At 46.5% G+C, this 47,330-nt stretch carries 42 protein-coding genes and 1 riboswitch; of the genes, 21 read left to right on the forward strand and 21 right to left on the reverse strand.

Annotated features, from left to right (window positions below):
* Positions 1-909, forward strand: a 909-nt coding sequence (locus FS666_RS09675) for an NAD(P)/FAD-dependent oxidoreductase (RefSeq protein WP_244943889.1), incomplete at its 5' end; no start/stop codon positions are given.
* A 224-nt stretch (positions 910-1,133) separates the two neighbouring features.
* On the opposite strand, the gene FS666_RS09680 is transcribed toward FS666_RS09675, so the two are convergent.
* The 12 genes from FS666_RS09680 to FS666_RS09735 form a co-directional block, all read right to left on the reverse strand.
* Positions 1,134-2,465, reverse strand: coding sequence for a (Fe-S)-binding protein (locus FS666_RS09680; RefSeq protein ID WP_144461874.1), 1,332 nt, complete (start codon positions 2,463-2,465; stop codon positions 1,134-1,136).
* Positions 2,462-3,868, reverse strand: a complete 1,407-nt coding sequence (locus FS666_RS09685; protein ID WP_144461877.1) for an FAD-binding oxidoreductase — start codon at positions 3,866-3,868, stop codon at positions 2,462-2,464. Before FS666_RS09685 ends, FS666_RS09680 begins: the two co-directional genes overlap by 4 nt.
* Before the next feature lie 138 nt (positions 3,869-4,006).
* Positions 4,007-5,875, reverse strand: a complete 1,869-nt coding sequence (locus FS666_RS09690; RefSeq protein ID WP_144461879.1) for a sigma 54-interacting transcriptional regulator — start codon at positions 5,873-5,875, stop codon at positions 4,007-4,009.
* Positions 5,876-5,989: 114 nt separating this feature from the next.
* Positions 5,990-7,630, reverse strand: coding sequence for a thiamine pyrophosphate-dependent enzyme (locus tag FS666_RS09695; RefSeq protein WP_144461881.1), 1,641 nt, complete (start codon positions 7,628-7,630; stop codon positions 5,990-5,992).
* A gap of 110 nt (positions 7,631-7,740) precedes the next feature.
* Positions 7,741-8,469, reverse strand: coding sequence for a cyclase family protein (locus FS666_RS09700; RefSeq protein WP_144461883.1), 729 nt, complete (start codon positions 8,467-8,469; stop codon positions 7,741-7,743).
* A gap of 62 nt (positions 8,470-8,531) precedes the next feature.
* Positions 8,532-9,509 carry an ornithine cyclodeaminase family protein gene (locus tag FS666_RS09705; RefSeq protein ID WP_144461884.1) on the reverse strand — a complete coding sequence of 326 codons (978 nt, stop codon included), beginning with the start codon at positions 9,507-9,509 and terminating at the stop codon, positions 8,532-8,534.
* A gap of 98 nt (positions 9,510-9,607) precedes the next feature.
* Positions 9,608-10,324 (reverse strand): ABC transporter ATP-binding protein, encoded by a 717-nt coding sequence (locus FS666_RS09710; protein WP_144461885.1) that lies wholly within the window; start codon positions 10,322-10,324, stop codon positions 9,608-9,610.
* Entirely contained in the window at positions 10,321-11,094 is a 774-nt protein-coding gene (locus FS666_RS09715; RefSeq protein ID WP_120070525.1) for an ABC transporter ATP-binding protein, read from the reverse strand. The genes FS666_RS09710 and FS666_RS09715 overlap by 4 nt, the downstream gene beginning before the upstream one ends.
* Before the next feature lie 19 nt (positions 11,095-11,113).
* Entirely contained in the window at positions 11,114-12,106 is a 993-nt protein-coding gene (locus tag FS666_RS09720) for a branched-chain amino acid ABC transporter permease (RefSeq protein ID WP_144461887.1), read from the reverse strand.
* Positions 12,107-12,109: 3 nt separating this feature from the next.
* Positions 12,110-13,012, reverse strand: coding sequence for a branched-chain amino acid ABC transporter permease (locus FS666_RS09725; RefSeq protein ID WP_144461888.1), 903 nt, complete (start codon positions 13,010-13,012; stop codon positions 12,110-12,112).
* 80 nt (positions 13,013-13,092) lie between these two features.
* Positions 13,093-14,280, reverse strand: coding sequence for a branched-chain amino acid ABC transporter substrate-binding protein (locus FS666_RS09730; RefSeq protein WP_144461930.1), 1,188 nt, complete (start codon positions 14,278-14,280; stop codon positions 13,093-13,095).
* A gap of 805 nt (positions 14,281-15,085) precedes the next feature.
* Positions 15,086-16,567 (reverse strand): aldehyde dehydrogenase family protein, encoded by a 1,482-nt coding sequence (locus FS666_RS09735; protein ID WP_120070535.1) that lies wholly within the window; start codon positions 16,565-16,567, stop codon positions 15,086-15,088.
* 258 nt (positions 16,568-16,825) lie between these two features.
* On the opposite strand from FS666_RS09735, the gene sspO reads away from it, so the two are divergent.
* The 3 genes from sspO (at position 16,826) to FS666_RS20475 (ending at position 19,016) form a co-directional block, all read left to right on the forward strand.
* Entirely contained in the window at positions 16,826-17,050 is a 225-nt protein-coding gene (sspO, locus tag FS666_RS19790; protein ID WP_186306524.1) for a small acid-soluble spore protein SspO, read from the forward strand.
* 112 nt (positions 17,051-17,162) lie between these two features.
* Entirely contained in the window at positions 17,163-18,842 is a 1,680-nt protein-coding gene (locus tag FS666_RS09745; protein WP_144461889.1) for a SulP family inorganic anion transporter, read from the forward strand.
* 45 nt (positions 18,843-18,887) lie between these two features.
* Positions 18,888-19,016, forward strand: coding sequence for a hypothetical protein (locus FS666_RS20475; protein WP_260842185.1), 129 nt, complete (start codon positions 18,888-18,890; stop codon positions 19,014-19,016).
* A gap of 20 nt (positions 19,017-19,036) precedes the next feature.
* Here FS666_RS20475 and FS666_RS20650 read toward each other — a convergent pair whose 3' ends face one another.
* On the reverse strand, positions 19,037-19,201 hold the full coding sequence (locus FS666_RS20650; protein WP_144461932.1) for a histidine phosphatase family protein: 165 nt from the start codon (positions 19,199-19,201) through the stop codon (positions 19,037-19,039).
* A 145-nt stretch (positions 19,202-19,346) separates the two neighbouring features.
* On the opposite strand from FS666_RS20650, the gene FS666_RS09755 reads away from it, so the two are divergent.
* Positions 19,347-19,976: an SGNH/GDSL hydrolase family protein gene (locus FS666_RS09755; protein ID WP_144461894.1), complete on the forward strand. Its 630-nt coding sequence runs from the start codon at positions 19,347-19,349 to the stop codon at positions 19,974-19,976.
* A gap of 117 nt (positions 19,977-20,093) precedes the next feature.
* On the opposite strand, the gene FS666_RS09760 is transcribed toward FS666_RS09755, so the two are convergent.
* The 4 genes from FS666_RS09760 to FS666_RS09775 form a co-directional block, all read right to left on the reverse strand.
* Positions 20,094-23,225 (reverse strand): MMPL family transporter, encoded by a 3,132-nt coding sequence (locus tag FS666_RS09760; RefSeq protein WP_144461895.1) that lies wholly within the window; start codon positions 23,223-23,225, stop codon positions 20,094-20,096.
* The gene (locus FS666_RS09765; RefSeq protein WP_144461896.1) at positions 23,222-23,671 is read right to left on the reverse strand and encodes a MarR family winged helix-turn-helix transcriptional regulator; all 450 of its coding nucleotides are present in this window, start codon (positions 23,669-23,671) and stop codon (positions 23,222-23,224) included. Before FS666_RS09765 ends, FS666_RS09760 begins: the two co-directional genes overlap by 4 nt.
* A gap of 141 nt (positions 23,672-23,812) precedes the next feature.
* Positions 23,813-24,367, reverse strand: a complete 555-nt coding sequence (locus FS666_RS09770; RefSeq protein WP_144461897.1) for a nitroreductase family protein — start codon at positions 24,365-24,367, stop codon at positions 23,813-23,815.
* Between the two features lie 76 nt (positions 24,368-24,443).
* Positions 24,444-25,736, reverse strand: coding sequence for a pyrimidine-nucleoside phosphorylase (locus FS666_RS09775; RefSeq protein ID WP_144461898.1), 1,293 nt, complete (start codon positions 25,734-25,736; stop codon positions 24,444-24,446).
* A 151-nt stretch (positions 25,737-25,887) separates the two neighbouring features.
* Between FS666_RS09775 and FS666_RS09780 the strand changes: the two genes are divergently transcribed.
* The gene (locus FS666_RS09780; RefSeq protein ID WP_144461900.1) at positions 25,888-26,421 is read left to right on the forward strand and encodes a YceI family protein; all 534 of its coding nucleotides are present in this window, start codon (positions 25,888-25,890) and stop codon (positions 26,419-26,421) included.
* 48 nt (positions 26,422-26,469) lie between these two features.
* Here FS666_RS09780 and mscL read toward each other — a convergent pair whose 3' ends face one another.
* Positions 26,470-26,868 (reverse strand): large conductance mechanosensitive channel protein MscL, encoded by a 399-nt coding sequence (gene mscL / locus FS666_RS09785; protein ID WP_120070584.1) that lies wholly within the window; start codon positions 26,866-26,868, stop codon positions 26,470-26,472.
* Between the two features lie 148 nt (positions 26,869-27,016).
* Between mscL and lepB the strand changes: the two genes are divergently transcribed.
* Positions 27,017-27,580 carry a signal peptidase I gene (gene lepB / locus FS666_RS09790; protein ID WP_390615269.1) on the forward strand — a complete coding sequence of 188 codons (564 nt, stop codon included), beginning with the start codon at positions 27,017-27,019 and terminating at the stop codon, positions 27,578-27,580.
* A gap of 81 nt (positions 27,581-27,661) precedes the next feature.
* Here lepB and FS666_RS09795 read toward each other — a convergent pair whose 3' ends face one another.
* Positions 27,662-29,146, reverse strand: a complete 1,485-nt coding sequence (locus tag FS666_RS09795; RefSeq protein ID WP_144461902.1) for a GGDEF domain-containing protein — start codon at positions 29,144-29,146, stop codon at positions 27,662-27,664.
* Positions 29,147-29,937: 791 nt separating this feature from the next.
* On the opposite strand from FS666_RS09795, the gene FS666_RS09800 reads away from it, so the two are divergent.
* On the forward strand, positions 29,938-31,227 hold the full coding sequence (locus FS666_RS09800) for an N-acetylmuramoyl-L-alanine amidase family protein (RefSeq protein WP_186306523.1): 1,290 nt from the start codon (positions 29,938-29,940) through the stop codon (positions 31,225-31,227).
* 116 nt (positions 31,228-31,343) lie between these two features.
* Here the strand turns inward: FS666_RS09800 and speB are convergent, their stop codons facing one another.
* On the reverse strand, positions 31,344-32,309 hold the full coding sequence (gene speB / locus FS666_RS09805; RefSeq protein WP_144461906.1) for an agmatinase: 966 nt from the start codon (positions 32,307-32,309) through the stop codon (positions 31,344-31,346).
* Between the two features lie 328 nt (positions 32,310-32,637).
* Positions 32,638-34,032, reverse strand: coding sequence for a sigma-54 interaction domain-containing protein (locus FS666_RS09810; protein WP_144461907.1), 1,395 nt, complete (start codon positions 34,030-34,032; stop codon positions 32,638-32,640).
* 220 nt (positions 34,033-34,252) lie between these two features.
* On the opposite strand from FS666_RS09810, the gene FS666_RS09815 reads away from it, so the two are divergent.
* The 13 genes from FS666_RS09815 (at position 34,253) to FS666_RS09875 (ending at position 47,277) form a co-directional block, all read left to right on the forward strand.
* Positions 34,253-35,107, forward strand: coding sequence for a hypothetical protein (locus tag FS666_RS09815; RefSeq protein WP_144461908.1), 855 nt, complete (start codon positions 34,253-34,255; stop codon positions 35,105-35,107).
* Between the two features lie 192 nt (positions 35,108-35,299).
* Positions 35,300-35,384, forward strand: a riboswitch (cyclic di-GMP riboswitch).
* 92 nt (positions 35,385-35,476) lie between these two features.
* A complete protein-coding gene (locus FS666_RS09820; protein WP_144461909.1) occupies positions 35,477-36,901 on the forward strand; it encodes a VanW family protein in 1,425 nt (474 codons plus the stop codon).
* Positions 36,902-36,905: 4 nt separating this feature from the next.
* The gene (locus tag FS666_RS09825) at positions 36,906-38,567 is read left to right on the forward strand and encodes a GspE/PulE family protein (RefSeq protein WP_144461910.1); all 1,662 of its coding nucleotides are present in this window, start codon (positions 36,906-36,908) and stop codon (positions 38,565-38,567) included.
* An 11-nt stretch (positions 38,568-38,578) separates the two neighbouring features.
* A complete protein-coding gene (locus tag FS666_RS09830) occupies positions 38,579-39,622 on the forward strand; it encodes a type IV pilus twitching motility protein PilT (protein ID WP_144461911.1) in 1,044 nt (347 codons plus the stop codon).
* Positions 39,622-40,836, forward strand: coding sequence for a type II secretion system F family protein (locus FS666_RS09835; protein WP_144461912.1), 1,215 nt, complete (start codon positions 39,622-39,624; stop codon positions 40,834-40,836). Before FS666_RS09830 ends, FS666_RS09835 begins: the two co-directional genes overlap by 1 nt.
* A 107-nt stretch (positions 40,837-40,943) precedes the next feature.
* A complete protein-coding gene (locus tag FS666_RS09840) occupies positions 40,944-41,375 on the forward strand; it encodes a type II secretion system protein (RefSeq protein ID WP_144461914.1) in 432 nt (143 codons plus the stop codon).
* Between the two features lie 48 nt (positions 41,376-41,423).
* Entirely contained in the window at positions 41,424-42,182 is a 759-nt protein-coding gene (locus FS666_RS09845; RefSeq protein ID WP_144461916.1) for a prepilin peptidase, read from the forward strand.
* 24 nt (positions 42,183-42,206) lie between these two features.
* A complete protein-coding gene (gene pilM, locus FS666_RS09850) occupies positions 42,207-43,202 on the forward strand; it encodes a type IV pilus biogenesis protein PilM (RefSeq protein ID WP_186306522.1) in 996 nt (331 codons plus the stop codon).
* Positions 43,203-43,826, forward strand: a complete 624-nt coding sequence (locus FS666_RS09855) for a PilN domain-containing protein (protein ID WP_144461920.1) — start codon at positions 43,203-43,205, stop codon at positions 43,824-43,826. It begins immediately after the preceding gene.
* A complete protein-coding gene (locus tag FS666_RS09860; RefSeq protein ID WP_144461922.1) occupies positions 43,819-44,499 on the forward strand; it encodes a hypothetical protein in 681 nt (226 codons plus the stop codon). Before FS666_RS09855 ends, FS666_RS09860 begins: the two co-directional genes overlap by 8 nt.
* Positions 44,500-44,550: 51 nt before the next feature.
* Entirely contained in the window at positions 44,551-45,039 is a 489-nt protein-coding gene (locus FS666_RS09865) for a type IV pilus modification PilV family protein (protein ID WP_144461924.1), read from the forward strand.
* Positions 45,036-45,551: a PilW family protein gene (locus tag FS666_RS09870; protein ID WP_144461926.1), complete on the forward strand. Its 516-nt coding sequence runs from the start codon at positions 45,036-45,038 to the stop codon at positions 45,549-45,551. Before FS666_RS09865 ends, FS666_RS09870 begins: the two co-directional genes overlap by 4 nt.
* Positions 45,526-47,277, forward strand: coding sequence for a DUF7305 domain-containing protein (locus FS666_RS09875; RefSeq protein ID WP_144461928.1), 1,752 nt, complete (start codon positions 45,526-45,528; stop codon positions 47,275-47,277). The genes FS666_RS09870 and FS666_RS09875 overlap by 26 nt, the downstream gene beginning before the upstream one ends.
* Positions 47,278-47,330: the final 53 nt, after the last annotated feature.

A 47,330-nucleotide genomic window follows, 5' to 3' on the forward strand; every position in this document is an offset into this window, starting at 1 on the left:
AAACAGCATCAGTGGTTCAAAATTAAGTTGCGAAATGGTTCACTTTTCACTTGCGAAATACATGCCATAAAAAAACAGAAAAAGCTGCAAAACGAAATGGGAGTCCCTTCACAGCTGCTCACCCCAAATGAATTGCTTTCCGTCATTCCAGAGCTGAATATCGAAGATTTGTCAGGCGGACTTTACTGCCCGGAAGATGGCTATTTGGATCCTTATTCTGTCATGCAGGCATATAAGCATCAGGCAAGGGAAAGCGGAGTGGATTATATTTCAGAGGAAGTTGATACGATCCTATGTGAACAAGATCAAGTGAAAGGCGTCCGTACAAGAAACGGAAGCCGCCACGATGCTGATATTGTCATCAACTGCGCAGGTGCTTGGGGACCTGAATTAAGTGAAAAAATCGGGCTTCCCATTCCTGTCGTCCCCCTAAAACGGCAGGTGTTCCTGTTTGATACATCCGTACCCCTTCAAAAGCCGCTGCCCCTTACGGTTGATACAACAGGCGTCTATTTCCGCCATGAGGGCGACCGTGTCATCACCGGCTTTTCTGAAAAAGTAAAACCGGGCTATGACTTCAGTTGGAAGCGCTCTTATTTCGATGAGCTATGGCCGATCCTGGCTCATAGAGTGCCCAATTTTGAAAGCTTGAAGCTGGAATCGGGCTGGGCCGGATTGTATGATCACAATACGAAAGACCAAAATGCAATCATCGGAGGACATCCGAAAATGAAAGGCTATTACATGGCGCTCGGATTCAGCGGGCACGGAATGCAGCAGGCTCCCGGGGTCGGACTGGGATTAGCGGAGTTGATCGTCAAAGGCCAATATGAAACACTCGATTTGACACCACTCCGATTTGAGCGGTTTGCCGAAAATGACCTCGTGCTTGAGCAGGCGATTGTGTAATTAAGATGACGGCTCAACACTTTCCACATAAAATGATCTATTCATTTTCGAGATGCGGAATGTTTTTCATAATATCTGCCATGGTAAGATTAGTTTCCTTCAACAGATCAGATCCTGATTTTTTTCTGTTCATTATGATTCCTCCTCTCCTTTGAGGATAGCATACCATTTTTAGAATATTTTACGAATCAAAACCCGGCATCATGGATGCCGGGTTTTGATTATTATTGGATATCACAGGCTTCCGCCAATACTTCCACAATATGAAGAGCTCGTGTCTGTTCCAGGCCGCTTCTTTCCACACCCAGTTTCATTTGCAGCAAACAGCCGGGATTTGTTGTGACAATCGTTTGGGCATTAGTTTCCTTCGCCTTCACCATTTTTTCATCCAATATTTTCATGGATTCCTCGAAATGGATAAGATTATAGATTCCCCCTGACGCGCAGCAGCGGTCGCTTCCTTCCATTTCAACAAACGTTGCACCCGGAACCGAACGGAGAAGCTCTCTCGGCTGCTCCAATACTCCCTGTACATTCCTTAAATGGCAGGAATCCTGGTAAGTGATGATGCCATCCAATTCTTTTTTGAATGGCAGCGGACCCAGTTCAACAAGGACTTCCGTTATATCCCTTGTTTTTTCTACAAAATCCTGCGCACGTGCATGCCACTCAACGTCCTCCTTGAATAAGTTGTCATACTCACGAAGCATCGCCCCGCAGCCGCCGGCATTATTGATAAAATAGTCGGCTCCGGATGATTCAAAAGCCTCGATATTCGCTTTTGCCAGCTTTCTCGCTTCTTCCATGCTTCCTTGATGGGCGTGAAGCGCTCCGCAGCAATTTTGTCCTTTCGGAATGAACACTTCGCAGCCGGCGCTTTGAAGCAACTCGATTGTAAGCCGGTTAACCTTGGACATCATCGCATCCATGATACAGCCGGGGAAAAAGGCCACAGTCATTTTTTTAGGACCGCGGGAAGGAAAGACATCCCCGAATTTATAGCGCTTCGAAGGAGACTCCACAGGAGGAAGGATTTTCTCGAATTGCCCCATCGGTTCGGAAACTTTATTGACAATCTTCAGCTTATGGGCGAGCTTGTTTACGCCTGTTTTTTGATAAAGCCATGTCGCGTTGCCCAGGAAGCGAAGCCGATTCTGATGCGGAAAAACATTGTTGAGCACTTGATCCCGTATTTTCATTCCCGCAGTCGGCTTTTTCTGCTCCTCTTTTTGCTGTAAAGTAATGACCTCTTTGGCCGCCTCGTAGATTTGACCGTACGGAACGTTGACCGGGCAGGCCACCTCGCATGCACGGCAGCCGAGACATAGATCGATCGGTTCAGCGAGATCCTGCTGCAAATCTATTTTTCCTTCTGCCGCCATTTTCACGAGATTGATCCGGCCGCGGGGAGACTGTGCTTCATTGCCCATCGATTCGTACGTCGGACATGCAGGTAAGCAGTATCCGCACTGGACGCACATATTCGCAGCTTCATAGGAAAGGTCGTGGAGCAATGAAACATATTTATGGTCTTGATTGCAACCGGACTTGCTCATATTAGCGCCACCTTTGTCTGGCCCGGCTGCGGAAAAATTTTACCGGGATTTAATATTCCGTTCGGATCCCACGCATCTTTGATCTTTTTCATCATCATAAGACCTTCTTGGCCCAATTCCATTTCCATATAAGGAGCTTTCAGCGTCCCAATTCCATGCTCGCCGGAAAGGGTGCCGCCAAGTTCCACAGCCGCCTCAAAAATTTCACTGACCGCATCTTCCACCCGCTTCATTTCTTCCAGATTGCGTTTGTCCGTTATGATGTTCGGATGAAGATTTCCGTCTCCGGCATGGCCGAATACAACAAGGTTTAACTGATATTTATCCCGGATGGCATGGAGACGCTCCATCATTTTCGGAATTTCGCTTCTTGGAACTGTCGCATCCTCGGAAATTTTCGTCGGACCCATTTGCGTGATAGCAGGGGAAACCATTTTTCTCGCTTTCCAAATGCCGGCCCTTGAAGCTTCATCCTGGGCCACCTTCACTTCTGTTGCATGTTGTTTCAGGCAGATTTCTTCACATCTCTTCATTTCTTCTTCAATGGCCGCTTCGTGGCCGTCGATTTCAATGATGATGATCGCCTCTGCATCGACAGGCAAGCCGCTTGGAGTATAATTTTCAACCGCACGAATGCATGCATTGTCCATCAACTCCATCGCGCTCGGTAAAATTCCCGCTGATAAAATATTCGTGATGGCGTGCCCCGAATCTATCAATCTGTCAAAGGAAGCAAGCAAAGTTTTCCTGGCCTGCGGCTTTGGAATTAACCTCAAAGTCGCTTCTGTCACGATTCCGAGCGTGCCTTCAGATCCTACGATCAGGCGCGTCAGATCATATCCGGTCACATTTTTGACGGTCTTGCCTCCGGTCCGGATAATCTCTCCGGTGGGTGTAACGACTTCCAGACCGATCACATATTCTTTTGTCGTACCGTATTTCAATCCTTTAGGTCCGCTGGAGTTTTCAAGCAGGTTGCCTCCGATTGTGGATACATGGGAGCTGCTCGGATCAGGCGGGTAAAACAGCCCCACAGCTTCCGCCTGCTTATGGATATCGCCGGTAATTACACTTGGCGTTACAATCGCCAATAAATTTTCACGGTCGATGACCAACTTCTTTTTAAATTGCGACATATCCAGGACGATGCCGCCTTTAACGGCCAAAGATCCCCCGCTTAAAGACGTAGCCGCTCCCCGCGGATAAACGGGAATCTTATGTTCATTGGCGAGTTTGATCAGCGAAGCGATCTCTTCTTTATTTTCGGGCTGGATGACCAAGTCCGGGAGATACTCCCCGAACGAAGCATCATAGCTGTATGAATAGCGGTCAGCCAGGTTTGTTAAAATACGTTCTTTTGGAAAAATGGATTCGACGAGCTTGGATAATTGTTCTGTTTCCATATGGGTCACTCCATCTATATAAAAGTGAATTCTTCACTATTTATTCTTGCAATTATTATGCCAACATCAAAACCAACGTGTGATGTATTTATTGCACCATAAGGTGAAACATTAAGAACGATTATGTTTCGTTTTGTTTCAATCTATATCAATATTCCATTTTTTCAACTTCCTCCAGAACGTTGTCCGGCTCATCCCCAATTCTAATGCTGCTTTCCCTTTGTGGAAATGATTCTTTTCAAGGGCCTGAATGATTCGCTCCCGTTCCGATACATATGTCCTTTCTGTTTCAGCCCTTTTTGGTAGGTGCTTTTCAACCTCCAACACATCAATCTCTTGATCCTTGCAAAGCACCGTCAGCCGCTCGCAAAAATTTTGAAGCTGCCGGACATTTCCTTCCCACTCCTCTTCTTTCAATCGTTCCTTCGCTTCGTCCGTCAGCCGGCTTTTTTTCATGAAAGTTTCAGCCAAAACGGGAATGTCTTCACGATGTTCACGGAGAGAAGGCAGATGAAGATCCAAAACACTCAAGCGGTAAAAGAGGTCAGCCCTAAATTCATTGTTTTTAACCATGTCCATCAAGTTTTTATTCGTGGCGGCAATAATCCTTACATCGACAGGGATGATTTTATCGTCTCCAATTCTCATGATCTCCTTTTCCTGCAAAACGCGGAGCAGGCGGCTTTGAAGATTGGGGGAGATTTCTCCGATTTCATCCAAAAATAGCGTCCCTCTGTGAGCAAGCTCAAAAAATCCCTGTTTCCCGCCTTTCATCGCGCCGGTGAAAGCACCTTCGGCGTATCCGAACAGTTCACTCTCCAGCAGACTTTCAGGAAGGGCTGCACAGTTGATTGCAACAAAAGGATTCTTTCTTCGATCGCTGTAATTGTGAATGCTTTGGGCGAACATTTCTTTTCCTGTACCGGTCTCACCGACAATCAAAATATTTGAATCCGCCTCACTGTACAGCTTCGCGGTTTCAATTGTCTGCCCGATCAACTTGCTTTTAAAAACAATGTCGTTGAAGCTGTATTTCGCTACATGCCCCCGGGAATGAATTTGCTTGCGGATTTTTCCTTCCATCTCCTGAATCCCTGTAACATCCTGGAAAGCTACCATATCTCCGGTTTTTTTGCCTTTTAAAAAAATCCCGGCTTTTTTTACAGATAATTGGATGGAGCCGTAACTCACAATCTCTTCCTGGAAATCATTTGGACTAAGCAGAAGATCGAGAAACTTGCCCTTGTTTAAAATGCCGGTAACAGGTTTGCCGGTCAAATCCTTATCATAGATGGATAAAATTTTTTGCGCGGAGGAATTAAAAACTGAAATTCTCTTGTTCAAATCAACAGCAATCACGCCTTCATACGCGTGGTCGAGAATTGTCTGATAGCGCTTGGCCTTCTCCTGCTCTTTCCTGCTGACAATCGCCAGGCGCTTCGCTTCAACGAGCGCCTGGCGGAAGGATTCTTTGCCCGTTTCAATCAGCATAGTCTGCAGGCCGATCCGTTCGGCATATTTGTTTGTATTCAGGCCGCTTATCACAATCTCACATCCATCATTTGCCGCTTGGTCCACCGTCCTGTCTGATGCGGTGATATCATCCAAAATATATTTTTGTATCGGCAAATCAATGATGGCTTCCAGATTTTCAACGCCGTAAATCATATTGGCCGCGCCAATGACGGCAACCTTTTTTCTCCCGAAACGCTCCTTGCATTCAACAAGGCTGCCGATCAGATCAATTCCTTGAACGGGTATATCCACAATGGGAACGGATTCATTATGTTCTTTTAAAAGCTTCGTCACCAGCCCTCTTGAAATGATGACGTCCGCCTCGACTTTTACCTCATGGATTTTATCCGTAGGAATAACGACTTCTTCCAACTGAAACTTTATGTTTTCCTCCGGCGCATCCTTCGCTTCCTGGAGAATGAACTCCTTGAACCTTTCCATGGCGTCTTTTATATAACCTTTGCGAGGTACAACAAGTTTAATGTCAATCAAAGGAATCTCCCCCAACTTTCAGTTACCTTAAGTGTAAACTGAAGGGGCGATGGCTTCCAGTCCAATCATTTCTCAATTAAAAGAAGCCCATCCTGAAGGATGGACCTCGAATGATTATGTTGCCGCCTGGGCTGCAGACAGGATGTTTGGATCCGTCTGGATTTCGATCACAAACGGCTTGCCGCTTTGAAGTGCACGCTTGAAAGCAGGCTTAAACTCTTCATTTTTTCTGACCGTTTCCCCATCACACCCGAACTGCCTGGCGACCGCCGCAAAATCCGGGTTGGTAAGGGGTGTTGCCATTACACGATTCGGAAAATGCTTTTCCTGGTGCGCACGAATTGTTCCGTACATATTGTTGTTGACGACAATGGCAATCACCGGGAGATTGGCACGGACGGCTGTTTCCAGCTCAACCATTGTCATCATGAACCCGCCATCACCCGAAAAAGAAATGACAGTCTTATCGGGGCAGGCCGCTTTGGCACCAATAGCTGCTGGCAACCCATATCCCATTGCACCGGACGTTGGGCCGATATATTCTTTTTCATTCGTGAAACGGAAATATTTCGCAAGCCAGCCGTAAAAATTCCCTGCGTCACTTGTCAGGATGCTATTTTCCGGCACCTCAGCCGCGATATCCGCCATCACGGCATTCAGTTCCGCAAATTCTTGAGAAGCAGATGGGGCCGGCGGAGTTGATGAAGCCAAATAAGCTTCATGGCAATTCTGGACCGCCTTTTCGCGGCTTTCATCCTTGACGGGATTCGCCAATTCAAGCGCTTTTTGCAAAAATTTCTTTGCATCCGACACGACTGCAAGCGCAGCCGGGTAGGCTTTCCCGATCGAGTCCGGCGAAATATCCACTTGAATCAATTCAGTTTTTTCATTCAATAACGTGTAATCCTGCGTCGTCACCTGTGAGAAACGGGTTCCCACAGCAAGAACTAGATCCGCTCCTTTGATATACTCAATTAACTTTGAGTCGGAGCCGAATCCGAGCCATCCCGCATAATTCGTATGGTCATTTGACAACACATTGAAGCGCCTGAACGCTGATGCAACGGGGACTTTCACCTTTTCGGCGAACTTGGCCAAATCCTCCTGCGCGTTGGCGGCAATCACACCGCCGCCTGCGATGATAATCAGCTGATTGGCATTGTTTAATTTCGCCAATACTTTTTCAACTGCTGCATCACCAGCTTCCGGCTTTATAACCTCTGCGACAGTGCCTTCAGGATAATCAATGACATCCTCAAGCATATCGTGGGGAAGAGAAACAACCACCGGGCCAGGCCTTCCCGAACGGGCTATGTAGAAGGCACGGTGGAGAATCTCCGGAATCCGCTCCGCCGTATCGACTTCGACCGCCCACTTGCACAAATGGCTGAAATAAGCGGCAAAGTCCACTTCCTGGAATGCCTCTTTCCCTTTGAACGGCCTTTCCACCTGCCCAATCAGCGCGACAAGCGGCGTTGAGTCCTGCATAGCGGTGTGAAGTCCGATCGATAGATTCATAGCACCCGGCCCCCGGGTCGCCATACAAACGCCAACCTTGCCGGATGCTTTTGCATAAGCTTCAGCCATGAAAGAAGCGCCGCCCTCATGGCGTGTCGAAATCAATTCAATTTTCGGATGTTCATACAACCCGTCAATGACTCCCAAATAACTTTCCCCTGGTACACAGAAGGCTTTTTTCACACCCTCCTTCTCCAAAACTTTTACAACAATATGTCCGCCTGATAGTTTTTTCATTGCTTTCCTCCGGTTCAAAAATGATAAGACGGTCCAGAGTGTTTCCTGCACCGTCACCTTTTAATACTATGATAATCAAAATCCCTATTATTAGAAAGATTTAAATAATGTTAATTTTCATCCTCCACAATCGCCACCGCCCGCATCGGAGCCCCGCTCCCTTTTCCGATTTTAATCGGGAAACCGGCAAATTTGCAGGTTGATCCGGGAATTTCGGACAGCCCCGTCATATTTTCAATCATGTACCATTCATATTTTTTCATCAGGCAGTGTGCCGGATAGCGCTCAGGAGAATTAGGCTTAAGCCCGGAATCAGGGTCGCGGATGTAACGGTCCAGTTCAATGGTGACCATATCCACTCCGAGTGTGACCATCCCTTTGTTAATCATCCATTCAATCGTGTCCGGCAAAATATTGAGCAGATCGCGGAAATAGTCTGGAGTCCCGTAAAGTTTATCCCTTTCTGTTTTAAGAAGAACAATATGATAATCTTCCAAATTCACCTGGGCTTTTTCCGCCGCTCGCTGAATATCCACAATCGTGACATCCGCATGTGCCTCCATATGCGAAAGGTCAAGGATACATGCGTCTCCATAAAAAGCTTCCAATGGGACCTCATCCGTATAAAGACCATCGGGATTGAAATGCTTCGTCGCATCCATGTGGGTCCCCGCATGATCCCCGATATACAAAGCACATTCATAAAATCCGTTTGCCTCGTAAGTTGCAAAAGTGCTGATCATGGATCTGGCATTTTCACCAAGCTGCTGAAATGGGTTCTCACCGTAGCTTGTAAGAGTATGGGATAAATCTATCAGTCTTTCCTTCCGCTTTCCCAATCAGGATTCCCCCTTTATTTTTGACGAAATTCCATTGCCATTTAGGTGGACGAGCTCAACCCTTACAGCGTAATCCGCTGCCCGATATTTTCCCTCAAAGCCTTTTCGTAAAAATAATTGGCCGCAACGATATCAGCAGCCGCAAAGCCGACGGATTTAAAAATCGTCAGCTCCTCGTCGGTCTCTCTTCCTGCTGCTTCATTGCTGACGATGAATCCCAGCTCCGAATGGATCCGCTCAGGGCTGAAATGCCCTTCCTGTATCGGGATTTGCAGGCAGCCCGCTTCTTCCAATGCCGCCTCAACTGATTCCACGACCACTTTATCCGCGCCCGATACCGCATGTGTTGGGAGTTCCTGCATTGTCGGCTGATAGGAACCGATCGCGTTCACATGAACGCCTGGCTCCAGCCGTCTTGAAAAAACAGGGGTGCTTGAACTGGTAGCCGTCACTACGATGTCAGCCCCGTCAATTGCCTGGTCCGCATCCTGATGCACTAAAACTTCTACCTCATGCCGGGTCCTGAGCTGTTTGGCCAGATCATACGCCTTCTTTTCACTGCGGTTGTAGAGACTGATTTTTTCAATATTCCTTACTGCCATCACTGCTTCACATTGGCCGATTGACTGTGCACCCGTCCCGATGATGGAAAGGATCCTGGCATTTTCCCGCGCCAAATATTTGGTGGCCGCTCCGGACAATGCCCCTGTTCTCATTACCGTTAAGTAGGAGCCTTCCAATAGGGCAAGCGGTTCTCCTGTTTGCACATCCGCCAATAAGACCACACCGTTGATGGCTGCCTTCCCCATCTTTTTATTATTAGGAAAGCTGCCGACATATTTGATTCCAAGGCTCCCGGCGTCTTCTGCAACTGAAGGCATGAAAATCGCATGCCCTTCTGCTTTTTCCACATTTAAGACAGTCCGTACGGGCGTCACTGTTCTTTTCGCCGAGTATTCTTTCAATGCGGTGGAAACAGCCTCGATCATCTCCGGCATATGGAGCAGCTTTTCCTGGTCACTCGCGCTTAGGACTAACATTTCCATCCCCCCTATAAATCAGCCATTCTTCTTTTCTCATTCGCAAGATGGCGTTTCATTGAGCGTTCGGCTTTTTCTGCATCCAGGCTAAAAATGAATCAGGCTCCCAAATAAGCTTTAATAATCCGCTCATCATCGCGAAGGACTTCGGCGGAATCATGCAAAACAATTTCCCCCGTTTCGATGATATATCCGCGGTGAGCCAATCCGAGGGCGGCCCTCGCGTTTTGCTCAATCAATAAAACGGTCGTCCCCTGCTTATTGATTTCCTGGATAATCTCCATGATCCCTTGAACAATGATCGGGGCAAGCCCCATGGAAGGTTCATCGAGCATCAGAAGTTTCGGCTCTGCCATCAATCCCCTGCTTATGGCCAGCATTTGCTGTTCTCCGCCGCTCAAGGTTCCTGCCAGTTGATCCTTCCTTTCTTTCAACCTTGGAAAAAGCTCAAATGAGCGGTCAATGCCGTCTTTCAAAAATGCCTTATCCTTCCTTTTGGTAAAACCGCCAAGCTCCAGATTCTCCATGACGGTCAACCCTCCGAAAATCCTTCGCCCTTCCGGAACATGGGTGATTCCGGCTTCTACGACTTGATGGGGCGGCCGGCCTGCGATGTTTTTACCGCCAAATTCCAGCGTTCCGCTTTTGGGCGGAACCAACCCGCTGATTGTCTTTAAGGTCGTGCTTTTTCCTGCGCCGTTGCTTCCAAGCAGGGCGACAATCTCCCCTTCGCCCACTTCCAGGGAAACGCCTTTCAAGGCATGGATTTTTCCGTAATATGAGTGAATCTCTTCAAGCTTTAACAATGGGCTCAAACCGCATCCTCACCCTTCCCCAGATAAGCTTCAATCACTTTGGGATTCCTTAACACTTCTCCCGGCGTTCCTTCAGCTATTTTTTGGCCGTAGTCAATCACAATCACTTTTTCAGAAATTTTTTTGATCAGGCCCATATCATGGTCAATGATCAGGATGGTTATTTTATAGTTCTCCCGTATTCTTAAAATCAGATCGACAAGCCGTTCCTTTTCTTCAAAGTTCAGGCCTGCGGCCGGCTCATCCAACAATAAAAACTTGGGCCTTGTGGCTAAAGCCCGGGCTATTTCCAGGTAACGCTGAACCCCGTAAGGCAGGTTCTTCGCAGCCCGGTAGGCATACTCCCTGATTCCGACGAAATCGATGCATTCCATCGCTACCTCTTCAATTTGTCTTTCTTCGTCTCTTTGCGCCTTTGTTTTTAAAATGGCACCCAAAACCAGTTGCTTCGTCCTGCAATGCATGCCTGATTTCACGTTGTCCAAAGCGGAAAGGTCGGGAAAAAGGCGCAGGTTCTGAAAAGTCCGTGCCAGCCCCATTTTGGTGATTTTGCTCGGCTTTTTGCTATTCAAGCTCTCTCCGTCTAAAAACATCGATCCAGCTGAAGGCTTATAAAATCCGGTGATCATGTTAAAAACAGAAGTTTTGCCTGCTCCGTTAGGGCCAATGACACTGACAATCGAATTTGAGTCAATCGTAAAGGATAAATCATTAACTGCGACCAGACCGCCAAAGCGGAGAGTTAAATTTTCCACTTGTAAAACAGCCATTTCGACACCTCATTTCTAATCACTGGCTTTTCACGTCCAAATCGGAATGATCTCCTGTAATGGGCGGGGACGGTGGTTCATCCGATTCCGGCTCCGTCTCATATTTGGCGGGCCACAATCCTTGCGGGCGGAAAAGCATCATGATAATCATGAGCAAACCGAACACCAAATATCGCCAATCGGAGACGTTCCGCAAAAACTCCGGAAGCACGATAACTAAAATGGCCCCGATCGTCACCCCGGTCACGCTTCCGATTCCGCCGAGAACGACCGCCAGCAAAATCATGATGGATTGAAGCACCTTAAAACTGTGCGGTGCCACCGCTCCCATTTTTACAGCGAAAAATGAACCTGCCAAACCGCCGATAATGGCACCGATCACGAATGCCAGCAATTTCATTCTGACCCTGTCAACACCCATTGCCTCTGCAGCGTCTTCATCTTCGCGGATATACGTCCAAGCCCTTCCGATCCGGGAACGGCCCAGACGGGCTGTAACAAAAATAGTGATAACAGCAAGGATTAAAATCACAAAATAAAAATCCAGCTGGCTCTTTAATTCATATCCTCCAATGTTGGGACTGGGGATGCCGAATATTCCCGTAGCAGTTCCGGTGATTTCCAGATTCGTTGCCGTAATCCGGATGATTTCGCCGAATCCGAGGGTGACAACTGCCAAGTAATCGCTGCGCAGCCTGAGTGAGGGAGCTCCGATAATGGCGCCGCTGATCGCTGAAAACAGTGCAGCAACCGGAAGCGTCATCAAAAACGGCCACTCATAAGCTGTCATTAAAATCCCTGTCGTATAGGCTCCAATCGCGAAAAATGCTGCATATCCAAGATCAAGCAATCCCGCATATCCGGCAACGACATTCAATCCTTGGGCCATGATGATGTAAAGCAGAGCGAGCGTAGCGACATCAATCCAATAATTATTTGTCATGAACGGAAACGCGAGGGCTGCCAATAATAGAACGGTCAATACGGCTGTCCGTTTCTTAAGCACACTCATCGGCTACATCCTCTCCGTCACTTGCTTACCCAGTATGCCTGTTGGCTTGAAGACAAGGAATAAAATCAATATGGCGAAAGCGATGACATCTTTCCAGGCTCCGCCGATCACCATCGTGCCGGCTGTTTCCAATATACCGAGCATGAAACCGCCAAGCATCGCCCCCTGGATATTTCCGATGCCTCCCAAAACGGCAGCAGTGAACGCTTTTAACCCCATGATGAAGCCCATGAGAAAATTGATCGTCCCGTAATAGACCGCTGTCATGATACCCGCAGATGCAGCCAGGGTCGTTCCGATAAAAAATGTCATGGCGATCACATTGTTGATATTGACGCCCATGAGGCTGGTTGCTGTCTGATCCATCGAAATCGCCCTCATGGCCTTCCCATATAACGTTCCATGGACAAATCTTTGCAGCCCATACATTAAGGCTGCAGCAACCAATACTAAAATAATCTGTGAGTAAGTGATATTTGCTCCCAGGATGTCAATGCCAGCTGTCGGTAATTTAATGGGAAAAGTCAGGTAATTCGGGCTCCAAATGAGCATGGAACCATATTCCAAAGAGAGGCCTACTCCAAGAGCCGTAATCAGAAGAGAGATGCGCGGAGCATTCAATAAAGGGCGGTAAGCCAGCCGTTCCACCCCCATGCCGACCATGCCGACCAAGATAATCGAAACAATAAAGACAATTCCAATCGCCAACATGCCCGGACCGGCGGACCCGCCCATCAAAAGCGATATCCCGGTATACCCGATAAAAGCGCCAAACATATAAAAGTCCCCATGTGCAAAGTTCAACAGCCTGATAATTCCGTAGACCATCGTATAACCAAGGGCGATCAGACTGTAAAATGCCCCCAATACAAGTCCGTCCCCAAGTGCCTGAACGAGAATTTCCATATGACGATCACCGCTTTCCCCTGTTTTTAAAAAAGAGAGTCCCTTGAAATGGCAAGGGACTCTCTTACTCCCTCGTGTGGTTACTCTACAATTTCAAATTTTCCATTGTTGAGCTGGATCAGCAAGAAATCCGCGTTTTCCCTTGTCCCATCCTCTTTGAACGTGTATGTTTCTCCAAAGGCTGGAAAATCTTTCGTTTCGCTCAACGCCTTGATCAACGCTTCTTTGTCGTCAGGGTCACCTACGCGTTCAATCGCATCAGCCGCCAGGCGGATTCCGTCGTATTGCCTATGGCCGAACGTCAAAGGATTGTTTCCGTATGTTTCTTTGTATTCTTTTACAAAGGCCTTTGCTTCCGGAGTATCAACGTAATTGATCGTGACCGCCTGTGAAAGGATGACGCCTTCCGCATCCTTTTCGCCGGCCACTTCAACGAACGGCTCGGTCGGATTGCCGTCTCCCGCCATAAACGGACCGCTCACACCTTTTTGTTTGAACTGCTTCATGATCAATCCGCCGGCATTATAAAAGCCTGTGAAATATGTCGCGTCCGGATTAAGGGATTTAAGCTTTGTCGCCAATGCCCCAAAATCTTTCTCTTCCGGGTTGATCGCTTCAAATGCGATTACCTTCCCGCCGTTTTTCTCATGCAATTCCTTTGTAATGTCGGCAGTGTCCCTCGCATAGTCGGAATTATCGTGAATAAGCGCCAATTTGTCCATGTTGTTGTCTTTTAAATAGTCAGCGACCCTTTTGCCCTGGTCAAAAACCATGCTGTTGATGAAGAAAAGGTTATTGTACCCCTGCTCAGGAAGCTGCGGTGAATTGGCTGCAACCATGATCGTCGGCATTCCCGCTTTATGGAGCACTCCGCTGGCAGGCAGGGCGGCAGCCGAACAATAATGTCCGACAACAATGCTGACGTCATCCTGGACCAGCTTATTCGCTGCTGTCACGGCCTGCTGCGGATCACAGGCATCATCGACCATAACCAGTTCGATATCTTTCCCAAGGACACCTCCGGCTTCATTGATGTGCTTGGCTGCCATTTCCGCTCCGTTTGCCATGTCCTTCCCTTCAGCTGCACTCGGTCCGGTGGTCGGTACGGATACACCGATTTTGATCGTATCGCCTCCGCCTCCGGATGAGGAACCGCCGCCATCACTGCTTGTACTCTTTCCTCCGCCGTCAGAACCGCAGCCGCTCAGAATGAGCGCCAGCATCAACAAAGCAGCCATGATAAGCGAAAGCCTTTTTCTTTTGAACATCATTGAATTCCCCCTATTGTTTTTTAAAATATCACTGGCAAACGGCTAGTTTTAAAAGGGCAACCACCTCCCTAAACGGTGGATGTATGCGCTTACAAACAGTTAGAAGATCCTTAAATTATCATAAAATGACGCAATAGTAATTTAACCCTTCGGAATTTTTCGATAAATACAGACACAGAACCGGTCATCGGGTGGCCAGGTGGTATGATTAGGACTAACTTACTGCAATTTATATTTTTTGTCAATAATTTATTTGAATATTGCCAAAACTGTATATGATTCGACATCATTATTAAAGTGAAAAAAGGCAGAAGGCACCCACATTTCCTCTCCAATGGCCTTCTGCTGTTTCTAAATTGGATTTTTCCGGTACTGCCGTGCTCCAGCGCCTATGAACAGGCGTTCTCGCTTTTCTATTGTCCAGCTCCGGGCGGCAGGGGCTCGAGGTCGCTTCAAAAAAACCAATGAAGGCAAAGGGCGCCTTCACTGGTTTTTTCTCCAGCGCTTGTCGCCCCTGGGCAGCCGCCCTCCGCTTTTCTATTTGTCCAGCTCCAGCGCCTATCGACTAGCAGACTTCGCTCCTAATGTGCTCCTGCGGCGAGGCTTATTCGACGATGTTTGGCTCACCTCGTCGCAAAGCTGCATGAAGCTGACTCAGGGAAGTTTCTCATGAGGTAATCCAAGTAAGTTGCTTTCCTACGATAAGTCAACATCGGCTCGCCTGCGGCATCGCCGTGTTTCCTTTATCTCGTCAGAGTCACTCCAGTCTGTACGTCGATGGACAGGCGCTTTCGCTTTTCTATTAATAATTATCAATTTGCGCACGCTGGATTTTTCCGCTGTAATCTACGTAGACGGATCTCCACTCGGTGAATACATCAAGTGAGGCAACGCCGGAATCGCGGTGACCGTTGCCTGTTCCTTTCGTTCCTCCGAACGGAAGGTGGATTTCAGCACCGGTGGTACCTGCATTCACATAGACAATACCTGTATCAAAATCACGCATAGCGCGGAAAACTTTGTTTACGTCAGCTGTAAAAATGGAACTGGAGAGCCCAAACTTCACACTGTTGTTCACTTCGATCGCTTCATCCAGATCTTTTACAGGAATGAAAGATACGACCGGTCCGAAAATTTCTTCCTGGCCGATCCGCATGTCGGATCTGACATCCGTGAAAAGAGTCGGCTGATAGAAGTTTCCTTTATCCAATCCGTTTTCTGTGGCGATTTCCCCGCCTGCCAGGAGCTTCGCTCCCTCTTCCTTCCCAATTTTCACGTATTCGTGAATTTTTTCAAGGGCATCACGGTTAATGACAGGCCCAACATCGACAGATTCATCCAAACCGTCGCCAAGTTTCAAGTCCTTCATTTTCTCAAGAACCTTCTGTTCCAGTGCTTCTTTGACCGATTCCTGGACGATGACACGGCTGCAGGCAGTGCATCTTTGTCCGGACGTACCAAAGGCGCTCCACACGATTCCATCTGCCGCCAGATCCAGATCCGCATCCTCCAATACCGTCACGGCGTTTTTTCCGCCCATTTCAAGTGAAGTGCGCTTCAGCAGTTCACCGGCCCGGCCATTGATTTTGGCTCCGACTTCATTTGATCCTGTAAACGAAACAAGGTCGATATCAGGATGCTCGACAATGGCGTTTCCGACAACGCTTCCCGAGCCGTACACAAGGTTGAGGAGCCCTTTTGGCAGCCCGGCTTCTTCATAAATTTTCACAAATTCCGCTGCCAAAAATGGCGTTTCGGATGCAGGTTTCCAAACAACGGCATTCCCCGCAACCAATGCCGGGAGAGACTTCCAGGAGGCAATGGCGATCGGGAAGTTCCAAGGCGTGATCAATCCTGCCACACCCACAGGCACACGGACACTCATGGCAAACTTGTCCCTTAACTCGGACGGAACCGTCTCCCCGAACAGCCGGCGGCCTTCCCCTGCCATATAAAAAGCCATATCGATCGCTTCCTGCACCTCACCGCGTGCTTCAGCTATGACTTTCCCCATCTCTTTCGTCAAGACCTGCGCCAATTGCTCCTTGCGCTCTTTCAACAAATACGCCACTTCATATAAAACGTCTGCACGTTCGGGAGCCGGTACAAGCGCCCATTTCTTTTGTGCTTCCTTCGCGGCCTGAACCGCACGATCCACATCTTTGGCGGTGGAAACGGTCACCTCGCCAAGCACCTCGCCGTTCACCGGATTCGTATTCTTGATGAATTCGCCTGATTCAGAAGGAACCCATTCCCCATTAATAAAGTTTACATATCGTTCCATACGTCTGACTCCTCCTTCATTCGTTCATTCTGTATCAATCAAAGATGTCTTGCCGTTCATCCATCAATTATATCAATCTAAACGCTTTCATACTATTACTTTAACAATTTGACTTTTATCATTCTATGGTCAACCTGTACAAAAATGAATGATTCACATGCCTGTATATTATTGAAAGCATACAATTGGCGTGCAGCATTCTTTTGTATTGAATATTTGAATCGGGCAATTGACAAAATATTATTGGAGGTGATTAGGATGGCTAAAAGAACACAAAGCAACATTGAAGGGATGAACCCGGAAAAGAAGCAGGATTACGGGGCAAAGATTGATCCAACCGAGCCATTGAGCGCAGCACAAAGGCTCAACAACAAAAAAAGAAAAAGAATCAGTAAAAAACTTGGAAGCGGTCCCTTCTTCGCTTCCAAGTTTTTTATCTTTTTAAAGGCCTTTCGTTTATTCAATAGACTGTATGTTTATTAAAAATACTGCATTGATTTTCGCATAATACAGGAGTATAATAAGTATAGATATACAAATACCATTCATTTTTTCTTTTAGTTTTTCGGAAATAAATATATAGAGGTGTTGCTGTTTGTTTGCTGATGATCGATTTCGCGATTACCAGCCTGCAAGCCTCCGCAAAGATTTCATTTCTGGGATCACTGTCGGTATCGTAGCCATTCCTCTTGGGATGGCTTTTGCCATGGCTTCCGGCGTTAAGCCTGAATACGGTATTTACACGACGATTATCGCTGGATTAATTGTATCTTTGCTCGGCGGCTCCCGCTATCAAATCGCGGGTCCTACGGGGGCTTTCATTCCGATTTTGCTTGCCGTAGTACTTCAATATGGTTACGAGGATTTGTTGATCGCCGGCTTGATGGCCGGGGTCATGCTTGTGGCAATGAGTTTTTTCAAACTCGGAAATCTGGTTCATTTCATTCCAAGGTCCGTTACCATCGGTTTTACCACGGGTATCGCCGTCATCATTTTCACTGGACAGCTCGGCAACTTTTTCGGCTTGGATTTGGACAGTCATGAGTATTTCCACCAAAATATGGCGGAGTTTTTCAGCCATTTGGGAGTGGTCAACGGATATAGCATCCTGACCGCTGTCATCGGTCTCCTTGTCATTATTTTCGTGCCAAGAATTTTCCCGCGTGTTCCCGTGCTGCTTGTGGGGTTGATTATTCCCACTATATTTGCGGCTCTTCTTTTTCCGGGACAGGTGGAAACGGTCGGCACTGCGTACGGGGGCATCCCGCAGTCTCTTCCCAAGCTGCAGTTTCCGGAAATCACATGGGCAAAAATCGGCACGTTGTTCACTCCTGCGCTGGTCATCGCCGCACTGGGGGCGATTGAATCATTGCTGTCCGCAGTAGTTGCGGATGGGATGACCGGAGACAGGCATAATTCCAACCGTGAATTGTTCGGACAAGGAATTGCCAACATCGTTGCTCCATTGTTCGGCGGAATTCCTGCCACGGGAGCAATCGCCCGTACAGCAACGAACATTAAATCCGGTGCAGTAAGCCCGCTGTCCGGAGTCATTCACAGTGTTTTCGTACTTTTGACGCTGCTTTTACTTGCGCCCTATGCTTCTTATATTCCACTGGCAGCCATGGCGCCGCTTCTCATGCTTGTGGCATGGAATATGAGCGGATACAAATCATTTAAACAAATATTGCAATTGAGGACGAGCGACTCATTGGTTCTTGCCGTTACCTTTCTTCTGACTGTGTTCATAAACTTGACCGTTGCTGTCCAAGTCGGCCTCTTGCTAGCGGTCCTGTCTTTTGTAAAAAAGAAAAGCGAACAGCTTCAAATCGACGACCCGGTCGACATCCAAAGACAGCGGCAGGAATCATTGGATTTGACAGCACATTTTCAAATGAAGAAGTTCACCATCAGGGGACCGTTATTTTTCGGAACCGCACAGAGCTTCGAACATTCCCTCATGGCTTCGATCAGGAGAATGCCCCGGGTGATCCTGCTCGACATGCAGTATGTAACGATGATTGATGCGACAGGCGAGGATAAGCTGGCGCTGATCATTGATAATATTAAAAAAGCCGGCAGTACAGTCCTTGTTTCAGGGTTGCCGGATTGGGGCATCGACTTGTTCAAGAAAAGCGGCTTATATGAAAAAATCGGCGCTTCCTCCTTTTTCCCGGATGAAGCAAGCGCAAGGGAATCATTCTTCCGAAAACAAGAAGCGATTGAAGCAGAGGAAAGGGAATCACTCTTGGGCAGGAAAGAAACGGCGGAGTGATTCCCGCTTTTGTGGGTACCTTTACTTTTACCGGGGGAGGTTCCGATGCAGCAGTTGGGCGTTAGGATTGCCATATTTATGGATGCTGCGATCGTACGGATGGTATTAGTGCCGTCACTCACGAAACTGCTTGGCGACTTGAACTGGTGGGCGCCGTTTAAAAAGAATGCCTAGGAAAGAGGAGCATCGCAGTATTACGTTTGCTCCTTTTCATATATGTAGAGCCTCCCATTTTCGAATCTTCTTTTCCGCGCACCCGCATATCCCTGCTTTTCAAGCTCTTTCGCAAGGACATAGAGGAAAAAGCCGTGCGATACTATTAAAATATTCTTCTCTTCTTTTTTCTTAATAAAATCCAGAAACTGCCGTGCCCTTTCCTTTGATTCTTTCCGTGATTACCTTGAAATGCCTGACCAATCCAATACGCATAACTCCACCTCACTTTTCCATTTTAATATATAGTTGTACATAACGGGTATACAAAACGGGAGGGGAGTTGAATGGATGTTTAAAAATCGGAAATACAATTTGACAGGCAAAAACTGGCTCATTATCGGCGATAGCATCACGGATAAGCAGCATCATCCCAAAACGAAAAAATATCATGAATATATAAGGGAGAAGACTGGATGCAAAGTGCTGGATTACGGTGTTTCAGGATCAGGGTTCACTGTGAAGGAAAGCTTTTTGGAAAGGCTTCAGAGAACGCCGCCTGATGCGGATTACATTACCGTGTTCGGCGGGACGAATGATTTTCGCCTTGGCAGCAAGCCTCTTGGCGTTTTTCAAGACAAGAATAACGATTCTTTTTACGGGTCCCTGCATCTGTTTTTTGAGGCATTGATCAAAAAATATCCGACAAAGATATTGGGCGCCATTACTCCTCTGCCCAGATGGAGAGAAAGCGAGGGCGACTGGAACAGCAGGGGCGAAACATTGAAGCAGTATGCCGAAGCGATCAAAGAAGTGACGGGCTTTTATGGAATCCCGTGCAAAGACATGTACTCAGAAGGCGGCATTTATGCGAAAAATCCTGTTTTCATTTCCGCCTTTATGCCGGACGGCCTGCATCCGAACAGCGAGGGGCATCGGCTTTTTCATAATAAAATTTTAACTTTTTTGGAAGGATTGTAGGGGGTGCTCCCGTCCGAAAATCCGAATCGTGGATAGTGCCGCCAATCCAGATACAAACTACCGAGGACGTCCAGTAAAAAACTGGGAAAGCATCATCCGCTCTCCCGGTTTTCCTCCTTACTCATCACTTTTTCTGGCAATAAATGGCCACCAATTCGCTTTCCCCAACATGTTAATCAATACTGGAACAAACAGCGGCAAAATCACCAAGGCATAGAATAATAGACCAGATAATACTAAAGTAGCAATCTGCAGCATCGACAGAACGCCCGAAGGCAGCATGGCCGCAAAGGTTCCCGCCAAGATGACGGCAGCGCTCATGATGACGGTGCCCATGTTTTTCATGGCGAGGATGATGCCTGTTTTGACATCCAGCTCCTTATATTCTGAAAAGCGGTCCATCAGAAAGATGGAGTAGTCGACGCCTAGAGCGATCAAAATGACGAAGCCGAAAAACGGCGTGACCCAGTTGATGCCCGGATAGCCAAGTATATTGACAAAAATCACTTCGGTCATGGCGATGGAAGAATAATAGGTTAAAAGAAGCGATGCAATGATATACACCGGCATGACGAGTGATCGCAGCAACACAACCAAAATCAGGACGATTCCGACCATCATAAAGGTGACGGTTTTCGTATAATCCGAGTCGGACATGGACTCCAGGTCGCGGTTCATGCTTGTGACGCCGCCGATTCCGACGTTCGCCTGTTCGAGCTTCGTATCTTTCGTTGCGTTTGCAATTGTATCTTCAATGCTTGAAATCATATCCATGGACCGCTTCGCATATGGATTGGAATCAAGCACGATATCCATAGTCGTCATTTTTCCATCAGCGGACATGTAAATGTCATACACGCGCTGAAAATCTTTGTCCGCCAGCAGTTGATCCGGAATATAAATGCCGGATTGCTGCAAATCTGTATCTTCCGCTATGTCGTCCAGATGCTTTTTCGCTTCTCCGAACCCGTCTTCAATTTTTCCAAGCCCGTCAGTGCTTTGTGATAGGCCGTCGCCCAATTGATCAAGCTGATCGCCCATCTGTCCGAATCCGGATTGAAGTTTTTCCTGGCCGTCTGCAATTTCTCCCATGCCTGCTGCAATGGAAGGGATTTTTTCAACGACCTGATGCTGGCCTGATGTCGCTTGCCCCAAGCCTGATTCCAATTCGCCCAATCCTTTTTCCACTTCTTTCAGACCTGCCGAAAATTGGCCTAAGCCTTCAACGACTTCAGACAGATGCCCGTTTGCCGTTGCCAAGCCTGATTGGACCTTGCCCAATTCTCCGTTCAAAGCCGAAACAGTTCCACCGGCTATGGCCACCTGTTTCGTCGCATTTTCGATCCGCGACTGGATATCAGCCAAATTTGGATCACCGGCAATTTCTGGGTGATTCTGAACCAGCTTGCCAAGCGGTTCCCCTAGACCAGCAAGCTGCTGCTGGGCTTCCTCCAGACCTGCAGGCACTTTTCCGTATTCAGTGATCAGTTTTTCAAGCCCGGATTGCGCTTCCTTATACCCGTTCAGCAATTCCCGGGTTCCTGACTGAAGTTCCGCTGCCTGGCTGCTCGCCTGCGCCACCCCTTTTTTCAATTCGCCCGCACCGGATGTACCTTGCCGGATCCCTTTTTCAATTTCACTCAACGCGTTTTGCAATTGGCCGACACCTGATTGAAGCTCTTTTGTTCCGGCTGTCAAATCGCCGATGCCCGCCGTTGCTTTTTCCATTTCCGGCTTGGAATCTTTGATGGAGGAAGCCGCTTCATTCAGCCCATCCTTGATCTTTGATATGCCTTCCGTTCCTTCTCCGATCCCTTTTCCAAGTTCATCCGCCTGTTTTTTCACGTAAATCTCTTCGATTTTATCGCCTGTCGGCCGCGTGACACTGCGGACCTTTTCTACATGATCCAGTTTATCAAGATCATTTCCGATTGACTCGATCAGCGTCAAATACTCTTTCGATTTCATCGAATCATCGTTTTCAAGTACCACTTGAATCGGCATGATCTCGCCAGGCCCGAAGCTGTCAGCCACGATATTGAATCCTTTGACAGACTCGTATTCATCGCCGATTTCGTCCAGCGAGTTAAAAGAAAGGTCGCCGTCATAACTGACTAGAAGCGGAACGGTAAATATGGCCACAATCCCCAGGGCAATCAGAGGGCGGGTAATCGCAAGGTTCCCCATCCATCCCCAAATCCGGCTTTCTTTGTGGGAAATGTCTTTTTTAACCGGCCAAAAAAGAGCCTTTTTCAATGTCATCATAAAAAACGGAACAAGCGTAAACAATGCGATCATCAACACTAAAACACCGACTGCAACTCCTACCGCGGACTGATACAGCTTGAATGTCGCAAAGCCGATCGAAGCAAAACCGATCATAACGGCAACCGCACTGTAAATGACCGTTTTTCCGGCGGTCTTATAAGTGGCTGCAATGGCGGACGGAATATCCTGCCCTGCCGACAATTCTTCTTTATAGCGGCTCAGCAGCAAGATACAGTAGTCTGTTCCGACACCGAACAGTACCGCTACCATGAATGTCTGTGTAAAATTGGAGACCGGGAAATCCAGCTTATCCACCAAAAATGCCACAACTGTCGAGCTCACCAAGTACGTCATTCCAACCGTCAACAGCGGCACGAACGGAGCGACCGCCGACCTGAAAACAAGAAGCAGGACGACCATGATAAAGATGACTGTGATCACTTCCGTTTTTTTCAGGCCTTTTTCAGAACTGATGATCACATCTTCATTGATCAGCGAATTCCCTGTCATGTATGTGTCAACGTTCTTTGTTTTTATTTCCTTTTCCAAGGGACTGCGGACATCCTTTACTTCTCTGCCGCCCATCTTGACATCAACCAATGCGATGACGGTATTGCCGTCTTTTGAGACAAGCTGGCTCTCCAATTCCTTGTCATCAAAATGGGAGGTAATGTCGCTGATGCCCAGTTCGGATTTTTTCTTTTCCAAATGGCCTATCGTTGCATGGATATTTTTAAGCTGTGAATCGGACAGTTTTTTATCATCATGGAATACAACGATGAACGCTTCGGTGCCTGCTTCTTCCGATGAATGTTTGTCGATAATATCTGATGCAACCGAAGAAGGGTAGCCGTCTGCGATTGCAAGCTGTCCTTTATCTCTGACAAGCTGGTTCATATCCGGTGATTTGATGATCAAAGCAACAGCCGCAACGATCCATAAGGCTAAAACAACCCACCTGAAACGTAAAATGGTTCTCATTGTTTTTCTCCTTCGTATTTCTCAATATAAGTGGCAATTTTCTCAAATACATTTAAGAAATTCTCCATCTCTCCCTTTGGGATATCACGAATAATCGCTTCAACAAATTCGTTGATTTTGCCTTCAAGTGTCCGGTAAAACTCCTTTCCTTTTTCAGAAACCCTCAAATATACATTTCTGCGGTCCCCTTCATCCCTTTCACGTTCCAGCAAACCTTTTTTCACTAGCTTATCGACCCGTACTGTAATGGCGCTTCTATGTACAAAAAGCAGATCGGCCAATTCAGAAGCGCGGATCGGCCCGTTTCTGTAAACCATACGGATGAGTGTAAATTGTTCAAGGGACAATTCCTGTAAAAGCTGTTCCGGCACAAGGGTCGACATCCCCTTTCGTCCGTGCAGCATAATACTCATGAACCGCTCGAAAATGAATTGATTATTATCCAAATTAATTCTCCCCTTTAATAGTTGACCCCATAAACTATATAAAAAAAGAAGGGGCGTGTCAATGTAAAAAATTTGGGGCCAGGCCCCCGGTGCGTTAACGCGTTAATACGTTAATACAGCGGGGGACAGGCCCCAAATCAATTAAAATGCTGTCATTTTATCGGCAGGATTCGTCCTTTCCCGCTTTCTCCGGCCAACGATCTCTTTATCAAAATAGCCAAGGTGCAAAACACCGACGATTTTTTCGCCCGGCTCCACTCCAATGGCTGATCGGAATTTCGGATCATGGATGTGAGCCGGCGTTTTCCAGCAGACGCCCAATTCTTTTTCCCAGGCAAGCAGCTGGAAGTTCTGCAGCAGGCAGCTTGTTGCAGCAAAATCCTCTTCCCACACTTTTTGGCGCGGGTCGGCATTCATCACCGCGATTAAAAATGCAGGCACCTCTTCAAATTTCCTTCTTGTCGCAGCATGTTTGGCAGGCTCCTGGCACTCCAGGACCGCCTCGATAAAAGCATCCTTCCGGTCTTCTGAAACGAAGATGAACCGCCACGGCTCCCGGTTTTTATGGTTGGGCGCCCAAACAGCTTCCTCCAGCAGCGATAAAACGAGCTCCTGGCTCACTTCTTTATCGATAAAACCTGTTTTTACAGAAGTTCTGTTACGAATGATATCCGCAATCGAGTTTGTCGCAAGCACTTATACATTACCCCCAAGTTGTAATTGAGAATCTCTATCATTTATCATATCATGAACGGCTTAATTTCGGAAGGGTTCACCCTTTGATCAAAGGAGCAGCTGGAGGACGGCGACTTGAAATCTTATATGCCTTTAAGACTCTCCTTGCAGAAACCGCGACATCTTCTATGTTGCTGTGGATGATTGCAATCGGTTCATCTTTTTTCACTTCATCCCCGATTTTTTTACGTAGAACAATGCCGACGCTCAAGTCGATCACTGAATCCTTTGCAGCGCGGCCCGCCCCAAGAAGCATGGCTGCTGTCCCGATTTCATCAGCGGCAATTCCTTCAACGAAACCGGCCGCCCCTGATAAAACCGGGATCTTATACTTGGCGTCAGGCAGCTTCTCCGGATGGTCTACAACCGAAGCATCCCCGCCTTGCGCCGATAAAAAGGTTTTGAAAACCTCGAGCGCCTTTCCGTTTTCGATGGCTTCCTCCAGCATGGCGCGCGCCTCCGCCTCTGTCTGCGCTTTTCCCGCAAGGACAACCATCTTGCTGCCAAGAACGAGGCACAGCTCATACAAATCAGCGGGGCCGTTCCCTTTCAATGTATCGATCGCTTCTTTCACTTCCAACGCATTTCCGACTGCATATCCAAGCGGCTGATTCATATCAGAAATCACTGCGGCTGTTTTTCTTCCGACCTGTTCCCCGATTTCAACCATAGTGGAAGCAAGGTCTTGGGCATCTTTCATCTCTTTCATAAAAGCGCCGGATCCCACTTTTACATCCAACACAATGGCATCCGCACCAGCCGCAATTTTTTTGCTCATGATGGAGCTTGCAATGAGAGGAATTGAATTGACGGTTGCGGTCACATCACGCAGACTGTAAATTTTTTTGTCAGCCGGTGCGAGATTGCCGGATTGGCCGACAACCGCCAGTTTATTTTTATTCACCAGGCCGATGAATTGCTCCTCGGATACTTCCACGTGAAAACCCGGTACCGCTTCTAACTTATCGATCGTTCCGCCTGTATGGCCAAGCCCCCTCCCGGACATTTTCGCTACCGGAACACCGGCCGCAGCTACAAGCGGCGCTAAAATCAAAGTGGTTGTATCTCCCACTCCTCCTGTGGAATGTTTATCGACCTTGACTCCGTGAATTTTGGATAAATCGATTTGGTCCCCCGATTCCGCCATGGCCATTGTCAGTTCCGCCGTCTCTTCCGCCGTCATTCCCTGGAAATAGACAGCCATCAAAAAAGCAGACATCTGGTAATCAGGGATTTCATCCTTTATGTAACCGTCTATTACAAACCGAATTTCCTCGGGCGTAAGGTTCAGTCCGTTTCTCTTTTTCTCAATCATATCAACCATGCGCATAATCCCTCACTCCTTTGGCAAAATATCCGTTAATGTGATTATCAATTGAATATCGTGCCTTGTCAAAAAGATGCTTTACAAACAAAGAAACACCAACTATAATAAATATATAAACTTACTAAAAGTAACCTAATGAGGAGGAGTAACAAAGATGGCCAATTCTACATGGACACTTGATAAAGCACACAGTGAAATTGAATTTTCAATCCGCCACATGATGATTTCCAGGGTTAAAGGAGCATTCAGGGATTTTGATGCTGAAATTGAGGCGGACCCTGCAGATCTCACAACTGCAAAAATTCAATTTACCATTGACATTGCAAGCATTGACACAGGAAACGAGGATCGTGATAACCATCTCCGTTCCGCCGATTTTTTTGAAGTGGAAAAATATCCGAAACTTACTTTCACTTCAACTTCCATTGAAAAGCAAGGCGACGATTACGCTGTAACAGGTGATGTTTCCATGCACGGCGTGACAAAACCCGAAACATTCACCGTAACATCCGGCGGTGTGGTGAAAGACCCTATGAGCGGCGCGCAAAAAGCCGGTTTCAGCGTAGAGGGGAAAATCAAACGAAGCGACTACGGCTTGACATGGAATGCTCCCCTCGAAACAGGCGGAGTGCTTGTCAGCGATGAAGTAAAAATCAACATGGAAATCCAGGCGTCAAAAGCGGAATAAAAGTTCAAATCAAAACAACCACGTGAAGATTTCGCGTGGTTGTTTGTATTATTCCGTGTCTCTCACTCTTTTTTGATCCTGCAGGAGATCCCTGATTTCAGACAACAGTTCAATTTCCGGATCAACTTTCGGCTCTTCCTCCGTCTTTTCTTCTTCTTTCTGGATTTTCAATTTGGCCAGCAGCTTAATAAAAATGAAAATGGACATTGAAATGATTAAGAAATCAACAACACTTTGGATAAATATGCCGTATTCAATCACAACATCCCCTATTTTAACGGACAATTTTTCAAAACTGTAGCCTCCGAGAAGCACCCCGACAAGCGGCATGATGATATTTTCTACCAATGAGGAAACAATTTTTCCAAAGGCACCGCCGATCACAACGGCGACAGCCAAATCCAATACATTTCCTTGAACGGCAAACTTCTTAAAATCTTCCCACATTCAAATCAACCTTTCAAAAAAGACATACTATCATTCTACAAAAACATCGAAATATCTCAACACAAGAAATATATTCCAGCTATCTGTTGCAAGAAAAGCGGCTTTCAGAGAAAATAATGATACAAAGAGAGAATTAAGAGGTATGAGTATGGAAAATATACGAAGTTCGAAGAGTATAGCCAGCTGGATTCCACCCATCCTGCTTGCCTTGGGGCTGGTGATTGTCATCAGGACTTTCCTGTTTTCTCCGATGATTGTTGACGGAGCTTCAATGGAGCCGACACTCCATGATCATGAAAGAATCATCGTCAGTAAAACGATTTCTTGGACAGGTGACGTAAATAGAGGCGATATTGTCATCATCAAAGGGGATGACCGAAAAACCAATTATGTAAAAAGAGCCATCGGGCTTCCCGGCGACATCATTGAAATGAAAGATGACCAGCTATTTATCAATGAGCAGCTGGTGAAGGAACCTTATCTTAAAGAAAATATGAAAGCTGCAAAAGAAAAAGGCACCAATCTGACTGAAGACTTCGGGCCGATCACTGTTCCCGAAAACAGCTTTTTTGTCATGGGGGATAACCGCTTCAACAGCATTGACAGCCGCAGCAGGCTCGGATTTTCCCTCGGCTTCATTGAGAGGGACCGGATTATCGGGAAAAGCAAATTCGTTTTATTCCCTTTCAAAAATATCAGAGCGACGAAGTAGAAATGCTTCGCAATCCCGTGTTCCGGTCATTTTAACTTTATACTAAAGCAAAAAAGCGAGGAGCCGGGACCCCTCACTTTTTTAACTGCTCATCTTATAAATATTATATTGATTTTTCCCATTTCCCTTTGATTCATAAAGCGCACGGTCCGCTTTATCATAAAGACTCTCAACATCATCTTCGTCATTTGCCATCGCGATGCCGACGCTGATGGTTATGTCAATATGATTCGTTTCGCGGATATCCCGGAACCGCCGCCGCATTCGTTCAATAAGCTCGGAAGCGGCCTTTTTCAATTCCTCTTCTTTGATGTCCGGATAGATCACGACAAATTCATCACCGCCCAATCTGGCGGCATGGTTTTCTTTTCCTGCGGTTACAAGGATTTCGTGGGCTGCTGCTTTGAGCATGTTATCTCCTTCGGTATGGCCCAAGCTGTCATTCACCATTTTGAAATTATCAAGGTCTATCATCATCAATGCGAGATTGCCTTTCTTTTTCCCTTGATATTCTTTGACCAGTTCCTCAAAAGACGCTCTATTGTTCAGCCCCGTCAAAGGATCATGGAAAGCGAGATACATCGGCCTTGCCACCTGCCGGGCAATGATGAGCGAAATGATGATGGCTGCAATGAAAATGACAAAAAGCTGGATGAAAAACTCCCTGAGGCTTTGGTTTAGCGCATCGTTCAAATCATCTTTATTATAAGCGATTTCAACAACCCGGCTGGTGGAATATCCTCTTTGTTCCTCGGCCTTATACGGCACATAATGATATGTAACTTTTCTCCCATTCATCTCCTGTTCTGTCTCTTTGGTTTTTCCAGATTTCAAGGCTTTTCGGAATGTTTCCCACTTATCTGTCGAATTCCTTAGATCGTCTTCGCCTTTCTTGGAACTCCCCAGGATAAATCCGCCGCTATTGTAAACCTTGATGGACTCAACCATGGAAAACCGCTCTTCCAATTCCTTTTCGACTTGTAAAAAGTTGAAGTGTTTAAAAATCTCGCCGTCTTCCAAAGAAACACCCAGTTCAATCATATATTTCCTGTCCGGTGTAGGCATATAGCTGAACTTCTTTATTTCCCGGCTGCTTTGCGCTATATCCATGCCATCGTGTGTAAATGTACCTCCGTGCCGCCGCTGGTTCAGCAAATTGGAGAAATTGGCGCAGCAAGCGCGAAAGTCAAGGCCGATATCATCTTTTTCACTGCTGTATACAACGACATTCCGGTTATCGAGGATGTATACATCCATTTTATATTTCTCTTTTAAACTGTTAAAATCCCATTTATCAAAATCCGGTTTTTTTTCATATAAAGAAATCAATTCCTTCGAATTCTCTTCCATCATTTTCGCCATGTCCTTGTCAAACAGCATATACGCCTTGTCGATGGAATTCAAAGAACTCAGTATATTATCTTCAATCATGCTAAGCTTCAATTCATGTTCATCAAACAGTTTGTTCCTGATCTTTTCCTGGTTGATTAAAGCGACTACCAGCGATATGAAAATGGAGAACGCTATCATAATCAAGGTTAGCTGCAGTCTGAAATTTTTTTTCAAGAGAGGCTGCACTCCTTTTAATGAACAGAGATGATTAGGACTATTATACTATCATTTGGAAGAATAGGAAATAACCAATCGTACTTAAGGTTGATAATCTTGTGCATTTAAGAAAAGCACAAGCGCCTTGCCCATCGACGTATAGACTGAAATGCGGAAGACGGCCGTTTAGGGGCGACAAGCGACCTCGAGCCCCTGCCGTCTGAAGCTAGACACTGGAGTGCCTCCGACGAGATAAAGGATAAGGAAAGGCGGAGAGTGCCTGCTTATCGGCGCAAAGCTAGACTACGCTTGCGAAGGCGTAGTTTGCCTTCAGCAGCGACGTCCTGTCGCTTCGCCTGCACTAGGACGTCCTGTCCGTCGGAGCCGGTGTTGACTTATCGTAGGAAAGCTACTACTTGAAATGGCCTCGGGTGATGCTTCCTCGAGTTGGCGTCGTGCAGCTTTGCTATGATGTTCGCCAAACATCCTCGAATAGGCTACGCCGCAGGAGCACACCAGGTGTGAAGTCTGCTAGTCGATAGGCACTGGCCGCCTTAAAGCGCCACGTCCTGTGGCGCCGGCGGCACTAGGACCTCCTGTCCGTCGAAGCTGACAACAAAAGGCTTTGTTCAAAATTTTAAAGCTAAAGCATCCTATACTTTCTTACTCAGTTAAAAAAAAGCCCGACTCAATAGTTTTATTACAATCCACAAGACTTTTTTCTCAATTATTGAAATATTAGACTGGATAACACCAAAAAATGACAAAAAATGCTAAAATGGGCACTATCTTGGAAAAAGGCGGTGGTTATGATAAAAAAATCGATATTCTGCCTTGCTTCGCTGCTCCTTGTTTTTTTGCATACAAATCATATTACAGCTGAAGCAGCAGGCACCATTCAGATCGCAGTCCATAAGGCGAATATTCGCAGCGAGCCGTCCAATACGGCCAGTGTCATTGCGCAAGCAGACAGGAACGAACAATTTCAAGTACTGCAGGAAAAATTCGGTTGGTATGAGGTTCAACTACCGGGCGGCCGCACAGGTTGGGTTGCCGGATATATTGTCGGAAATGGCGTTCAAAACACTGGAGAAGCCAAAATGGGTACAGTTTCAGCCGATCATGTCCATGTCCGAAACAGCCCTTCCCTATCCGCCGGCATTATCGGCAAATTACATAAAGGAGACCAGGTGGCAGTAACGAGTGAAAGCAACGGCTGGGCGAACATTACATACCGCAATCAAAGCGCCTGGGTAAGCCGGCAATACATCCAATTTTCCGGCGAAGCAAGTGCAAATAAAAGCGAGTCTTCCGGAGCCAATGGATTCGCCTATATTTCTACCGACCAGACCAATCTCCGGGCCGGCGCTGATACGTCAGCCCCTGTTATAACAAAAGGCTCGCCGGGAGAAAGATATCCGATTACCGGGCAGGAAGGCGACTGGTACAAAATTACGCTGGCAAGCGGCAGGGAGGCATATGTGGCGAGCTGGGTCGTTTCATCCGGCAAAAATACATCGGCAACCGTGAATCCGGCTGCAAAATCAGTAAGTCAAGCCCCGGGACTTGCCGGAAAAACAATCGTTCTTGACGCGGGGCATGGCGGCCATGATCCGGGAGCAGCCAACGATACAGGCGTATCCGAGAAACAGCTGACGATGAAAACGGCGAAGCGTCTTGAACAAAAACTAAATGCAGCAGGGGCGAATGTCATTTTAACGCGGGAAGATGATCAGTACGTCACTCTCGACTCGCGTGCTTCAGCTGCAAACAACAGCAATGCCGATGCATTCATCAGCGTACATTACGACAGCTCCACAAACCCTGATGCGAACGGAGTCACTGCGTATTATCACCACGGATACCAGTACGACCTTGCCAGCAATGTCAATCAAACACTCGACGAGTCACTGTCTCTGAACAACCGGGGAACGCGCTTTGGCGACTATCATGTGATCAGGGAAAACAGCAGGCCGGCAGCTTTGCTTGAACTCGGCTATTTGAGCAACCCCCAGGAAGGACAATATGTTACGACAGATTCATACCAGGAACTTGTTTCAAACAGCATTTATAATGGATTGGAATCTTATTTTGAATAAAAAACGAGGCGGACTCCCCGCCTCGTTTTTTACATTTCTTCGGTGTCGATATTCAACTTTTCTCCCGGATTCGTTGCAAGGGAAGCTACAATCATGACGACAAAGCTTGCCGGAAGTTAATTCCGGGAGTTCTCCTTCTCCTGCTGCCGCCTTTTTTTCAGGGCAATGAGTGTAATCATTTCATAAATAACTGCCGATGCCAGCACAGCAGTGATTTCGTTGGCATCATAAGCCGGAAGCACTTCCACCAGGTCAAATCCGACAACATCGAGCCCGTCCAGTCCACGGACGTATTCCAGTGCCTCGTAGCTTGTCGGACCTCCGACTTCAGGCGTACCTGTACCAGGCGCAAAGGCCGGGTCAACGAAATCGATGTCATAAGTGACGAATACCGGGCGGTCCTTCACGCGTTCATGGATTCTTTTCATGACGTTTTCGAAACCGATTTGGCGGACTTCCTTCATCGGAATGACTTCAAAGCCAAGATCTCTTGCATCCTCGATGTCTCCTGGTCCGTAAAGCGGTCCTCTCATGCCGACCTGGATGGAATGCTCCATATCGAGGAGCCCCTCCTCGGCTGCACGCCTGAACGGGGTTCCGTGCATATATTTTTCGCCGTAGTAATGCTCCCAAGTGTCGCCATGGGAATCAAAATGGACGAGCGCGATTTTGCCGTATCTTTTATGGAAAGCACGAAGGTTGCCCAATGTGATCGAATGGTCTCCCCCCATAATGACAGGGATGACATTTTTCTCAAGCAGCGGCGTCAGTCCTTCGACCATGCTTTCATAAGTGCGGAGCGCATTTCCCGGAATGACGTTGATATCCCCGTAGTCGACCCCTGAGCAATATTCGAATATATCAATATCCATATCCGGATTGTAGGGACGGAGAAGGACGGAAAAATCACGAATATGCTGGGGGCCGAACCGCTGTCCTGTCCGGTTGGATGCTGCCGTGTCAAAAGGAACGCCAAGTACAGCGAAATCTATATCGTCAGTCGTTCTGACCTGCTCTAATCTCATAAAAGTCCTGTTTCCTACGAAACGGGGAGATTGTGATGAGTCTTTCGGTTTATACATATAATATTCCTCCTAAAATCCATTCTGCAGATGTTTCTGTTTTTATACGAAGCAAAAAACGTGCCAACTATAAAATCCTATTCCTTTTGTTCCTTTTGGATTTTCTAAGAAAAGCGCAAGGCGCGCAGCCTTAGGCGTAAAGCTAGACTACGCTTCCGAAGGCGTAGTTTGCCTTCATCAGCGATTGGCTTAATCCTTGCGCCGATGGCGCCTGAAGCTGGACATATCACATCATCATTCCGTATAGAAACTTTCTTAAACAGCGAGAAAAAAATCCGCATTTGCATCAACAAACGGATTATTGATGCAAATGCGGATTGTGATTCGGTTATGAATTAATTCCGTATTTTTGAAGCTTCCTGACAACGCTCGACTGGCTGATCCCGAGATAGTCAGCCATTTCATACGTAGTTTTATATTGTCTGTATGCCCTTTTCAGCCAACGGATTTCCACGTTTTGGATTGCTTCCTGGAGATTTTCCGCCTGCTCGGGGATCTCTTCTGCTTCCTGTTCATCAGCAACTGAACGGGCCTCCTTCGTATGAAACGGAAGGGCGCTTGGATAAATGATCCGATTTTCTGTCGTAATCACGAGGCGCTCCATTAAATTTTCCAGTTCCCTGACGTTTCCCGGCCAGCTATAGTCGAGCATTTCATGGATCGTCGTCGCATGAAGCACTTTATCCGTTCCGTATTTTTCATTGAACATCCCAAGAAAATACTCGCATAACTGCAGCAGGTCATCCTTCCGCTCCCTTAAAGGAGGAACGGTAATCGGCACAACATTCAGCCGGTAAAAAAGATCTTCGCGGAATGTCCCTTCCTTCACCATCTCTGCCAGATCCCTGTTCGTAGAAGCGATGATTCGAAAATCGATCTGTTTGGGCTGCGTCCCGCCAACCCTTGTCATTTTTTTCTCCTGAATCACTTTCAGCAGCTTGGCCTGAAGGTTTAACGGCAGCTCTCCCACTTCGTCCAGAAACAACGTCCCTTTATTGGCCAGCTCTATGAGGCCTGGTTTCCCTTCCCTGTTCGCCCCTGTAAAAGCACCTTTCTCATATCCGAACATTTCGGATTCAAAAAGCGATTCCGGAATAGCGCCGCAGTTTACTTCAATAAAAGCTTCCTTGCTCCGATTGCTTTTTTCATGAATAGCCCTTGCAAAAACATTTTTCCCGACTCCGGATTCCCCCAGAAACATAACGGTCGCATCAGACGGAGCCACCCTTTGAATAAGCTGCCAGACATTATTCATCTCCTTGCTTTTTAGCACAATGCCATCTGTATGCTGTTCCTTATCCCGTAACTCCTGGATTTCCGACTGATAATATTCCATCTTTGCCCGCAGTTCTTCGTAATCTTCTTTGATCTGCCTGAGCTCGGTCAGATCATGGGAAAAGCTGATGACCCTTATCATTTCGCCGCTTTCGTCAAACACGGGCAGGGCGGTTGCCATGACGGAGCGGCCCGTCAGCGTATGCTGCATGACTTGGACTTCTTTTTTCTCCTGAAGCACCCTTTTGGTGACTGAAGGTGAAAAAACCTCCATCTTTTCCAGTTCGTCCACCGTCTTACCAATTAACTCTTCATTTTTCATTCCGTAAATGAATTGACAGTTGGGACTGCTCCTCAACACTTTCCCCTGCCCATCCGTGATCACAATATTATCGTTAGATGCTTCAAGAATTGCCCTTAATTCCAGCTCACGAATGTCTTCTTCCATCTTTTATTATCACTCCCTGCACCAGGGGGCCTGTCCCCCTATCCCTGCAGTCATTTTATCACGAGAGATTTGAATAGTGAAAATGTAGGGGCATATCCGACTTTCTTACTAAGGTGTCGGCAGCCTTTTTCTTTGGGTTCAACAGGAAAAACGGACTATTTTTTATTGTTCAGAAACCTTTTATCCAGTAAACCGTAATTTTTACAAAGGAGGTTTACATATGGCTGCTTCTGATTTGCAAAATGACAAAATGGGTTTCGGATGTATGACGTCGATTTTGGCGGTCTTCGCTTCCATCATTTTTTTCATAAAAGGCTATGCATGGATAGGATGGCTTTGCATAATCCCTACCCTCTTCCTCAATCTCATATCTTTTCTCAAATATTCTAAAGGCATCAAAAGAAATAGAGAAGAACTTTCGAAACAACTGGAAAATCTGAAACCGAAAACCGGCAACTTCAAAGCGGGGCAGACATTCATCTCATCCAACCAATTGACGAAAATCGCCGTGGACGAACAGGCAAAACGGATTTGTATATGGGCGCCTGAAAATCCGGATACTTCAGCAGCCCTGGCGGGAATGGCATATGAAGCATTTGAATACGATTACTCTGATATTTTGGCGGTGGAAATGTCAGAAGACGGGGTATCCTTAGGAACCAAATCAAGCCAATCCCAAACAGCCCGTTCCCTATTGGAGGGCTTTATTTCCAAGGCAGACGGCACATTCATCGGCGGTGCGCAGCCGGCTGAAAAAAAGAAAAAGAATGTGGACTCATTGGACTTGACGATCATTGTAAACAGTCCGGCCCGCCCTCTGCATACAATCAACTTTTTTACATTTATAAGCGAAGGCAGTCAGCCTCCGCTGAAAAAAGGCTCCCCGGCCTATCGGGAACATATCAATAGGCTGAGACACTGGTATATGCTGCTAAGCTTTGTTATGCAAGAATCAACCGAGGAGGATAAGCCGGTGCATGAAACTGTGCTAAACGATATCCTTCCTGATATAGATACTTTATCCGCGATGGATGAATTGCTGGAGGAAAGCAAGCGAAGGCAGCAAGGAGGATAAAATTGACGTTTAAATTGCCGGCAGCTGAACATTCGCCGGCAATTTTATATGTTCCCAGGCATAGGAAAGAGGTATTCGGGCGATTTTGACAAATTCATGTAATCGCCTGTTATTTTCTTGAAAATTTTCAAGGAAAATGTTGACAGCTATGACAAAAGTCAGTAATCTAAACTTAAGTGAATAAGACGAAATTCCTATGAAGGAAGCAATGAAGTACGGCCTCATATATGGGCACCTGGGCCGTATGGAGCAAGTGGTGCAACCGGCCTTTCCGAATCTATTTGGAGAGGCTTTTTTTTATTACAATTTTCTACAATTTTAACTTATAATGAGGTAAATAATGGTAATTGCAGAAGGGCGGTCCGCCATATGTCGAAAAATATATGCAAATACATGTTGATCCTGTCATTGTTGGCATGGCTGCTGCCGCCTGAAATGGCAAAAGCGGCAGGCACCCTGCCCAAGGAAGGAACAATCGCCGGTATCGCTGTAGGCGGCCTTTCATATGAAAAAGCTTATGAGAAAGTGCAGTTGGAAGTGGACGCCTGGCTGACAGAGGCACCGATCCAGGCAGAAGGCACCGATGAAGCCATTTCGATCCCGAGGGACACTTTTCTTTTCGATATTGATAGAACGTTCGATGAATTGGAACAACAGGCAAAGCGCCCATGGTACCTTTTTTTCCTGAAGTCCAAGCCTATCCAGATTCCTCTCCATGTTCAAATAAGCGAAAATCATCAAATTGAATGGCCGGACTATACTGATGCCGATGCAACATTGCAAAAAGCAAAAGAGGCAGCTGCCAATCTTGGCGACCAGCCCGTAACCATCATTTATAAGGAAGAATCGGAGCTGCCAAAGGGAAAAGTGGCCGAAACAACCTTCCAGATTCCGGATATCTCCCATGTGGAAATCGAGCAGATGGCAGATAAGATTGACGGACAGATCGTTGAACCGGATTCACAATTTTCATTCATCTCTTCCGTACTGGAAGAAGTTCGCCCGACAGTTTCGCAGGAAGGCGCCAGCTTTTTCGCTACAGCCTTGTATGCTGCAATTTTAAAAACAAATATGGATATTATTGAGCGGCATTCACAAAGGAGCATTCCTTCATACTCTGAAGCCGGCATCGAAGCTGCTGCAGATCTCACGGCAAAAAAAGATTTCATTATATATAATCCAAACTTTCATTCTTATACATTCTCAGCAGAAGTAAAAGAAAACAAGCTTCATATATCTGTAAGCTCTGTAATGAAAGATACAAGCTACGGGTACCAGGTGGAGAACAAAAGCGAAGTGAAGCCACGGACATTGTACCGCTTCAGCTATAAGCTTGCACCTGGACAGCGCGTCCCTATGGAGTCCGGTCAAAAAGGAATGCAAGTTGAAGTTTACCGTATAAGTTCGGTAAATGGGACTGTTCAGGAAAAAACACTGATCAGCCGGGACTTCTACCCTCCCACCCCGACTATTTTTCTAGTGTCTTCACAGGAGCCGCCTGAAGTGATAGAAGAGTTATTGGAAGAAAATGAAGAAAGTTCAGACGAAATCAATAACGGCGGTGAAGACGCGGAGCAGAATGCGGGCACCCAGAGCGGAACTCAAACAAATTTGGAAGAGTTACAGAATATGGTAGATCTCTTGAATAAAACTTGCCGGCACTTGGAAGACGAATCAGAACAAAAATTATGTGAGAAAGTCTTCCTGAACAGCGACCTGGTCAAAGGCGGCAAAATGACAGATAGCGGACAGGCGGACGGCAAAACAACGGATACATCAGAAGATAAACAATGAGGTGATGGCTGTGTCGAGAAAACGGCTGGGGGATTTACTTGTAGAGTCAGGATTGATAACAGAACAGCAGCTGGAAACGACGCTGCGCCGCAAATCACCGGAGGAAAAGCTCGGGGACGCTCTCTTACAGGAAGGGCATATCACCGAGCAGCAGCTGGCTGAAACGCTTGAGCGGCAGCTCGGAATACCGAGGATCAACCTTTACCAATATCCGATGGATCCCGAAGTAATCCAGCTCATTCCAAGGGATCTGGCCAAACGCCATCAGGTCATGCCGATCCGAAAAGAAAATCACAAGCTGTTTGTCGCAATGGCCGACCCGATGGATTACTTTGCCATCGAAGAGCTGCGCATGGCGACCGGTTACCAAATCATTCCTGCATTGGCAACGAAAGAAGAGCTTCAGAGGACCATTTCCAAGCATTATGATTTGCAGGAATCACTCGATGAGGCGCTGAGCGGATATACAGTGGAAGAAACACTGGATGAAACCGGCATTACGGACGAAGATTCCCCTGTCGTCCGCCTTGTCAACCAGATCATCAACCATGCAGTCACACAAAGGGCAAGTGATATCCACTTTGACCCGATGGAAACTGAGCTGAAGGTCAGATACCGCATTGACGGGATTTTAAGGACTGAACGTTCTTTGCCGAAGCATATGCAAAACGTCATCATTGCCAGGATCAAGATCATGGGAAATCTGAATATAACAGAAAGCCGTGTGCCGCAGGACGGCCGGATCAAAATGAATGTAAATTTCAAGCCGGTTGATATCAGGCTCTCCACTCTTCCATCCGTTTACGGAGAAAAAATTGTCATGCGGATCTTGGATTTGAGCAATGCATTGGGCGATTTGGAAAACCTTGGGTTCGCAGAAGACAATTTACATAAATTCATTGACATGATTGAAAAACCGAACGGAATTGTCCTGATCACCGGACCGACCGGCTCGGGGAAATCATCGACGTTATATGCGGCTTTGAACCGCCTGAACAGCGAAGAAGTGAACATCATTACGATCGAAGACCCGGTTGAATATCAGTTGGATGGTGTCAATCAGGTACAGGTGAACGAGGATATCGGAATGACTTTCGCCAGCGGGCTCCGCTCGATTTTACGGCAGGACCCGGACATCATCATGATCGGAGAAATCCGCGATCTGGAAACCGCACAAATTTCGATCAGGTCTTCCCTGACAGGGCATCTTGTTTTGAGCACACTTCATACAAACAGTTCCGTCGCCGCCCTGACCCGCCTGATTGATATGGGCATTGAACCGTTCCTGATCTCTTCTTCTCTCACGGGAGTCGTCGCCCAGCGGCTTGTCCGGCGGGTTTGCCGGGATTGCAGCGAAGTGCTCCCTCCGACAGAGCGTGAAAAGGAAATTTTTCAGGCGAACGGGCTTGAAATCAATTATATCCATAAAGGACGGGGCTGCCCAAGCTGCACGATGACCGGGTATCGCGGAAGGATTGCCATTCACGAAGTGCTTACTTTGGACAACCGCATACGGGAGCTCATCATGAACGCAGAAAGCGCCTTTAAAATCCGCCAATACGTACAGGAATCGGGCATGAAATTTCTGCTTGCCGACGGCTTGTTGAAAGTGGCCGAAGGATTGACAACGACGGAAGAAGTACTGCGTGTCGCAGCGATGGAATAGGAGGCCTCGATATGCCATATGAAATAAACGATTTGTTGAAAAAAGCATACGCGGACGGTGCTTCCGACCTTCATATTTCAGTGGGATCACCGCCTGTTTACCGATTGAACGGATCTCTCCGCCCTTACGGGGAGGTCAGGCTGACGCCCGGAGTCACGGAAATCATGGCAAAAACCGTTATGCCGGAAGCTGATTGGAAAAAGTTGATGGAAAACGGGGAAATCGATTTTTCTTACAGCATTGAAGATGTGGCACGCTATCGGATCAATGTGTTTTACGAACGCGGACAGATCAGTTTTGCAGCGCGTGTCATCCCGACGGAAATCCCGACGATTGAGCAGTTGAAAATGCCGGCAATTCTGCGGGAGTTGGCCCAAAAGCCGCAAGGATTGATTTTGGTTACGGGGCCTACCGGTTCGGGGAAATCGACGACGTTAGCTGCGATGATCGACTACGTGAACCGCAATTTTGCAAAGCATATCGTGACTTTGGAAGATCCCATTGAGTATGTGCATCACCACCGGATGTCGATTGTCCATCAGAGGGAGATCGAATCGGACACAAGAAGTTTTTCGACCGGTCTGCGGGCTTCACTCCGCCAGGATCCGGATGTCATTTTAGTCGGGGAAATGCGGGATCTCGAAACGATATCCACTGCCATCACGGCAGCGGAGACGGGACATTTGGTCATGGCAACATTGCATACGAATAATGCGCCGCAGACGATCAACCGGATCATCGACGTGTTCCCGCCGCACCAGCAAAAGCAGATCCGGATTCAGCTTTCAGCTGTTTTGGAAGGAATCATTTCCCAGCGGCTTTTTAAAAAGATGGACGGCTCGGGCAGGGTTGCCGCAACGGAAATTATGCTCAACCTCCCTTCGGTTGCCAATCTGATCCGGAACGAAAAGGTGGAGCAGATCCAAAACATCATGCAGACGAGCCGGTCCCAAGGCATGCATACGCTGGATATGTCGATCAGCCAATTGCTGGCGTCGGGCCTCATCTCGCCTGAGACCGCCAGGCCGTACATGGCAAACGCGGGTGGATTTTAATGCCGGTATACAAATATGTCGGCCGCACTATGAAAGGGGCGGTAAAGCGCGGAACGATCGAAAGCGACAATCGGAACCAGGCCATCAAGCAGCTTCGTGAAAAAGGCATCAGCCCCCGTGAAGTGACCGAAACGAAAGCGACTATCTTCAACAGGAATATTTCTCTTGGGGGAAAAAATGTCAAACATCAGCATTTTGTCGTGTACTGCCGCCAATTTGCAACGCTGATCCGCGCGGGGATTTCCATCGTGGATTCGACTCATATTTTAGCGGAACAGACGGAAAGCAAAGGCTTGGCAAACGCTTTGCGAGAGGTTGAAACAGAAATTCGGGGCGGCGTCGCTTTTTCGGATGCGGTGCAAAAGCATCCAAAGATCTTCCCGGCGATTTTCATCAACATGGTGAGGGCCGGCGAGATGACCGGGAACCTGGACGAAACGTTGGACAGGCTTGCCTCCTACTACGAAAAGCAATACAACTTGAAGAAAAAGATCCAGTCAACGATGGCTTATCCGATCGTGTTGATGGTACTGATTGTGGCGGTTGTCATTTTCCTTATGCTGTCAATCGTGCCGAACTTCACGTCCATGTTCGAGCAGTTTGGAGGAGACCTCCCTGCCATAACGAAATTTGTCGTGATGGTAAGTGATTGGATCCAGCGGCTTTGGTGGCTTGGCCTGATCTTTGTTGCAGGGATAACAGCGGCATTCATGTTTTTATATAGAGGCAATAAGGAATTCAACTACTCCGTTCACGTGGCATTGCTGAAGATGCCGATTTTCGGGGGGCTGCTGCAAAAGGCGGCGATTGCAAGAATGACGCGGACCCTTTCATCGCTGTTTGCAAGCTCCGTCCCGATTTTGCAGGCACTTGATATCGTTGAAAAGGTGGCAGGCAACCCTGTCGTGGGACGGGTCGTCCGCGAATCCCGTAACAACTTGGAAAAAGGAAGCCCCCTTTCCGATCCATTGAAAAAAAGCTGGGTCTTCCCTCCTCTTGTCTCACAAATGACAGCCATCGGGGAGCAGACAGGATCGCTCGATTACATGCTCGCCAAAATCGCCGACTTCTACGAGGACGAAGTCGAGCGGAGCGTCGACTCATTGAAATCACTCATCGAGCCGGTCATGATCGTAACATTGGCAACCGTCGTCGGATTCATCGTCCTGTCCATCATGATCCCGATGTTCACGATTTTTACCGAAATTCAATAAGGGCAATGTACTTTAAGGAGGTGATGGATAAGAAAGCTAGACGAGTTGCGCAGTTATTTATAAATTCTTATCCTATCAGACTATCAAATTATATTGGAGGCATTCAGATGAAAAAATTAATAGCAAGATTGAAAAAAGACCAGCGCGGTTTGACACTTGTTGAACTGTTGGCGGTAGTTGTCATCTTGGCGATCGTTGCGGCGATTGCATTTGTTGTGATTGGGAAGGTTATTGAGAATTCGAAGAAGGATGCAGTAGTTGCGGATGCACAGCAAATGATAGCGGCGGCGAAGCTGTATGAAGCGGGCGGGGGAAAAATTGAATCAAGTGTCGATTCCGATAAATTACAAGAAGAAGGTGTCCTTGGTAAGTTGATTGATCCTTGGGATAAGAAAGAAACTTCCACATACATAGGTTCAGTTACAAAAACAGATGCTGGCTATTCAGTAACTTTAAATGGCAAAAAGTGTGAAATCTCATCCTCGGAAGAAGATTTAATTGAAAAAGGTAGAGATATGTGTGGTCAAACGACTAAATAAACTTTTAAATTTTATTATGTGAAATTTACCTTGCAAAGGACGATGGGAATGCTCAATCTACTTTTATACAGCTACATGTTCATAATCGGTCTTGTTTTCGGCTCGTTTTTCAATGTGGTCGGCATTCGTACGGCTGATGGCGAGTCAATCGCAGCACCGCGTTCCCATTGTCCCCGCTGCAATCATTATTTGACGGCCTCGGAGTTGGTTCCGGTGGTCTCTTATCTTTTGCAAAATGGGTGCTGCAAAAACTGCGGCTCCCCCATTTCTATCAGATATCCGCTGTTTGAACTGCTCACTGCATGTCTTTTTACGATTTCGCCCATGGTGGCGGGATGGTCAAAGGATTTGCTGGTTGTCCTTTTGCTAGTTTCACTCGTCGTGATTATTACTGTTTCAGACACGTATAAGATGCTCATTCCCAATCGTGTCCTATTATTCTTTTTCCCGGTCATGGTCATCGTCCGGCTCTTCATTCCGACCACCCCGTGGTGGGACGCCTACGCCGGGGCATTGCTCGGGTTTGCCCTGCTGCTCCTCATCGCTGTTGCCAGCAAAGGCGGGATGGGCGGCGGCGACATCAAATTGTTTGCCGTTCTGGGGCTGTTTTTAGGGATAAAAGGAACAGTCCTGACACTTGTATTGGCAGCAATTCTGGGCCTGCTCTATGCTCTTGTTTTACTTGCAGCTAAAAAACTCAACCGGAAAGAGCCGATACCTTTCGGACCTTTTATCGGGGCAGCCGCCCTGATAAGCTATGTGTATAGCGAATCAATCTGGGCTTCATATTTGAAACTATTAACCTAGGAGTTCAGGCAGGAGATGTACACCATGTTATCCTTTGGAAAATCAAAGAAATTTGCCAACATTGTCATCGACGATTACGTGATCCGCGTTGTTGAAAGCAACGGACCGCAATTGTCGAACGTGAAGCAGTTAAAAGAAAGGCCTATTCCCGCTGAGCTTATTGAACAAGGCAGGATTGCCGATGAAATCAAATTTTTCGATTTCATGAAGCAGCTCGTGCGGGATTGGAAATTGAAGCATTTGAATGTTCGCTTCTACGCGCCCGAGTCACTTGTCATCATGCGGCAAGTGGAATATCCGGCCCATTTGAACGGAAACGAAGTCACCGACCACTTTACGTTCGAACTGGGCCAAAGCATTCATCTGCCGTTTGAAAATCCTGTTTTTGATATCCATCCAATGCCGGAAGACGAACAGGCAAACGGAAGGAAGAAAGCAACATTGTTCGCGGCTCCGGAAGAAGAAATAAGCAAGTTCACCCATATTTTTACCGATGTACATCTTCAGCCGAAAGTCGTGGACGTCCGCCCGCTGGGGATTTACCGCTACTTCCATCACTTGGATAAAAACAGGCCGGGGGAAGTGTACCTATTCTTTGAACTGAATATGCTCTCCCTTAACATCAGCATTTTTTCAGATAACCGGCTGGAATTCACCAGATTCCAGCCGCTGGATCTTGACCCTAACCACTTAAGCTACTCATTGAAAGACGAAGATCTATTCAATTGGAGCTATTCCGGGGACGAATCATTCCTGGAGCGCCTGCTCGACGATCAGATCAGCGAGCTTGATAGAATCATGGGCTTTTACCGCTACTCACTGTATAAAGGAGAGAAAAACGTTTCTCAGATCATCATGACAGGAGACCATCCCCTTTTGGAAAATGTAAAACAAAAAATTGAACAGCAGTACGGGCTTCCCGTCAGACTTTTAAAGGCATATTTAGCGCCCTCCGGAGACAAAGAAACGGAAATAAGATTTGTTCCGGCACTCGGGCTTGTGCTCAAGGAGGGAGAATAGATGGTTCCTGATATAAACCTTCTGCCAAAGTACAAGAGAGAACGGTCCCTATTGTATATTTTATTTCTTGCCGGATTAATCCTGGCCATCCTTTTTACAGGCTTCCTTGGATATCAATACATCACTGTACATAATGAGCTGAAGGCAGCCAACGAGCAAAACAAAGAGTTGACTGAACAAAAGGAAACCCTGCAGGTGCAAACAGCCAAACAGGAGCCCAATCAAAAAGAGGCAATGAAAGAAGCGGTTGCGTATGCCGAAAAATATGTCATCCCAACATCCAAATTGATCGATCAATTGATGGCATTTCTTCCGACAACAGGATATATGAGCCAATACAATTACAACGAAGGGGAAGTCGTGATTGAATCTCACTTTGAGACGATGACTGACGCTTCATCCTATATGGCCAAGCTTAATGCTTCCGATTTTATAAAAAATCCTATTGTGAATCGCCTCGAAACTTTTGATCTGGAAGCGCCCGAAGCGAATGCGGACTCCGAAGATGAAGCGGACAATCAAGCGGAATTAAGTATATTCGAACTCCTTCCGCGCTATCAGGTCACCTACTCCTTTGAAATCAATCCCGCCCAGTTAAAAAAGGAGACCGAAGAAAATGAATAATCTTTTTGAAGAAAAAAGGACACTGTTTCTGCTTTTATTATGCCTGGTCTTCTTGGGTCTCCTTGCAGTATACTTATTCTTTCTTCAGCCATTGTCAGCGGAATTGCAGAGCACAAAGAATATGAATGATTCTTTGGAATCGGATATTGCAGTACTTGAAGCGAAGAAGGATCCCGAATCTGGTCAGGATATCGATGCACTTTTACTGCAGAAAAAAGTGCCCCTGAACCCTGATCTGGAAAAGCTTCTGCTTACATTCCAGGAAATCGAGCAGACAAGCGGAAGCCGGATTGAAGAAGTCGATTTTCTTTACGACGGAAGCGAGCCGGAGTTTGATTTCGTAAAGGAAGAAGATGAGGAGAGCAATACTGACGAACAGGATTCGACAAACGAAGAAGAGCCTTCATCCTCAGAGGAGACGTCCAGCGATAGCAGTGATGACGCTGAAAAGCCTGATAAACTTCATTTAGTCACTGCAAAGTTGAACGTCCTTTCTCCTGATGACGAACACTTTATTCATTTTTTACGTGAAATTGAAAAGCTTGAAAGGGTTACACGCGTAGATCAGTTGCAAGTAAACAAACCAACGGAGCAAGTACTGGATTTCCATGAAAAACCGGACAAGACAGTATCCTTCACCGTTGATGTAACAACTTTTTATTATGAGAAATAGGTGTTCCGAAATCGGGGCACTTTTTTAAAATAGGCAGAACGGGTGATTTTGATGAAAGTATCAGAGGTTGAAATTTCAAATGAACATGGTGTAACACTTGTGGAGCTGCTGGCTTCAATTGTATTAATTACACTCATTTTGACTACTTTCATCACTGTTTTTATCCAATCCGCCAAAACATATAAGACATCGGAAAATATAATTGACGCCACATATGTAGCACAAGCGGAAATGGAGAAGATTTATGCTGTAAGTGTCATAACCAATTATGGGGAAAGAAAGAATGCAATGATCTCCAAGCCGTTGGAATATCATTACTTGGGAAAAGAAGGAAATTGGCTGGTTTACGAAAAAACTGAAGATACCTACACAATTAAAATCAAGCTCGAGGAAAAGCGGATAGAAATAAATATTGATGATGACAAACCGCCGATAGAAAGTGATATGAACCAAATTATCGTTGAAGCATTTGATGGTCCCGAACAAAAAGAAAGAGCCAAGATGCAAGGTATTCTTCATTGGGGGATTGATCGACAATGAGGAAGCTGCTCAATAACGGAAAAGGACTGACCCTCGTCGAGGTTCTGGCTGTCTTTGTCATTGGCGTTATTGTCCTGATTCTTATGACTGGTGTTGTAACATCCATTCAGAAGCAGTATAAGAAACAGTCCTCGGAAACGGGGAATTTATTTGAGGAGACCTATGCTGCAAAAGTGATTACAAAGGATGTCAGGGAAGCTGTGTCAGGTAAAGTCTGGATTTCTTCTGATGGTAAATCACTTGAAATAAAAAAAGTCGATGAGACAACCAAGTATTTTTTTAATGAGCCTGCAAAGACAATTGAAAAAAACGGTGTCCCTCTAAGCAAAAATATAAAGAAGTTTTGCGTATCTATGCCGGATGATGAACCGTGTTCAAATGAATTAGAGGAAATGAATTTAATTGAAGTTGACCAGTTTAAGCTGACAATAATCAGCCTTTCAGATAAAAAACTCGAGACAATAATCACCATAAGGAGCGGTGATAATGATGAAGAAGCTGAGACGAAATAAACATTATTTAAACGAGGCGGGCTATTCCCTTGTCGGTGTATTATTGCTGGTTGTTCTTATTTCCGTTTTGGGCTTAGGCCTGCTAACCGTGACAACAACTTCTGTCAAAACCACAACAAGCGAGCGCAGCGACCAATCGGCTTTTTACATTGCGGAGGCGGGGGCTACCGTGAAAATGGAGGAAATAGAAGAAATCGTCGCTGAGGAGGCCCAGGAGTTTGAAAAGACGAAAGATCAAAAAGATGAGAATGACATAAGAAGTAAAATCTATCATTTTTATGATGTCCTAACCGACAGGTTAATAGAATCGAAAAAGTCAACGGAAGAATACGGTCTGAACTTCGAAGAAACCTTTGGTAAGCCTGCCGAATTTGATGTTTCTACCAATGAAGACGGCGATGTTCAGATTACTAATGATCCTAAAGGCAGCAAGAAACTTAAAGGCAGCAAGCAATTCAAAATCATCTCCACTGGTACGATCGGCAACCAAAAAAGAACGGTTGAACAAGTATTCACGGTCGAGTATGTGCCGGCTAAAGGTAGCAGTGGCGATGGTGGCGGTGACGATAATGACGATGGTAGCAATGGTGGCGGCGGTGGCGGTGACGATAGCAATGGTGGAGGTCCACAAATCGTTCCGTGTATGGCGGCGTATGTGAATGATACTATAAAAATGACCGGCGGCGCTTATATTAAAGGCGATTTTACTAATGATGAAGATAAATGCGGAGTTCAGGCTGGAAGTATAGGTACAAGGAAGGCTGGCGCTGGAAGCATTACAGTGAGTGGCGGCCCCACTATAGAAGGATCAATTTATGTGCCGCCAGGTTCAGAAGGCAATGCTTTAACAGGTGACTCAGAAACAATAAAGAAATTGCCGAAACCCGTAGGAAAAGATATGGGAGAGCTGCCAAAGCTGCTTGATTTTCCATTAATACCGAAAAATTATATTGTTCCACCAGATAAAGAAATAAAGAATGGTAGTAACAAGAAAGATGTTATAAAGGATGGAAGTCTTTTTATTGATAATTGGATGACAAACAATTATACGTTGGAAATACGTGATAACTTGGAATTTAATGAAATAAAATTGAATGAAAATAATACCTTAAATTTAGATTTAGGGGGTATGGATAGAGGAATAGTTGTCAAAAAGCTGAATGTAACCAATGGACACATTAAAATCGAAGGAGACAACAAATTAACGATTTATGTTACAGATTCCATTGTCATGGGAAGCGGCAGCTCTATTAACGAGGAGGGAAAAATAAACCAGCTTAACGTCTTTTTAGAAGGATCCCACGACCCAAAAAATCCTAAAACATTAAAGCTCGGCGGGAATCAAAAAATTTATGGATCTTTATATGCAGAGGACGCGAATATTGAATTTGGCGCTGGCGGTGGATTTCAAGGTAATTTATTAACTGGAGGGAAAAGTGTCAAACTATCCGGCGGTTCCAGAACCACCTCCGCACTGGTATTTGCGCCAGACGCAAACGTGGAGATCTCGGAAGGGGGCATGGTTACAGGCGCAGTCATTGCACAGTCGTTAGATATGAAAGGTGGCGCGGGTATTACCTACAAAAAAATAAAATTGCCTATTTTTGGTGGACCAGGCGACAATTCCGATTCGGATGAGGGTAATGTTGGAGATCCTGATCCAGATCTTGATCCTGGTGAGGGTGAAGATCCGGGTCCTGATGATGGTAAGGGTGGAGCGGATTAACCCCCGAATTTTGGACATAGTTACTCTTAATCTATCTTTTTCTTAAAATAGCT

Source organism: Siminovitchia fortis (genome assembly GCF_007681465.1).
Taxonomy (GTDB): domain Bacteria; phylum Bacillota; class Bacilli; order Bacillales; family Bacillaceae_C; genus Siminovitchia; species Siminovitchia fortis.

Excerpts from the sequence above, each read along its gene's own strand:
- FS666_RS09830 (WP_144461911.1), top strand. The coding sequence starts at position 38,579 with ATGCCATATGAAATAAACGATTTGTTGAAAAAAGCATACGCGGACGGT.
- FS666_RS09775 (WP_144461898.1), bottom strand. The coding sequence starts at position 25,736 with ATGCGCATGGTTGATATGATTGAGAAAAAGAGAAACGGACTGAACCTT.
- FS666_RS09735 (WP_120070535.1), bottom strand. The coding sequence starts at position 16,567 with ATGGAACGATATGTAAACTTTATTAATGGGGAATGGGTTCCTTCTGAA.
- speB (WP_144461906.1), bottom strand. The coding sequence starts at position 32,309 with ATGTATAAACCGAAAGACTCATCACAATCTCCCCGTTTCGTAGGAAAC.
- FS666_RS09870 (WP_144461926.1), top strand. The coding sequence starts at position 45,036 with ATGAGGAAGCTGCTCAATAACGGAAAAGGACTGACCCTCGTCGAGGTT.
- FS666_RS09715 (WP_120070525.1), bottom strand. The coding sequence starts at position 11,094 with ATGGCTGTTTTACAAGTGGAAAATTTAACTCTCCGCTTTGGCGGTCTG.
- sspO (WP_186306524.1), top strand. The coding sequence starts at position 16,826 with ATGGCTAAAAGAACACAAAGCAACATTGAAGGGATGAACCCGGAAAAG.
- FS666_RS09680 (WP_144461874.1), bottom strand. The coding sequence starts at position 2,465 with ATGAGCAAGTCCGGTTGCAATCAAGACCATAAATATGTTTCATTGCTC.
- FS666_RS09725 (WP_144461888.1), bottom strand. The coding sequence starts at position 13,012 with ATGGAAATTCTCGTTCAGGCACTTGGGGACGGACTTGTATTGGGGGCA.
- FS666_RS09860 (WP_144461922.1), top strand. The coding sequence starts at position 43,819 with ATGAATAATCTTTTTGAAGAAAAAAGGACACTGTTTCTGCTTTTATTA.
- FS666_RS09815 (WP_144461908.1), top strand. The coding sequence starts at position 34,253 with ATGGCTGCTTCTGATTTGCAAAATGACAAAATGGGTTTCGGATGTATG.
- FS666_RS09685 (WP_144461877.1), bottom strand. The coding sequence starts at position 3,868 with ATGGAAACAGAACAATTATCCAAGCTCGTCGAATCCATTTTTCCAAAA.
- FS666_RS09865 (WP_144461924.1), top strand. The coding sequence starts at position 44,551 with ATGAAAGTATCAGAGGTTGAAATTTCAAATGAACATGGTGTAACACTT.
- pilM (WP_186306522.1), top strand. The coding sequence starts at position 42,207 with ATGTTATCCTTTGGAAAATCAAAGAAATTTGCCAACATTGTCATCGAC.
- FS666_RS09705 (WP_144461884.1), bottom strand. The coding sequence starts at position 9,509 with ATGTTAGTCCTAAGCGCGAGTGACCAGGAAAAGCTGCTCCATATGCCG.
- FS666_RS09780 (WP_144461900.1), top strand. The coding sequence starts at position 25,888 with ATGGCCAATTCTACATGGACACTTGATAAAGCACACAGTGAAATTGAA.
- FS666_RS09820 (WP_144461909.1), top strand. The coding sequence starts at position 35,477 with ATGTCGAAAAATATATGCAAATACATGTTGATCCTGTCATTGTTGGCA.
- FS666_RS09845 (WP_144461916.1), top strand. The coding sequence starts at position 41,424 with ATGCTCAATCTACTTTTATACAGCTACATGTTCATAATCGGTCTTGTT.
- FS666_RS09840 (WP_144461914.1), top strand. The coding sequence starts at position 40,944 with ATGAAAAAATTAATAGCAAGATTGAAAAAAGACCAGCGCGGTTTGACA.
- FS666_RS20475 (WP_260842185.1), top strand. The coding sequence starts at position 18,888 with ATGCAGCAGTTGGGCGTTAGGATTGCCATATTTATGGATGCTGCGATC.
- FS666_RS09800 (WP_186306523.1), top strand. The coding sequence starts at position 29,938 with ATGATAAAAAAATCGATATTCTGCCTTGCTTCGCTGCTCCTTGTTTTT.
- FS666_RS09695 (WP_144461881.1), bottom strand. The coding sequence starts at position 7,630 with ATGAAAAAACTATCAGGCGGACATATTGTTGTAAAAGTTTTGGAGAAG.
- FS666_RS09875 (WP_144461928.1), top strand. The coding sequence starts at position 45,526 with ATGATGAAGAAGCTGAGACGAAATAAACATTATTTAAACGAGGCGGGC.
- FS666_RS09855 (WP_144461920.1), top strand. The coding sequence starts at position 43,203 with ATGGTTCCTGATATAAACCTTCTGCCAAAGTACAAGAGAGAACGGTCC.
- FS666_RS09825 (WP_144461910.1), top strand. The coding sequence starts at position 36,906 with ATGGCTGTGTCGAGAAAACGGCTGGGGGATTTACTTGTAGAGTCAGGA.
- FS666_RS09760 (WP_144461895.1), bottom strand. The coding sequence starts at position 23,225 with ATGAGAACCATTTTACGTTTCAGGTGGGTTGTTTTAGCCTTATGGATC.
- FS666_RS09755 (WP_144461894.1), top strand. The coding sequence starts at position 19,347 with ATGTTTAAAAATCGGAAATACAATTTGACAGGCAAAAACTGGCTCATT.
- FS666_RS09720 (WP_144461887.1), bottom strand. The coding sequence starts at position 12,106 with ATGAGTGTGCTTAAGAAACGGACAGCCGTATTGACCGTTCTATTATTG.
- FS666_RS09810 (WP_144461907.1), bottom strand. The coding sequence starts at position 34,032 with ATGGAAGAAGACATTCGTGAGCTGGAATTAAGGGCAATTCTTGAAGCA.
- FS666_RS09730 (WP_144461930.1), bottom strand. The coding sequence starts at position 14,280 with ATGTTCAAAAGAAAAAGGCTTTCGCTTATCATGGCTGCTTTGTTGATG.
- FS666_RS09835 (WP_144461912.1), top strand. The coding sequence starts at position 39,622 with ATGCCGGTATACAAATATGTCGGCCGCACTATGAAAGGGGCGGTAAAG.
- lepB (WP_390615269.1), top strand. The coding sequence starts at position 27,017 with ATGGAAAATATACGAAGTTCGAAGAGTATAGCCAGCTGGATTCCACCC.
- mscL (WP_120070584.1), bottom strand. The coding sequence starts at position 26,868 with ATGTGGGAAGATTTTAAGAAGTTTGCCGTTCAAGGAAATGTATTGGAT.